This window comes from Serratia quinivorans, from assembly GCF_052113645.1.
GTDB classification, from domain to species: domain Bacteria; phylum Pseudomonadota; class Gammaproteobacteria; order Enterobacterales; family Enterobacteriaceae; genus Serratia; species Serratia quinivorans_B.
Genome location: NZ_JBIEIU010000006.1, coordinates 1 through 56,884 on the forward strand (window position 1 = coordinate 1; position 56,884 = coordinate 56,884).

Genomic DNA, 56,884 nt, shown 5'->3' on the forward strand with positions numbered 1-56,884 from the left:
CTGAGTCCGGTAGAATACCGAACCCAGGCCCTGAAAGCCGCTTAATATGAACCGTCCAACTTTATGGGGTCAGTCCAAAAACCGGGCTTTTTTACCGTCTGCCAGCAGAGGGATTATACCTTGCGGAAGATCAGTGAACCGTTGGTGCCGCCGAAACCAAAGGAGTTACACAGCGTGTACTGCATATCACTCACCTGGCGTGCTTCGTGCGGAACGAAGTCCAGATCGCAACCTTCATCCGGGTTATCCAGATTGATGGTTGGTGGAACGGCCTGGTCACGCAATGCCAGAACGGTGAAGATCGACTCAATCGCGCCTGCTGCACCTAACAGGTGGCCGGTCATCGATTTGGTCGAGCTGACCATCACGCGCTGCGCATCGCTGCCAAATACCGACTTCACCGCCTGAGTTTCAGCTTTGTCGCCAGCTGGCGTTGAGGTGCCATGCGCATTGATATAGCCGATTTGTGACGTGGTCACACCGGCATCAAGCAACGCATTTTCCATCGCCAGCGCAGCGCCCGCACCGTTTTCCGGTGGTGACGTCATGTGATAAGCATCGCTGCTCATCCCAAAGCCGACAACTTCAGCATAAATCTTGGCGCCGCGTTTTTTGGCGTGCTCGTACTCTTCCAGCACCATCATGCCGGCACCGTCACCCAGAACAAAACCGTCACGGTCTTTGTCCCAAGGGCGGCTGGCTGCCTGCGGATCTTCGTTGCGGGTCGACAACGCGCGTGCTGCGCCAAAGCCGCCGACGCCCAACGGGGTACTGGCTTTCTCTGCCCCACCGGCCAGCATGACGTCAGCATCATTGTAAGCAATGATACGCGCGGCATGGCCGATGTTATGCACACCTGAGGTACAGGCGGTGGCGATCGAGATGCTCGGGCCACGCATGCCGTACATGATAGTCAGGTGGCCTGCAATCATGTTAACGATGGTTGACGGCACAAAGAACGGACTGATTTTCCGTGGGCCACCATTAACCAGTGAACTGTGGTTCTCTTCAATCAAACCCAGGCCGCCAATACCGGAGCCGATAGCGGCACCAATGCGGCTGGCGTTAGCCTCGGTGATATCCAGTTGTGCGTCCTGCATAGCTTGCATGCCGGCAGCGATACCGTACTGGATGAAGGCATCCATCTTGCGCGCATCTTTGCGGGAGATGAAATCTTCTGAATTAAAATTCTTTACCAGGCCAGCAAACTTGGTCGCATAGGCAGTGGTATCGAAATGGTCGATCAGGCTGATGCCACTCTGACCGGCAAGAAGAGCGTTCCATGTGGACTCTACCGTATTGCCGACAGGAGACAACATGCCCAGTCCGGTCACAACTACTCGACGCTTAGACACGTTTGTCCTCCAAGGAGGGAAAAATATGACACTAGGGATAGAAAAAACTTAGGCGGTCGAGTGACCGCCTAGATATGTTCTCTTACTGCTGGCTGGCGTTGATGAAATCAATAGCTGCCTGAACAGTAGTGATTTTCTCAGCTTCTTCGTCTGGAATCTCGGTGTCGAACTCTTCTTCCAGAGCCATTACCAGCTCAACGGTGTCAAGAGAATCAGCACCCAGATCTTCAACGAAAGAAGCGTTATTTAAAACTTCTTCCTGTTTAACACCCAACTGCTCAACAATGATTTTCTTAACGCGTTCTTCGATAGTGCTCATACTCTTAAATTTCCTATCAAAACTCGCTTTCGCGATGGTTTTCGTAGTGTATAAAATGTTGAAAAAGATGCAACTAAATCCCGGCTGGTCAAACCACGATTTTACGCTATTTTGCGGTTTTTACCCCAAATAACGCAAATAGTTTTCGCATTTTTTAAATCATGTACATGCCGCCATTGACATGTAACGTTTCACCGGTGATGTAGCCAGCCTCATCAGAGGCTAAAAATGCAACAGCGCTGGCGATTTCTTTAGCATCCCCCAGCCGATTGGCTGGAACTGATGACAAAATGCCTGCACGTTGATCATCTGTCAACGCCCGTGTCATGTCCGTCTCAATAAAGCCAGGTGCCACGACGTTGACCGTAATGCCACGTGAAGCGACTTCACGTGCCAAAGACTTACTAAAGCCAATCAGACCGGCTTTAGCCGCCGCGTAATTAGCCTGCCCTGCGTTCCCCATGGTGCCGACAACGGAACCGATGGTGATGATCCGGCCAAACCGCTTTTTCATCATAGCTCGCATTACCGCTTTTGACAGACGGAATACAGAAGTCAGATTGGTGTTCAGGATATCCTGCCACTCGTCGTCCTTCATACGCATCAGGAGGTTATCACGCGTAATACCGGCATTATTCACTAAAATGTCGATTTCGCCAAATTCAGCACGAATAGATGCCAGAACGCTGTCGATAGATTGAGCATCGACCACGTTCAACGCAAACCCTTTGCCGTTCGCACCCAGGTAGCTGCTGATAGCTTCAGCGCCGCTTTCACTGGTGGCGGTGCCGATCACTTTAGCGCCGCGTGCCACAAACGTTTCTGCAATAGCCCGGCCAATACCCCGGCTCGCGCCGGTGACCAGAACAACTTTACCTTCGAAGCTCATTGTTTTCCTCTTTATTGTTCAAGCGCCGCTTTCAGGCTGGCTGCGTCATTTACCGCCGCCGCCGTCAGGGTATCAACAATACGTTTAGTCAGGCCGGTCAGAACCTTACCCGGACCAACCTCTAGCAGCGACGTAACGCCCTGTGCTGCCATAAATTCAACGCTCTCGGTCCAACGTACCGGGCTGTACAACTGACGCACCAGAGCGCTGCGGATCGCTTCAGGGTCGGTTTCGGTACGCACGTCGACGTTATTCACCACCGGCACCTGCGGTGCGCTGAAGGTGATGTCCTGCAACGCCACGGCCAGTTTGTCTGCAGCCGGTTTCATCAGTGCGCAGTGCGAAGGCACGCTCACCGGCAACGGCAGCGCGCGCTTGGCGCCTGCGGCTTTACAGGCCGCGCCTGCACGTTCAACCGCTTCTTTATTGCCGGCGATCACCACCTGGCCCGGGGAATTGAAGTTCACCGGAGAAACAACCTGCCCTTGGGCAGACTCTTCACATGCCTTGGCGATAGCGGCATTGTCCAGACCGATGATGGCGGACATGGCGCCAGTGCCTTCCGGCACCGCTTCCTGCATCAGTTTGCCGCGCAGCTCAACCAGACGGATTGCCGCCTGGAAATCCAGCACGCCCGCACACACCAACGCCGAGTATTCACCCAGGCTATGGCCGGCCATGATGGCAGGCATTTTACCGCCCTGCTGCTGCCAAACGCGGAAAATCGCGACTGACGCGGCCAGCAATGCCGGCTGCGTCTGCCAGGTTTTGTTCAGTTCTTCCGCCGGTCCTTGCTGCACCAGTTGCCACAGGTCGTAACCCAGAGCGGAAGAAGCTTCGCTGAAAGTAGTTTCAACGATCGGATATTGCGTGGCCAAATCGGCCAGCATGCCCAAGGTCTGTGACCCCTGGCCTGGAAAAACAAAAGCAAATTGCGTCATTTTTTCTTCCTGTTAATCAGAAACGAACCAGCGCCGAGCCCCAGGTAAAGCCGCCGCCAAAGGCTTCCAGCAGCACCAGTTGGCCGCGTTGGATCCGCCCATCACGCACCGCTTCATCGAGCGCTGCAGGGACCGAGGCGGCAGAGGTGTTACCGTGACGATCGAGCGTCACCACCACTTTATCCATCCCCATACCCAGTTTTTTCGCCGTTGCGCTGATAATGCGCAGGTTGGCCTGGTGTGGCACCAGCCAATCCAATTGGCTGCGGTCCAGATCGTTGGCCTGCAGCGTTTCATCAACGATGTGAGCCAATTCGGTCACCGCAACCTTGAAGACTTCATTGCCTGCCATGGTGACATACGCCGGCTTTTCCTGATCCTGACGATCCTTGAACGGCAACGTCAACAGGCCGCCGTAGCTGCCGTCCGCATGCAGGTGGGTCGACAGAATGCCCGGCTCTTCAGAAGCGCCCAACAGCACTGCGCCCGCGCCATCACCGAACAGAATGATGGTGCCGCGATCTTCAGGATCCAGCGTGCGAGACAGCACGTCCGCCCCAATCACCAATGCACGTTTCACCGCGCCGTTCTTGACGTACTGATCGGCAACGCTCAATGCATAAGTGAAACCGGCGCAGGCCGCAGCCAGATCGAAGGCCGCACAGTCCTTAATCCCGAGCATCTGCTGCACCTGGCAGGCAGAACTGGGGAATGCGTGGCTCGATGTGGTGGTAGCCACGACGATCAGCCCGATATCTTCTTTAGCCACACCTGCCATTTCCAGCGCTTTTTCAGCAGCATGGAAGCCCATCGTCGCCACGGTTTCATCAGCGGCGGCGATGCGGCGTTCACGGATACCGGTGCGAGAGACGATCCACTCGTCAGAGGTATCAACCATTTTTTCAAGGTCAGCGTTGGTGCGCACTTGTACGGGTAAATAACTCCCCGTACCGAGAATCTTTGTATACATGTACGATCAGTCACTCTTAGGTAATACAGCTTCAAGGCGCGCAGCAATCCTGTCAGGGACTTGCCGCTGCACCGCCTGCACAGCCTGTTCGATTGCAACTGCAAACGCGTGCGGGTTCGCAGCGCCGTGGCTCTTGATTACGGTGCTGCGCAATCCTAACAGACATGCGCCATTATACTGGTCGGGGTTCAGGTGGCCGAACCGCTTTACCACCCGTTTTTGCAACCAACGGCCCAACAATTTTAACCACCACGCCTGCTTGCCACCGTCTCCGGATGATTTCAGCAGCGATAAAAATACTCTTACCACCCCTTCCATGGTTTTCAGGGTGACGTTACCCACAAAGCCGTCGCAGACCATCACATCGGTTTTACCAGTGAGAAGATCGTTGCCTTCCAGGTAACCAATATAGTTGATTGCCGGAGTATTTTTTAGCACGGCGGCCGCTTCGCGGATATTATCCAGGCCTTTGGTTTCTTCTTCACCAATATTCAGCAGCGCCACGCGTGGTTGCGCAATCCCCACTACCTCTTCAGCCATCACCGCGCCCATCACCGCAAACTGCACCAGCATGGTACTGTCGCATTCGACGTTGGCGCCAAGATCCAGCACCACGGTTTTGCCGCCCAGCTGATTCGGGATCACCGTCATCAGCGCCGGTCGTTCAATACCGTCCAGCGGCTTAATCAGCATTTTCGCCAAGCCCATCAATGCGCCGGTATTGCCTGCGCTGACACAGCCCTGCGCATCACCGTTTTTGGTCAACTCCAGCGCTATGCGCATGGAAGTGCCACGGCTGGCGCGAATCGCTTGTGAGGGTTTGGCGTCGCCGGCAATCACTGATTCAGCGGGCACGACTTGCAAACGTTCCAGAAGAACCGGATCGGCTTTGGCAAGTAAAGGAGAGAGGGTGTCGGGATTGCCGACCAGCAGAAGATGAAGCTGTAAATTAGAGGCCAGTGCCTGCAATGAAGCAGGCACTGTGACGCAGGGACCGAAGTCCCCGCCCATTGCATCTAACGCCAGGGTTAGACGAGTCAAGGTACCGCTACTTAGCCGATAACCTTGCGACCGCGGTAGAAACCGTCGGCAGTGATGTGGTGACGACGATGAGTTTCACCAGAAGTCGCATCAACAGACAAAGTGGTGGTGGTCAGGGCATCGTGTGAACGACGCATGCCACGTTTGGAACGGGTTGGTTTATTTTGTTGTACGGCCATGGACCTTACTCCTTAATTACTTACGCTTTAAACTGGCTAATACGGCAAATGGGTTTGGTTTCTCCGCCTCTGGAGGCAGTTTGCCAAAGACCATGTCCGCTTCGGACACTTCACAGTGTTCAGATTCATGTACCGGGACGACAGGCAGTGAAAGAATAATTTCGTCTTCAATCATTGCCAACAGATCAACTTCGCCAAACTCATCGACTTCGATCGGCTCGTACGCCCCCGGTAATGCCTCAGCCTGCTCATCATTGACGACCGGGCTAAAACAATATGTTGTGTGAACATGGTGTTCGAACGGGACTCCGCAGCGTTGGCACATCAGCATTACCTGGACGTCCGCATGCCCTGTTATCACCGCGAGGCGCTGGTTATCAATATCGAAAGATAACGAGACCTCAACATCACTGTCCACACTGACCACAGAGGCAGCAACACGTGTAACCTGCTCAGGCGCATAGGAACCAACATAGTCCAGACGTTTCTGAGCGGTACGTACCGCATCAATGGTCAAGGGTAATTTTACCTTTTGCATAGGGCGCGCATATTAACTTTGTAACGACTTAGAGTCAAAGAAAAAGGCCGTAAAACGGCACCTTTCACCAATATTCGCTTCCTCAGCGGCGGACAGTTTAAAATGCCCTCTCTATTTACGCTATGGTTTACGAAAAAAATTATGCAGAGACTCCTCCTCGCCTCCACCTCGACCTACCGCAAGATGCTGTTGGAAAAACTGCATCTGCCCTTTATCTGCGACGCGCCGCAGGTCGATGAAACCCCGCTGGCCGGGGAAAACGCTGAAGCGCTGGTATTACGGCTGGCAGCAGCAAAAGCCCAGGCATTGGCCACCGCCTACCCCGATCATGTGATTATCGGCTCTGACCAGGTCTGTGTGATCGACGGTAAAATAACCGGGAAACCGCACACCGAAGTCAACGCCTGCGCGCAGTTGCGCCAGGCCAGCGGCCAAAGGGTGACTTTTTATACCGGGCTGGCGTTATACAACAGCCGCAGCAACCACCTGCAGGCGCTTTGCGAGCCTTTCCATGTTCATTTCCGTACGCTGAGCGAGGCTGAAATCAGCCGCTATGTGCGTCTTGAACAACCACTCAACTGCGCAGGCAGTTTTAAAAGTGAAGGTTTGGGCATTGCGTTGTTCGACAAACTGGAAGGGCGCGATCCGAATGCGTTGATTGGCCTACCGCTGATCGCGCTGCTGGAAATGCTGCGGGCCGAAGGCATCAACCCGCTGACATAAAATCTCTTTACTGGCCTTTGGACTGTTTGCGCAATACCAACAGGCAGTGACGCAATTCCTGGTCCATCGGCGCTTCAATACGCAGGGTTTCGCCGGTGCCCGGATGTTCGAAACGCAGCGCCGCCGCGTGCAAGAACAAACGTTTGAGCCCGGTACCGGCCAATTGGCGGTCGAATTCCCGATCGCCATAGCGATCGTCAAAAGCGATAGGATGCCCGGCATGCAAAGCGTGAACGCGTATCTGGTGAGTACGCCCGGTGATCGGGCTGGCCTTGACCAGCGTCGCATGTTCAAAGCGCTCTTCCACCTTGAAACGGGTTTCCGACGGCTTACCTTCGCTGTTGACGCGCACGATGCGTTCGCCGCTTTGCAGAATGTTTTTCAGCAACGGTGCCTGCACGGCCTTGCAATGCGACTGCCATTGGCCGCGGACCAGCGCCAGATAATCCTTCTGCATGCCTTTCAGCCGCAGTTGCTCATGCAAGGAGCGCAGCGCCGAACGCTTTTTCGCCACCAGCAGCACGCCGGAAGTGTCACGATCCAACCGATGTACCAACTCCAGGAAGCGGGCTTCCGGGCGCAACGCACGCAGGGCTTCAATGACGCCAAAGCTCAGGCCACTGCCGCCATGCACCGCCGTGCCTGAGGGCTTGTTCAGCAGCAGCAGGTGGTCGTCTTCATACAGAATGCAATCGGCAAGCGCAGCCACTTTATCCAGCTTGGCGGAAACCGGCGTTTCTTCACGCTCAGCAACGCGTACCGGCGGCACACGCACCACGTCACCGGCCACCAGCTTATATTCAGCCTTGATGCGTCCTTTATTAACCCGTACCTCGCCTTTGCGTACGATGCGATAAATCATGCTCTTCGGCACGCCTTTCAGGCGCGCAAGCAGAAAGTTGTCGATTCGCTGACCGGCTTCGTCATCAGAAATCGTGAGTAATTGTACTGCAGGAATGTTCGTTTTCATGGAGCGGGATTCTAAATAGAGCGCGTAAATAGCGCCACTTCTTTTTCTGTGCTTAACTGTCTCTCTGACTGTAGGAGAAACCCCAGCGGACAATAAGGCAGCAAGCCGGTTTGAACGTTTGCGATTTCTTCCGCAGTTAAGGAAAAGTCACCTTGCTATAACAGTATCAGCAGTGGAATAATGCGTTTACTTTCCACGTTGATTCTCGTTAAACAGGGAAAACGGTGGAATTATAAAATTTGTCTGATGGCGCAAAAACGCAGCAATGGCGTAAGACGTAATGTGAAATCAAACAATTAGCGGGCTGCGGGTTGCAGCTTGGCCGGCAAACGGAATCAGATCTGTCGACGTAAATCAGAGGCTATTCCCCTAGTAAAAGTGCTGTTTTTCACAAAGAAATACAGGCTTACCGAGATAATGCGCCCCTATGCAGGCGACAACCGTGAGGTTGACGGCTTTGCGAGAAGACACGGGGTTTTCGGTTTTAATCCGGCCATGAGGTTATTTTGCCCGCAGCTTTGTCGATAATGTAAAAATAACGAGTAAGTTAAGATGAAAAGAATGTTGATTAACGCAACTCAGCAGGAAGAGTTGCGTGTTGCCCTCGTAGATGGACAGCGGCTGTATGATTTGGATATTGAAAGTCCGGGTCATGAACAGAAAAAAGCGAATATTTACAAAGGTAAAATCACTCGTATAGAACCAAGTCTTGAAGCAGCGTTCGTAGATTACGGCGCCGAACGACATGGTTTCCTCCCTCTTAAAGAAATCGCTCGCGAATACTTCCCAAGTAACTACTCCTCCCATGGTCGCCCGAACATCAAAGATGTGCTGCGCGAAGGCCAGGAAGTGATCGTTCAGGTTGATAAAGAAGAACGTGGCAACAAAGGCGCCGCCTTGACCACCTTCATCAGCCTGGCCGGCAGTTATTTGGTTCTGATGCCGAACAACCCACGTGCCGGTGGTATTTCACGCCGCATCGAAGGTGACGACCGCACCGAATTGAAAGAAGCGCTTTCTTCTCTGCAACTCCCGGATGGCATGGGCCTGATTGTCCGTACCGCAGGCGTGGGCAAATCTGCCGATGCATTGCAGTGGGATCTCTCTTTCCGCCTGAAGCACTGGGAAGCGATTAAAAAAGCCGCTGAAGGCCGCGCTGCGCCATTCCTGATCCATCAGGAAAGCAACGTCATCGTGCGTGCGTTCCGCGACTATCTGCGCCCGGACATCGGCGAAATCCTGATCGACAATCCAAAAGTTCTCGATCTGGCCAAAGAGCACATCGCTGCCCTGGGCCGTCCGGATTTCAGCAGCAAAATTAAACTGTACAGCGGTGAAATTCCTCTGTTCAGCCACTACCAAATCGAATCTCAAATCGAATCCGCCTTCCAGCGTGAAGTTCGCCTGCCTTCCGGCGGTTCGATCGTTATCGACTCCACCGAAGCGCTGACCGCTATCGACATCAACTCCGCACGTGCAACCCGCGGCGGCGATATCGAAGAAACTGCGTTCAACACCAACCTGGAAGCGGCAGACGAGATCGCTCGCCAGCTGCGCCTGCGTGACCTTGGCGGCCTGATCGTTATCGACTTTATCGATATGACCCCGGTTCGCCATCAGCGTGAAGTGGAAAACCGCCTGCGTGATGCCGTACGTCAAGACCGCGCGCGTATCCAAATCGGCCGCATTTCCCGTTTCGGTCTGCTTGAGATGTCGCGTCAGCGCCTCAGCCCATCACTGGGTGAATCCAGCCATCACGTTTGCCCGCGCTGTAACGGCACTGGCACCATCCGTGATAACGAATCCCTGGCGCTGTCCATCCTTCGTTTGATCGAAGAAGAAGCGCTGAAAGAAAATACCAAAGAAGTTCACGCTATCGTGCCGGTTCAGGTGGCCTCCTACCTGCTGAACGAAAAACGTGAATCGGTGAGCGCGATCGAGAAACGTCAGGGTGGCGTGAAAGCGATCATCGTGCCGAACGATCAGATGCAAACCCCGCACTACTCTGTGCTGCGCGTGCGTAAGGGTGAAGAAACGCCAACCCTGAGCTACCTGCTGCCGAAACTGCACGAAGAAGAGATGGCTCAGCCGCTGGAAGATGCGCCGATGGAGCGCAAGCGTCCGGAACAACCGGCGCTGGCCTCGTTCTCTCTGGCTGCTGATGCACCGCCACCGGCGGAAGAAGCCGTTGTTGCTCAGGCTACCGTTGCGACTGCCGCGACCAAACAAGCTGCACCTACCGCGGCCAAGCCGGGTCTGTTGGGCCGTCTGTTCGGTGGTCTGAAAGCGCTGTTCGCCAGTGAAGAACAACCGGTCGTCGAAGCCAAACCTGTCGTTGAAGCGCCTAAGTCTGAAAGCCACGGTGAAAACCGTCGTCAGGATCGTCGCGGTCAACGCCGTCAGGGCACCGGTCGTAAAGAACGCGGTGAGCGTGGCGATCGTCCGGAACGTGGTGAACGCAAAGAGCGCGGTGAAGGCCGTGACAATCGCGAACGTGATAATCGTGAGCCGCGTGAAAACCGCGAACCTCGCGACAACCGCGAAGGCCGTGAAACACGCGAAGTCCGTGATGAGCAGCGTCGCAACCGTCGCAATGCGCCGCAGGCCACTGCAACCGTTGCCGATGAGCCGCAGTCTGAAGAAGCCGCCAAGGCACAGCGCGAAGAGCAGCAACAGCGTCGTGACCAGCGTGCCGAACGTCAGCGCCGTCGTCAGGAAGAAAAACGTCAGGCTCAGCAGGAAGTGGCCGCACTGGAAAGCACAGAAACAGTGGCTACCAGCACCGGCAACGACGAAGAGCTTGAAGAACGTCAGATGCAGAACATGCAGCGTCGTCAACGTCGTCCTCTGTCGCAGAAGGTTCGTATCCTGTCTGCCGAAGAAGAACTGCACCGCGCAGCGGAAGAACTGCTGGCACCAAAAGCGCCGGTAGCGAGAGCTCAGGACGTAAAACCTGCCCAGGCGGAAGACAGCGTTAAACTGCTGCCGGAAACCCTTGAAGCGCAGGCCGATGGCGAGGCCCAGGGTGACAACCGCGCTAATGGCGAAAATGGCATGCCACGCCGCTCACGCCGTTCTCCGCGTCACCTGCGTGTTAGCGGTCAGCGTCGTCGCCGTTACCGTGACGAGCGTTACCCTACTGAGTCACCAATGCCGCTGGCGGGGGCTTTCGCCTCTCCGGAAATGGCATCGGGCAAGGTCTGGGTGAGTTACCCTGTCACACAAACTGCGCAAGTGGTTGAAGAAGCAGAAGTTCAGGCTGAAGCTACCGAGATCGCTGCCGACAACGTCATGACCCCAGAAGCCGTCAGTGTGGCTGCGCCGGTCATCGCCGAGGTCGCTGATCAAGCTATCGCACCGGTGAACGAGCCGGAAGTTGTGACAGCAGCAGCGGAAGAAGCCCAACCGGTTGTAGAAACCGCTGAGCCAATCATCACGGCACAGGCTGAAGAAACTCCGGCAGCGCCAGTGGCAGAAACCTCCGCCGTTGAAGAAACTGCGGTAGTTGAAGCTGCAGCGGTAGTTGAAGAAACCCCTGCCGTTGAAACTGCCCCTGTGGTTGAGGAAACCCCAGTGGTTGAAGCAACGCCGGTGGTGGAAGAAACTGCAGCCGTGGTAGCCACTGTCACCGAGTCGGCCCCTGCGCCTGCTGAACCGGTTGTTGAAACTACACCCGTTCAGGAAGTTGTTGCTCCGGCCGTTGTTGAAGAACCCGCTCCGGTTGTGCAGCAGCAACCCGCACCGGTTCAGGCTGATGTGCTGTACAAGCATATTGCTACGGCGCCAATGACCAAGGCTCCTGCACCGGACTATGTGCCGGAACAGCAGCAGCACAGTGATTGGCAGCGTCCTTCCTTCGGCTTCGAAGGTAAAGGCTCAGCCGGTGGCCATGCGGCGGTGAATCAAGCCACCGCACCGGCAACCAAACCGCAGCCGGTTAACGAATAAGTTAATCTGCTTCGATAAAAAAACCCGCCATCAGGCGGGTTTTTTATTGCTGAAAATACACTCAGGCAATTTTCTTCAACTGTTTGATATCCAGCAAATCCAGCTTACCGTCGATGCTGGCGACAAACCGCTTAAAATGCTCGGTGGCATTGTGTTTCTCCAGCGCCTCTGCGCTTGCCCAGCGCTCAAAGAACACGAAGGTGCCCGGCTGCTCGAGATCGCGATGCAGATCATATTGCAGGTTGCCCAGTTCCTGACGGCTTGGATCGATAATCTCATGCACCGCGTCGCTAACAGCGGACACAAATTCAGGTTTCGCCTGCAGGGTGGCAATAACACGCACTTCCATTTTTCTCTCCCATTCCAACATGATTAACGTTGATAACCCGACAGTTATGACTCGGGGATCATTAGAATCCCTGTCACTATGCACCCGATAACCAATTGATTTCAACTTGCCGTGAACAAACAGATGCATCGCAAGCGCTTTCCGCTTATCCTTGTACCCCGGCGTGAATAAGCCCCATTATTCGCTTTTATTTAGACCCGTATCTAACCGCCGGAGCCTTGCAACATGACCGCACAACCCCAAGCCCTGAAAATCCGCCGCCCTGACGACTGGCACATCCATCTGCGTGACGATGACATGCTGAAAACGGTTTTGCCCTATACCAGTCAGGTATTCGGCCGGGCGATTGTGATGCCAAACCTGGCTCCGCCAATTACCACCGTAGAAGCCGCTCGTGCTTATCGCGACCGTATTCTGGCGGCCGTTCCTCAGGGGCACAACTTCACCCCGTTGATGACCTGCTACCTGACCAATTCGCTGGCCGCCGCCGAACTGGTTAATGGATTCGAGCAAGGCGTTTTCACCGCCGCCAAACTCTACCCTGCCAATGCCACAACCAACTCCAGTCATGGCGTCAGCGATGTGAAGGCAATTTACCCGCTGTTCGAGCAAATGCAAAAAATTGGCATGCCGTTGCTGATCCACGGTGAAGTGACCGATGCCACCGTCGATATTTTCGATCGCGAAGCACGCTTTATTGATCAGGTTATGGAGCCGATTCGCCGCCAGTTCCCACAGCTGAAAATCGTCTTCGAGCACATCACCACCAAAGAGGCGGCGCAGTACGTGCAAGAAGGCAATCGATTCCTTGGCGCGACCATCACCCCGCAGCACCTGATGTTTAACCGTAACCACATGCTGGTTGGCGGTATCCGTCCGCACTTGTTCTGTCTGCCGATCCTCAAACGCAACATTCACCAGGAAGCGCTGCGCAAAGCCGTTGCCAGCGGTTCAGACCGTTTCTTCCTCGGTACCGACTCCGCACCTCACGCCAAGCACCGCAAGGAGTCCAGCTGTGGCTGCGCGGGCGTATTCAACGCGCCTAACGCTATACCGGCCTATGCCAGCGTGTTCGAAGAGTTAGGTGCGCTGGAACACCTGGAAGCCTTCTGCTCATTGAACGGTCCACGCTTCTATGACTTGCCGGTCAATGCCGACTTCATCGAACTGCAACGCGTGCCGACCACGCAGCCGGAAGAGATCGCCATGGGCAACGAAACAGTAGTGCCCTTCCTGGCCGGAGAGAGTTTGAACTGGTCAGTGAAAGCCTGATGATCTTTTTTTAACGCAACCTATTGCCCCCATGCACGGTTAACTGTATAAATATCCAGTAAATCGCTTCGGGGGCAATTATGCGTGTTGAAGTCACTATAGATAAAACCAAACCGCTGCCGGCAGGCGCCATTGAAGCCCTGACCGGCGAGCTGGGTAAGCGGGTAAACCGCCAATTTCCGGACGCCGTGGTCCAGGTGCGTTATGCCAGCTCCAACGGGCTTTCGGTACTGGGCGGCCTAAAAACAGATAAAGACCTGATCGAGGAGATCCTCCAGGAAACCTGGGAAAGTGCCGACGATTGGTTTAGCGCAGAATAATACTGCAATGTAGTTTTTGCCGGGGGTCGCTCTCCGGCTTTTTTGTATTTGAAGCCCGGCATCCCGCGGTTTTATTTTCTGCTGGAAGAAAAGCCTTATCTGGTCTGTACTGAATGCTTTAACAGGAGATCTTTGACATGGCCCCGGACAAGGTTAAAACCGAAGAAGCGATGACCTTTGGCGAACTGCTGGCGCTGATTGCCGATCAAAAACGGCGTCTGAGCGTACTGGAAGTGGCATTTTCCTATCTGGCCTTTGGTTTGGATAACAAAGCCAATCAATTATTGATTCATAGCCTGAAGCTGGAATCGCAAAATCAAAACCGTGATGCCGAAACGCAACAACACTTTGCTCATCTGGCCGCCGAGCTGGAAAAACGGCTACACGCGGCCCCGCCCGCTTCTGAAGTGGAATGACGGCGAAATTCCCGCCGGGTAGGCATTCACCAGTCGCACTGCAGAATAATCGTCCAAATAAATATTTATTTTACAAAAAAAGGGGCGAAAAGCTCCACCACTGAAACCAGATGCGTATACTGTAATTGCTCACATGATGATGAGCCGCATTGATCCTCGTTAGTCACTCACGGTAGTTACTACTCAATAAGGGGTCTTTATGGACAGAAATGATGAAGTAATTCAGACGCACCCGCTTGTTGGTTGGGATATCAGTACTGTCGACGTTTATGACGCCATGATGATACGCCTTCATTACCTGTCTTCACTAGACCAGACACCCGAAGACGCCCAAGTAGACAGAACGCTTTGGCTAACCACAGATGTCGCACGTCAATTAATCAATATCTTAGAAGCTGGCATCGCCAAGATTGAAGCAACGGATTACCAGGACCTTGATCGTAGAAAACACTAATTCACTGCCCCACAATACCTAAGGCGCCGGCGATTATCTCTGGCGCCTTTTTCTTTGCCTGCAGGCCGCGCAACGGGTGCATTGCAGCGCTCAACCTTTTATCATAACGAAAGAAGAAACGTATAACAGAGAGGTTATGGCACGTGGAATATGACTTGATTGTTGTGGGCAGCGGTTCGGTAGGCGCGGCGGCAGGTTACTATGCGACTCGGGCCGGCTTGAAAGTGTTAATGATAGACAGCGCCATACCCCCACACCGTAACGGCAGTCACCACGGTGATACTCGCATCATTCGCCATGCTTATGGCGAAGGCGAAAAGTATGTCCCGCTGATCCTCCGTGCACAGGCCTTATGGAATGCGCTGATAAAACAAACCGGCGAAGAGCTTTTTCAGGATTGCGGCGTGCTGAATATGGGGCCGGCGCAGTCTGAGTTTATCCGTAATGCCCAGAACAGCGCGGAGAAATTCCGTCTTAATACGCAAAACCTGAGCGCAGAACAGATTAACCAGCGGTGGCCGGAATTCAATGCGCCGGAAGGCTACATCGGCGTGTTTGAACCTGACGCCGGATTCCTGCGGTCGGAACAGGCCGTCGCCAGCCTGATCAAACTTGCCAAAGAGGCCGGTTGCAGCCAGTTGTTTAATTGCCCGGTCACTGAGGTGAACCCCATCGAAGGCGGTGTCGAAGTGGTCACTCCTGAAGGCCGCTTTCAAGGAAGTAAGGCCGTAGTCACCACCGGCACCTGGGTCAAGGCTCTGTTACCACAATTGCCCATCGAGCCACTGCGCAAAGTGTTTTCCTGGCATCAGGCAGATGGCCGCTACAGTATCAACAACCGTTTCCCGGCGTTTACCGTCGAAGCACAGGACGGGAGCCATTATTACGGCTTCCCTGCCGACAACGACGGGCTGAAAATAGGCAAGCACGATGGCGGCCAACCAATGGACACGCCGGAGCAACGCAAACCTTTCGGCAGTTTCGCCAGTGACGGAACCGAAGTGTTCCACTTCCTGCGCCAATTTTTGCCAGGTGTAGGGGTATGTTTACACGGTGAAGCATGCAGTTATGATATGAGTCCAGATGAGGATTTCATTATCGATACCCTGCCTGACTGCGATCGCTTAATGGTCATCAGCGGCCTGAGCGGCCATGGTTTCAAGTTTGCCAGTGTGTTAGGCGAGATTGCCGCCCTGTTTGCTGAGGGTAAAACCTTACCGGTGGATATCTCTCCCTTTACGCTCAAGCGCTTTAAATAACCCTCCTCCATTGACATAACCGCTCCCATCAACGCGCATGGGAGCGGTTACGCCCTGCAGTTACAATCCGAAACCTTCGTATCAATTTGAAATATATTGGGAATAATATTCCAACGGAAATTTCTGGCGCAAGTATCCGGATTTCCGAATTGATCCCCCGTGGTGTAAGTTCTATTTTACAGCTGATATGCCCCTGGTACTTTTTCGATCAACAAGGACGTCACCATGAAACTGCTTGTCGTGGACGAATGCTGCTTCACCCGGGTCGGTATCGATAACTATTTTACGGACAATGTTTTCACCCAGGTAAAATGTTGCCACAGCCTGGAACAAGCAACGCCCCTGCTGGATCACTACCGCCCAAGCCACATCCTGGTCAACCTGACCAAACATTGCCGCTACAGTGAAGATGATGCCCAATTACAGGCCTTCATCGAGGCCACTCCATCGGCACTATTGTTTATTTATCTGGATACGCCATACCCTTACAGCGAAACGCCAATGCGCATCGCCGACCACGCCTTCCTGTTCAACAAAGCCACTTTGCCCGTGACCCTGCGCATGATGCAGGAAAAACCGGTCTCTCTGATGGATTGCAGCGTAGAACATTCGCTTTTCAGCCCGCAGGAGCTGACCGTCATGAAACACTGGATGGCGGAGATGCCTAACTACCGCATCGCCAAAAAGCTGCACATCAGTTCGCATACCGTCTATGTTCACAAACGCCACATCACCGAAAAAATCAACGCTCGCAACCGGCTGGAATTTTATTCGCTGTATAACGTGCTGCGCCATTTTTATCCGCCGAGCGTTCCCGTCAGTTCAATGTCCCCCTCTCTGATGGCGGTGTAAGCAAGCCTGCGTCAAAGCAGGTTGAGACTGCTGACAAACATATAATGTTTGGCGGCAGGCGCTAAAGGTTTTGAAAATAAATCAGGAAAATCAATTTATTGATTTTCGGCTGATAACTCAAAGGGGGAAAAACCACGCTTTTATCCCCCTTTGTCAATAATCTGAGCCTGCGTCAAAGCAGGCTGATTTCGACCAAAGATTCGCCACGGTGCCACGCTTTGCCTTCTCGGCAGTATTAACGCTGACCGCAAAAATACTATAATCTGCCAGTCCTTACCTTTTGGCTGCTGAGAATGCTAAACAAAATACTGTCGGCGATCGTCAACAACGTGCGCGAACATCTGGTGCTGTATCTCTGCCTGTGGCTGGTATTGCTAGCGCTGGATGTCTATTTCTTCTTCATGCCCTAACCCATGCCGCAGAATTTCCCCCGCTTGCGCTTTAGCCGTTTCGGCTCGCCGGAACAGGTAATTTCCCTGGAAGATAGCGGGATCCCCATGCTGCAACCCAATCAGCTGCTACTGCGGATGCGCTATGCACCGATAAATCCCTCCGACTTGATCCCGATCCACGGTCAGTATGCGCATCGTATCGCCTTGCCTCAGGTTCCGGGTTACGAAGGCGTAGGTGTCTCTGTCGACCCCCACGGTCAGCCCACCGACAAACGCGCGCTGACAATAACGGGTGATGGAAGCTGGCAAACTTTCGTCACGCTCGAGCAAGACAGGGTCATTTGGGTGCCGGACGATATTGACGATGCCAGTGCGGCGCAGATCTACATCAACCCGCTCACCTGTTGGGTCTTGCTGACACAATGGCTACCGCTAAAAGCTGGCGATATTTTGTTGATTAACGGTGGCGGTTCGGCGATTAGCCTGCTGTTTTGCCAACTGGCGGCGCTGCGCGGTATCCGGCTGGTCGTGGTGGTACGTAATGCGGCCCATCGCCAGGCGCTGCTGAATGCCGGTGCCTGGCGGGTTCTGGAGGGGGAATTACTGCAACAATACCGGCTGCAACAGCTCACGGGGCATACCGCCCGGGCGGCGATTGACTGCGTCGGCGGCGAGGACGGTGTGCATCTGGCGCGTTCGGTCAGCACGACCGGTGACTTTGTCGCTCTGGGGTTGCTCGGCAATCAACAGGTTGATTGGCAGTATATTACTCATCAACTGCGACTTCGCACCTCCCTGTTTCACCTGCGGAAATGGAATGCTCAGGCAACGCCGGTTCAATGGCAGGCGGCGTTTCAACAGCTTTTCCATCTGGTGAGACGTGGCCAACTGGAGTTGCGGCCTCCAGCGGCCATCTATCCGTTACGGCACTATCGACTGGCACTACAACACGCAGCTGACAGCCAGACCCAGGGAAAGATCTTCTTTACTCCGGCGTGACCTGCTTGCCCGGCTGCCCATCGCCGAGGATAACCGCCAATTTATGCCCTCCTTCGGTGGTCTCCAGCGCGATGCGGGTAATAATGGTCAGCGGTACCGACAGCAACATCCCCACCGGCCCCATCAGCCAGCCCCAGAAGATCAACGACAGGAACACCACCAGCGTCGACAGCCCCAGTCCACGGCCCATGACGCGCGGCTCCAGCATGTTGCCAATCACCAGATTGATAGCGATAAAGCCCGCAGCCACCACCAGCGCATCCCCAAAGCCGTTAAACAGCAAGGCCTGGATCAGCGGAGGAACTGCGGCGATCACCGAGCCGATATTGGGAATATAATTCAGCAAAAACGCCAGCAGCCCCCAGATAAACGCGAAGCGCACATCGACCGCTGCCAGAAATCCCCAGACAATGACGCCGGTCGCCAGACTGATCGCCGTTTTGATCACCAGGTAACGCGTGACGCCGTCCAACGCACGCTGAATGTTGGCAATGCCTTCGCTGGGTTTATCCAATGCCTGCTGCAGTTTGTAAGGCAACAGTTGCACTTCGAACAGCATAAATACCACGGTCATCAGCAACAGGAAGATGTTGGTCATGGCACCGGATAAGCGGCTCAACAGCCGGGTGATCATGTTCATTGCCGAACTGGGATCGACATATTGCAACATCGCCTCGGTAGAAATGGTGATGTTGAAGCGATCGGCGTAGTGCTGCAGTTCGTTCAGTTTTTCCATCATCATGCCACGGTACTGCGGCAGCGACCGGGCAAACTCGTTCAGCGATGCGCCCAATATGCCGATAAACAGCACCATCGCCACCACTACGGCCACCACCAGCAAGGTTACGCCCAGCACGCGCGGTATCCGCCAGCGCTCTAACTGCGCTACCAGCGGATTCAGTACCATGGCGAGAAACACCGCCAGCAAGAATGGCACCACGACATCCGCCGCCGCCTTGACGCCGGCAAGAATAATGACCAACATCGCCAGCATGATAGCCAGGCGCAGGCTACGATCGGTCAACAGGGTTCGGCCCATGACATTTCCTTTGCATTAATAGCGCTGGCCCCACGGGCCATCCAATGCGCCTTATGTTAGCAAACTCTGTTGTCACGCCACACAGGTATTACTGCACGGATAAAAACGCCCTTTTGCCAAACATTGCCTGGAAATAATCGACAACCTTGACTAGCGGTTTATTCGACAAACCAATCGTGATATTTACGTAAAATGACAAAAGCTGACAGTAATAAATAAAACCATTATTTTTCAATTAATAACAAAAAATCGGCACACTGGAGAAAGTATTCTCTTCAACGATTCCACTGATTAACTTGACGCTATCTCAGCCAAATTCACTGATTAATATTTTAAAGAAGTAACATAGTTAAATTTATTATTGATTTTATGTTTCTTAAAGTTTAATTATTGCTGCCAGAAAATGTGGAAAGTAAGGAAACACCATGCTTTGGAAAAATACCGCCAACCGCTTTGGTCATATTTCAGTGTTGATCCACTGGCTGGTTGCGCTGACGGTGTACGGCATGTTCGCCCTGGGCCTATGGATGGTCACGCTGGGCTATTACGATGTCTGGTATCACCAGGCGCCGGAAATTCATAAAAGTATCGGCACGCTGTTGTTTATCGTCATGGTGGTCCGCGTGATCTGGCGTTTCGTGTCGCCGCCCCCCAAACCGCTGGCCAGTTACGGCCGGTTTACCCGCGTGAGTGCGATCCTGGCTCATCTGGCACTGTATGTTGTGCTGTTCAGCATCCTGATCAGCGGCTACCTGATTTCCACCGCCGACGGTCAGCCGATCAGCGTTTTTGGCTGGTTCGATATTCCCGCTACCGTCACCGGCATGGCGGAACAGGCCGACACGGCCGGCACTATTCACCTTTACCTGGCCTGGGTCGTCGTGGTGCTTTCAGTACTGCACGGGCTGGCTGCGCTTAAACATCACTTCGTTGATCGTGATGTTACTTTGAAACGGATGCTGGGTAGCAGCGCCGATTAACTTTTGGATTTATGGAGATTGCTATGTTAAAGAAAACCGTTCTGGGCCTGACCGCAGGCGCGCTGCTGCTGAGCGCCGGTTCCGCGCTGGCTGCCGACTACAAGATTGACAAGCAGGGCCAACACGCCTTTATCGAATTCCGCATCCAGCATCTGGGTTACAGCTGGCTGTACGGCACCTTCAAGGATTTTGACGGCGGCTTCACCTTCGACGAAAAAGATCCGTCCAAGGACAAGGTTAACGTTACGATCAACACCGCCAGCGTCGACACCAACCACGCTGAACGTGACAAACACCTGCGCAGCGCAGAATTCCTGAACGTGGAAAAAAACAAGCAAGCCAAGTTTGAATCCACTGAAGTGAAAAAGAACGGTGAAGGTTATGCTGTAGTGGGTAACCTGACGCTGAACGGCGTGACCAAACCGGTAACGCTGGACGCTAAACTGATCGGTCAAGGTAACGACCCGTGGGGCGGTTACCGTGCCGGCTTTGAAGCCAACGGTAAAATCGCGCTGAAAGACTTCGGCATCACTACCGATCTCGGCCCCGCGTCTCAGGACGTAGAGCTGATTATTTCCGTGGAAGGCGTTCGCGCGAAGTAATGCAAAAGCGCGGCAAAGCTGCCGCGCTTCTTTCAAACTCAGTTGGCTGAGTCTTTATCTTCTTCCGGTGCCGGAATATGCATCGTGGTCTGCAATAACCCTTTCGACTTATTGAAAATCTTGATGCCATTTTCACGGCCGGCTCGGCGTGCACGCTGTTCTTCACGCGGCAACTTCAGCTCTTCGCGGCAGATCTCGCTGCAACAACCTTCAAATTTAGCGGCACAGCTCGGGCACTGAATAAACAGCAGGTGGCAACCGTCATTCTTGCAGTTGGTGTGAGTATCGCAGGCCGCACCGCACTGGTGGCAGTTAGCGATCACATCATCAGAAATACGCTCGCCCATACGCTCGTCGAACACAAAGTTTTTGCCGACGAATTTCAGCGGCAACCCCTGTTCTTTCGCCTTGCGCGCGTACTCGATAATGCCGCCTTCCACGTGATAGACGTTCTTGAAGCCGTTATGCAACATATAAGCGCTGGCTTTTTCACAGCGGATACCACCGGTGCAGTACATAACAATATTTTTGTCTTTATTGTCCTGCAACATCTCAACCGCCATCGGCAGTTGATCACGGAAAGTATCGGAAGGCACTTCAATGGCGTTCTCAAAGTGGCCGACTTCATATTCGTAGTGGTTACGCATATCGACAAACAGCGTATCCGGATCGTCAATCATCTGATTGACGCGATCGGCCTGTAAATACTCACCGACGTTCGCCGGGTTGAAGCTCTCATCATCGATGCCATCGGCGACGATGCGATCGCGTACTTTCAGGCGCAACACCCAGAAGGATTTGCCATCGTCTTCCAGCGCGATATTAAGACGCACCTGATCCAACGCAGGATGCGAAGCGAACAGTGCGGCTTTAAACGCCTCAAATTTATTCTGCGGTACGCTGATTTGAGCATTGATCCCCTCTTTGGCCACATAAATGCGGCCAAACACCTTCAGTTTGTCGAACTGAACGTAGAGGCTGTCGCGAAACGCTTTGGGATCGTCGAGGGTGAAGTATTTATAAAAAGAAACTGTGGTGCGCGGCTCGGTTTCCGCCAGCATGCGCGCCTTCAGTTCCTCATTAGAAATTCGGTTATGTAACACTGGCATGGTGTACTTTCCTGTCTTTCGGGAGGTGACTGATTTGAACACGCGCCGGCCGCCGGCCTACGCGCGGCGCACATGATACCCGAAAATGTGGCTCAAAACAGCATTAACACATCGGGGATATCAGGCGCAGGAAACTTGACGTTGTTCACAAATCCCGATAAGTCTTAAAGAAACTTGCCCTTAATTTACCACGGATCCGGAGGACATCATGAGTCAGCTATTTACCCCCATTACGCTGGGGAAACTGAGTTTGCCCAACCGTATTATCATCGCCCCCATGTGCCAATACTCCGCCGATAACGGCAAGGCCACCGAATGGCATACGGTGCACCTCGGCCACCTGGCCTTATCCGGCGCAGGCCTGTTGATTGTCGAAGCCACTTCGGTCGCGCCTGAGGGGCGTATCACGCCCAGCGATCTCGGCCTGTGGGACGACGCGACCGAACAGGCGCTGGCAGACGTGGTACAAGCGGTAAGAAAACACGCCACTATGCCGCTCGGCATTCAGCTCGGCCATGCCGGGCGCAAAGCCTCCTGCGCGGTCCCTTGGGCCGGCGGCAACCAACTGAGCCAGACCAACGGCGGCTGGCAGACTTTATCCGCCTCGGACCTGCCCTTCGCCCAAAATGATGATTCTCCAGCTGCGATGAGTCTGGAACAAATTGAACAATTGAAAGCGCAGTTTGTTACTGCGGCAAAACGCGCCGACCGACTGGGTTTTGAACTGATTGAGCTGCATGGTGCGCACGGTTACCTGCTGCACCAGTTTCTTTCACCGCTGGCCAATCAGCGCAGCGACCAGTACGGCGGTTCATTGCAGAATCGCATGCGCCTGCTGCTGGAGATATTCAATGACGTGCGCGCGGTCTTCCCTGCGCACAAGGCACTCGGCGTGCGTATTTCCGCCAGTGATTGGGTCGAAGGCGGCTGGGATGAACAGCAGTCAGTGGCGTTGGCAAAAGCGTTGAAAGAACTGGGTTGTGACTACATCCATGTTTCCAGCGGGGGGCTTTCTCCGCAGCAGAAGATCCCGGTGGGCCCCAATTATCAGGTGCCGTTCGCCGAAACCATCAAGCGGGAAAGCGGGCTGCCGACCATTGCCGTGGGGTTAATCACCGAGCCGGAACAGGCGGAAGCGATTGTCGCCACCGGGCAGGCAGATATGGTGGCGCTGGCACGCGGTATTCTTTACAACCCGCGCTGGCCCTGGCACGCCGCCGCCAAATTGGGAGAAAAGGTCAGCGCTCCACCACAATATTGGCGCTCTGAACCGCACGTATTAAAAGGGTTGTTTAAAAACGCCTGATAAGGCTGGAGTGGGTGCTCAGCGCCTACTCCGGCATTCGGTAAAGCCGGAAATCACTATCCCCGCCAACAGGGCGACGCCCGCCACCGCCAACAACGGATTAAACTGCAAGTGCGCGCCCAGGCTGCCCAACAGTGCACCGATAACCAATAACCCCGCACTTAACCATGATGCCAACATAATTCCCCCTAAATATTCGCGCGCAAATTATACGTATCCCGGGCCTGAAAACTTTATCCTTTAGAGCGCTTTAGCCGAATTAATCGCCAAACCACGCCAATTCATCACTGAAAATTATGTTTTAATGCGGTGTTTTTTCACGTTACGTGATAAAAGTGCCACAATAGTCGGATATAAACGGCAGAAAATAAGTGCATGATCAGATCTCATCAGGATGATGACCATACTATTACTCTGTTATTATCATTAAATGACTGCTTCTAAGCTGAGAACACATGACTCAAGTTCCCTCTTTTAATCGTTCTTTACTGCATCCTCGTTACTGGCTTACCTGGTTCGGCATTGGTTTGCTCTATTTGCTGGTCTTGCTGCCTTACCCCATTATCTATCGCCTTGGCACCTCGCTGGGCCGTTTTTCCATGCGTTTTCTCAAACGCCGAGTGGCGATTGCCGAACGCAATCTGGTGTTGTGTTTCCCGGACATGCCGCAGGCCGAGCGCGATGCGCTGGTAGTACAGAACTTTGAATCCGTCGGCATGGGGCTGTTTGAAACCGGCATGGCGTGGTTCTGGCCAAACTGGCGTATCGAACGTTGGTTTCAGGTCAGTGGGCTGGAACATATTCAAAAAGCGCGAGACAACCATCAGGGCGTTTTGCTGATCGGTCTGCACTTCCTGACACTGGAGCTGGGTGCCCGTATCTTTGGCATTCACAATCCTGGCATCGGTGTTTATCGGCCGCATGACAACAAACTGATGGACTGGTTGCAAACCTGGGGTCGCATGCGATCCAACAAATCCATGCTGGATCGTAAAGACGTGAAAGGCATGATCCGGGCCCTGAAACAGGGTGACATCATCTGGTACGCCCCGGATCACGACTACGGCCCACGCAGCAGCGTGTTTGCCCCGCTGTTCGCCGTCGAAAAAGCCGCCACCACCACCGGCAGCTACGTGCTGGTGCGGATGGGTAAACCCGCCATTATTCCTTTTACCCCACGACGCTTGCCGGACGCTAAAGGGTATGAGCTGATTATGCAGCCGGCGGTGGAAAACTTCCCGCTGGATAATGAGCTCGAGGCCGCCGCGTTTATGAATAAAGTGGTGGAGAAAGAGATCCTGATGGCGCCGGATCAGTACATGTGGTTGCACCGCCGCTTCAAGACGCGCCCGGAAGGCGAACCTTCACTGTACTGACCTCTGACCCGCCGTTCGGCGGGTTATTTTTTTATGCCACAGATCTTGAGAAACGGCGGTAACGGTGGGATGGTAAAGCCTTCGCCGTTAATCCTGGAGCCGTTATGTACATCGTTAACCTGACCTACCATCGCCCGATAGAAGAAGTCGACAGCCACCTCGAGGGCCACATCGCCTGGTTGAAAAAATACTTTCAGGACGGCACCTTCATCGCTTCCGGTCGCAAGAACCCCCGCACTGGCGGCGTGATCCTGGTGAAAGGCATAGAACGCGCGCAGCTGGATACCATTGTGGCGCAAGATCCCTTCAACGCCGTCGCCCACTACGAGATCACCGACGTCGCCCTCTCCACCACCTCCAGCGGTTTTGAACTGCTCGCCGGGCTTTAACTGCGCCTTTTTCCGCGCGTACAGCGCGGAATACTGTCAATATTCCATTTTTAAAACTTTATTTCATTTTTAGAATATCTCCCGCCGCATCAATTGATGCCACCTATAATTAAGCGCATACTTACCAAGCTAACTTTTTGCTTTGCCCCTTGCTTGCGCACACGAGCAAAGCCTCTCACCCTCTGCAGCGGGAATTTATGGCTTCGGCACCAGAACTTATCAACTGGAAACGCAATCTCTTCGTCACCTGGCTGGGGTGCTTTCTCACCGGGGCCGCATTCAGCCTGATCATGCCCTTCCTGCCGCTCTATGTAGAAACCCTCGGGGTCACCGGCCACGAAGCGCTGAACATGTGGTCCGGCCTGGTATTCAGCATCACCTTCCTGTTTTCGGCTATTGCTTCCCCGTTCTGGGGCGGGCTGGCCGACCGCCGTGGACGTAAGCTGATGCTGTTGCGATCGGCACTGGGCATGTCGATTGTGATGCTGTTGATGGGCATGGCACAGAACATCTGGCAGTTTTTGGCATTGCGCGCAGTATTGGGTCTGCTCGGCGGTTTTATTCCCAACGCCAACGCCCTGATTGCCACCCAGGTACCACGCAACCGCAGCGGCTGGGCGCTGGGCACCCTGTCGACCGGCGGCGTCAGCGGGGCATTGATTGGGCCGTTGATCGGCGGCCTGTTAGCCGACCAGTATGGTTTGCGGCCCGTGTTCTACATCACCGCCGGTGTGCTGTTGGCCTGCTTTGTTTTAACGCTGCTGTACGTCAAAGAGCAATTCACCCCAGTGCAGAAGAAAGATATGCTGCACGCCCGTCAGGTCTTCGCCGCGCTGAAAAGCCCCAAGCTGATCCTCAGCCTGTTTGTTACCACCATGATTATTCAGATTGCCACAGGCTCCATTGCGCCGATTCTGACGCTCTACGTGCGCGACTTGGCCGGCAATATCCATAACCTGGCCTTTGTCAGCGGCCTGATCGCCTCGGTGCCCGGCGTCGCCGCACTGATGAGCGCGCCACGACTGGGCAAGTTGGGCGACAAGATTGGCCCGGAGCGCATTCTGGTGTTTATGCTGATCGTGTCGGTGCTGTTGCTGATCCCGATGGCCTTTGTGCAAACCCCATGGCAGCTCGGCGTGTTGCGCTTCCTGTTGGGCGCCGCCGATGGTGCGCTGTTGCCGGCAGTGCAAACATTGCTGATCTATAACTGCACCAATCAGGTCGCCGGCAGGATCTTCAGCTATAACCAGTCTTTCCGGGATATCGGCAACGTCAGCGGTCCGCTGATGGGGGCGGCGGTTTCCGCCAGCTACGGCTTCCGGGCGGTCTTCTGCGTCACCGCCATGGTGGTGCTGTTCAACGCTATTTATTCCTGGTGGTGTTTGCAACGCCGCCCGGCGCGAATGAGAGAAGACACGCTGCAAGAAGAGTAATAGCCGTCTTTATCGCCAACTTCCCGTTCAAAAAGGGCCGACGCCCCGTTTACCCTACTTTTAGTATTGATACCCCTCTGCACTCCCCGGTCGTTGCCTATCGGAAAACTCTTAATGCAATTATTTGTTTTTAAATAAGTAATTAACTTTTAGCGCAATAAACCACCTGTCAATAACATTCCCGCCTCTACCAACATAAAAACCAGGAAAGGAGATGTTTGTCGACTTTTCATCTAAAAAATGGGATACAGGGACTAGACAAAACCACCATCCAGTTATCAAATGGTTAAATAATATCACGCCAGTTGTAAATCATTGGCCAAGTGAAAAAAGGTCGACGCGCTTTCCACGGTTCACGGGCGCTGCGGCCACGGTTTTGTCGGGTAATCCGCATTGGGTGGATCACCTTCCTTAAATACACATACATACCACAGTATAAGCTGCATCAATGCGGCGCATTTTATTGGGAAGACGTTATGCAATCCTCTGTTAATAACCAAGAAAGCCGGACCTTCTTCGGCCATCCTTATCCGCTGGGATCCCTGTTCTTTACCGAAATGTGGGAGCGGTTCTCGTTTTACGGCATTCGCCCCTTACTGATCCTGTTTATGGCCGCCACGGTTTACGACGGCGGCATGGGATTGGCACGTGAAAACGCCTCGGCGATTGTCGGTATTTTCGCCGGCAGCATGTATTTGGCCGCCTTGCCGGGCGGCTGGTTGGCGGATAACTGGCTGGGTCAGCAGAAAGCGGTGTGGTACGGCTCGATTCTGATCGCCCTCGGCCACCTGTCGATCGCGCTGTCTGCCATCATGGGCAACAACCTGTTCTTCATCGGCCTGATGTTTATCGTGCTGGGGTCCGGCCTGTTCAAAACCTGTATCTCGGTGATGGTCGGCACGCTGTATAAAAAAGGCGACAACCGTCGTGACGGCGGCTTCTCGCTGTTTTATATGGGCATCAACATGGGCTCGTTTATCGCCCCGTTGATCTCCGGCTGGTTGATCCGTTCCCACGGCTGGCACTGGGGCTTCGGCATCGGGGGTATCGGCATGTTGGTGGCGCTGGTGATTTTCCGCGTCTTTGCCGTACCGGCGATGAAACGCTATGACAGCGAAGTCGGTCTGGACTCCACCTGGAACAGCCCGGTCGCCAAGAAAAACGGCGTCGGCCGCTGGTTGGTCGCGCTGGCCATCGGCGTGGCGGTGGTTATCACCCTGATTGCCCAAGGCATTATCGTGATTAACCCGGTAGCTGTAGCCAGCATGCTGGTTTACGTCATTGCCGCTTCGGTGACCCTGTACTTCATTTATCTGTTCGTGTTTGCCGGCCTGAGCCGCAAAGAACGTGCTCGCCTGCTGGTATGCTTTATCCTGCTGGTATCTGCCGCCTTCTTCTGGTCCGCATTCGAACAGAAACCGACCTCATTCAACCTGTTCGCTAACGACTACACCAACCGCATGATTGGCGACTTCGAGATCCCGGCGGTATGGTTCCAGTCGATCAACGCCCTGTTTATTATTCTGTTGGCACCGGTATTTAGCTGGGCATGGCCGGCACTGGCACGTAACAAAGTGCGCCTGAGCAGCATCACCAAGTTCGTGATCGGCATCCTGTTTGCCGCTGCGGGCTTTGGCCTGATGATGCTGGCGGCACAGAACGTGCTGGGCAATGCCGGCGCCGGCGTGTCCCCACTGTGGTTGGTGGGCAGCATCCTGATGTTGACGCTGGGTGAGCTGTGCCTGAGTCCAATCGGCTTGGCGACCATGACCCTGCTGGCACCGGAAAGAATGCGCGGCCAGATGATGGGCCTGTGGTTCTGCGCCAGTGCGCTGGGCAACCTGGCGGCCGGTTTGATTGGTGGCCACGTGAAAGCCGACCAACTGGAAATGCTGCCTAACCTGTTCGCACGCTGCTCGATTGCGCTGCTGATTTGTGCCGCGGTATTGACCCTGTTGATCGTGCCGATCCGCCGCATGATGGAAAACACCCAGGGTAAAAGCGAGCAGAAACTGGCGACCAACGCCTGATAAGCTTTTCGCTTTATCCTTCAGCCAGCGCCCGGTGCGCTGGCTTTTTTATTGCTCCCACGCGCGCTGTTGCAACACCACGCGGTAACCGTCCAGATCTTCGAACGTCTGTCCGCTGATATCCCAATAGGGATTATATGCCGTGACGTGCCGAAACCCTGCAGCCAGCATGCGTTGGCATCCGGCGCGCCAATCTGCTTCATCCGGTAAATAAAAGACCAGCAGATGATCCTGCGTCGGGGCCTGCCCCACTTTCACCCCTCGATGCTGGGTAAACTCAAGGTGATAGCCCTGTTGCGGGTGCCCGATCATCACACCGTCAAAGCCCTGATGATCGTGAAACTCGCCCAGCCGTTCGAAACCCAGCCCCTGACAGTACAGGGTCGCAATCTCCTGCAACCTATCGGTCGGGCGCGCAATGCGCAGCACCGCATTAGCTATCGGCATCAGTTTCGCTTCCTCATGATGATTTCATACAACGCCATTCCCACCAGCATCGCCGCAACGAACTGCCAGCCGGGCAAAAATAGTGCCGTCGCCAGGCGCATACTGTCGATATCCAACGCCCCTCCAAATAGTTTACTTAATTATAATTCACATACTATAGCCCCTCGCCGCACCATGGCTGGTGCGAAAGGTTTTAGCGTGGCATGCTGACACTATGATTTTCCGCGGACCGGGGATGCCCCAAGAAATGCTGTTTTTTCATGATGCTGTGCCCGCCAACCGCTCGATTGTGCCGGTGGCCAAAGATTATCAGCACGGCGAGTTCGAACCACCCCATTACCATGACTGCGCACAATTGATTCATAGCCTCAGTGGCGTGGTACAGGTAAATACTCGTCAGGGCAGTTGGGTGGTCCCTCCGGGGCGCGGTGTCTGGCTACCTGCGCGGGTAGAACACAGCCTGCGTATCACCGGTAAAGTGGCGGCAAGAGCGTTGCTGGTTGATCCGCTGGCTCGCGCCGATCTGCCGGCAAGCTGCGAAGTGGTGCAAATATCGCCGTTGTTGCGTGAGTTGATTATCTGCGCGATGGACATCACGGCGGATTATCCGGCGGGGGGACGTGAGGAGCGGATCATGGAGCTGATCCTGGATGAACTGCGCGTGCTGCCTATTTTGCCACTGAACTTGCCGGAGCCGCGCAGCGAGGCCTTGTTGACGCTGTGCCGACATATTCAGCAATCGCTGGCACAGCCTTGGGAATTGGAGCAGGCGGCCCGGTACATCAACGTCAGTGGTCGTACACTGTCACGACGCTTCCAGCGTGAGACCGGACTGCGCTTTGGCGATTGGGTTCGCCGCGCTCGCTTGCTGGCGGCATTGAACGCCCTGGCGGCCGGGCATTCGGTGCTGGAAGTGGCGCTGGATCTGGGCTATGACAGCCCCAGTGCTTTCAGCGCCATGTTCCGCCGCCTGCTGGGTGTAACGCCCAGTGCTTACTTCGCCAAATAACGTGCAGCGACGTTGAACAGCGCCTGCAGTGAAGCACTGGCGGAGTCGACGTCGATGCCGACCCCGTAAGCCGCCTCCCCGTGCGCTACCGTACAACGAATGTAGGCGACGGCGCGGCTGTGGCTCTGATGACCCAGCGTGTGCTCGTGATAATCTTCTATCGCCATATTCAGGCCAAATCGCTGGCACAACGCATCCACCGCACTGGACAGCAGGCCGTTCCCTGCCCCGAGTAACCTTTGCTGCTGCCCCTCGAACAACACCCGAGCGCTGAAGCTGTAAGCCTCGACGCTGTGGCTCTCAGTCTGATAGCTCAGCAATTGCAGCCGCGGCTGTTCAACCAAACCATAGCTGATGCGGAACAGCCGCCACAGCTCGGCGGTGGTCATCTCTTTGCCGCTGCCGTCGGTCGCCTGCTGCACCACCTTGCTGAAATCAATCTGCAGCCCACGCGGCAATGACAGCCCATGGTTCTGTTCCAGCAGCCAGGCAGCTCCACTTTTACCCGACTGGCTGTTAACCCGGATCACCGCCTCATAACTGCAGCCAACGTCCGCCGGATCAAGCGGTAAATAAGGCACCTGCCACAAACCGTCCTGCCGCAGTTGTTGGGCGGCGAAGCCTTTTTTTATCGCATCCTGGTGCGACCCGGAGAAGGCGGTGAAGACCAGTTCACCGGCATAAGGATGACGTGGATGAACCGGCAACTGGTTGCACTGCTCGACTACCTCCACCACCTGTTTCAACCGGCTGAAGTCCAGCCCCGGCGCAACGCCCTGGGTATACAGGTTGAGCGCCAGCGTCACCAAATCGACATTGCCGGTGCGCTCACCGTTGCCGAACAAACAGCCTTCGACCCGATCGGCGCCGGCCAACATTGCCAGCTCGGCGCAGGCCACCCCGGTGCCGCGATCGTTATGGGGATGCACGCTGATGGTCACCCGGCTGCGCTGACTGAAGCGGCGGCAGAACCACTCAATCTGGTCGGCGTAGACGTTCGGCGTACTGACTTCCACCGTGGCCGGCAGGTTGATGATCATCGGTCGCCCCGGACCCGGCTGCCAGACATCGGCAACCGCTTCGCAGATTTCCAGCGCGAACTCCAGTTCGGTAAAGCAAAAAGTCTCCGGTGAATATTCGAAGGTCCAGGCCGTTTCCGGCTGCTGCTCGCACTGCTGACGAATACGCAGCGCCCCGTTAACCGCCAGCGCAATCGTCGCCGCCTTATCCTGCTTAAAAACGATTTCGCGGAACATCGGTGCGGTGGCGTTATACAGGTGCACGATAGCGCGCGGTGCACCACGCAGCGCTTCGAAGGTGCGGTCGATCAAATCATCACGCGATTGGGTCAAGACCTGAATGCTGACGTCGTCCGGGATCAGCCGCTCATCAATCAACGAGCGGACAAAATCGAAATCCGTTTGTGATGCCGAAGGAAATGCCACCTCAATCTCTTTGAACCCGCACTCCAGAAGCATCTGGTAGAACTGGCGCTTGCGGACGTTGTCCATCGGTTCCGCCAACGCCTGATTGCCGTCGCGCAGATCGCTGGAACACCAACGCGGCGCGTGCTCCAGAGTGCGGCTGGGCCACTGACGTTCCGGTAACGTCACCGGTGGGAACGGACGGTATTTGATTGAAGGATTGATTAACATGGCGATCTCCTGGGCAGTTATAAGCAATGCCTTATTATTTCCCGCCACGCTCCCTTCTGCTCCTGCTTAGCGGACAACCATCGTCGCGAAACGGACAACAAAAAAATTTGCATCCTGCGCCAGTGCGGCAACAATTAATTTTGACGTTTGTCATGGCGCTTCGGTGCCCCCAGCCCTTCCGTTACCCTGACTGGAGATAAATATGAGCCTGTATGCAACCCTGGAAGAAGCCATTGAAGCGGCGCGCGAGGAGTTTATAGAATCCGCCGAAGGCGGTGACGACGATGAACCGCCGGTGCCTCAACAATTCAATCTGCAAAAATACGTGATGCTGGAGGGTGATATCATGTGGCAGGCCGAATTCTTTGAGCAAGAAGGCGAGTCAGTCGAATGCCTGACGTTACGCAGCGGCACTGCCGCTCAGGCTATTTTTGACGGTGATTATGACGAGGTCGAAATTAGCGCCGAGTGGCTGGAAGAAAATACGCTGCACGAGTGGGAGGAAGGTGATTTCCAACTCGATCCACCGTTGGATACCGAAGAGGGCCAAACAGCCGCCGACGAATGGGATGAGCGTTGAACGAGAGCGGGCGAGAGCAAACCCTCGCCCGTAAACCCTAATGATTTTCAGAGAGGCAGTATGATTATCCGCCAGGCGCGTCCAGAGGATTACCCCGCAATCTTGCAACTGCAAACACAAAATACCCCGGCCAATTTGAGCGACAGCCAAAAGCGCCAGGGGTTTATCGTTTCTCGTATGGATGAAGCGCAGTTGGCCAGTATTAACCAGGGTTTGGGCATTCTGGTGGCGGTTGAAGGCCAAGCCTTGGCCGGTTTTGTCTGCCTGATGCCGACGGATGCGCAACCGCACCCGCCAGTGGTGGATGCCATGCTGGACAAGCTGGCCGGTCAGTCATTCCACGGGCGGCCACTGAGTGAGCAACGGGTATTCTTGTATGGCCCGGTGTGCCTTGATGCGGCCTGGCGTGGCAAAGGCGTCCTGAAGCAACTGTACGCGGCCGTCAAGGCACGCACCCGCGAAGCATTCGACGTTGGCGCACTGTTTGTCGACGACAGTAACCCGCATTCGCTGGCGGCCCACGTGCAGGGGTTAAAAATGACGGCGCTGGCCCCGTTCCGCTGTGGCAATCAGGGTTACCAACTGGTGGTATTTGCTACCGGGGATTAGCTTATTCGTAAGGGCCGTGCTTAGCATCAAACGGCAGCATAAAGGTATCCACCACCATCGACAGCGGTACATCAATAACCGTGATGTACCGCCAGGGGCTATCACGCAGATCCCACTGCACTCCCGGATAATATTGATGACCGTGACCGGCCCCCGGTACCGTGCGGCTGATAATACTGCCACAGCCGGTTAACGCCATTACGCCTGCCGCCAATAGCGCCAAACGAAGAAAAGAAGAGAGATTCACCAAATTAACTTTTGCCCCTGGTTGTTCTGAGCGTCAACAACGCCCGGTGCGAATTTTAACACAGTTGTTATCCGCCGGTTTGTCAGCATTGCGTAAGCTAAATGCCAAAAAAAACGGGGAACACGCCATGCGCATTCCCCGTTTGGGTCAGCCGATCAGCGGTTAACGCTGACCTACCGGATGAGCCCGCTCATTGTGGGGCAATTGCTGGTAGAACTCACGCCATGCGGCACCCTGCGGCAGTAACCAAACGCGCTGATGCAAGCGCGACAGCGCGACAGGATCGCTCAGCAGTTCCAGGCGCTTGCCCTTCACCAACTTCTCCGGCCCCAGTTGCAGCGCCTCATTCACCCGCTCTTCGCGATTGCGCTCGATAGTACCGCGCAGGTGGTGACGCGCGGTGGCCAGCGCTGTCGCCAGTGCGTTGAATGACGGGTTAACCACGGCGTGCATAAAGCCATTGCTCAGTGCACGTTCACGGTTAAGCTGCAGATATTCTTCCGTCGCCAACAGTTCGCGAGGTGGTGAATACTCTTCCGGGATCAGGAACAGCTTGGCGCGCTTGCTCTTGATACCCAGCGTCGCACGGCTCGACAGAACCGAAACGAACGGCGACAGGATCAACGAGAAGACGATCGGCGACAGCCACCACAGGAAGCGCAGATCCAGCCAGGCCATGCCACCAGCCCAGACCAGGCCGAGCAACATCTGTGAACCGTGGCGTTTAAAGGCTTCGCCCCAAGGCGTGTCATCATCGTCACGCTGTGGAGAGTTCCACACCACTTCCCAACCCAGGAAGGCACTGACCACAAACACCGTGTGGAACAGCATGCGCACCGGCGCCAACAGCACCGAGAACAGCATTTCCATCAGCATCGACAGGAACAGACGGACACCGCCGCCGTATTCCCTGGCGCCTTTCGCCCAGATCAGCACAATGCTCAGCAACTTAGGCAGGAACAACAGCACCAAAGTGGTGGAGAACAGCGCTATCGCCAGTTCAGGACGCCACTGCGGCCACACCGGGAACAGCTGACGCGGCTGCAGGAAGTACTGCGGCTCCATCAGGGTATGCACCACCTGCAGCGCGGTAGACAACGCCAGGAACATAAACCACAGCGGCGCCGACAGGTAGGACATCACGCCGGTCAGGAACACCGCACGGTGCACCGGGTGCATGCCCTTGACCAGGAACAGGCGGAAGTTCATCAGGTTACCGTGGCACCAGCGACGGTCACGCTTCAGCTCATCCAGCAGGTTCGGTGGCAATTCTTCATAGCTGCCCGGCAGATCATAAGCAATCCACACGCCCCAACCGGCTCGGCGCATCAGCGCAGCTTCCACAAAGTCATGCGACAAGATGGAGCCGGCAAAGGAACCTTCGCCCGGCAGCGGTGCCAACGCACAGTGCTCGATAAACGGCTTCACGCGGATAATCGCGTTGTGACCCCAATAGTGCGATTCACCCAGCTGCCAGAAATGCAGACCGGCGGTAAACAGCGGCCCATAAACGCGGGTGGCAAACTGCTGCACGCGAGCATACAGCGTATCCATGCCAGAGGCTTTCGGGGCAGACTGAATGATACCGGCGTTCGGGTTGGCCTCCATCAGACGAACCAGACCGGTGAGACACTCACCGCTCATCACGCTGTCGGCATCCAGGATCACCATGTAGCTGTATTCGCCCCCCCAACGACGGCAGAAGTCGTCGATGTTGCCGCTTTTGCGTTTTACGCGACGACGGCGGCGGCGGTAGAAGATGCGACCATGGCCGTCTACGTCACGGCACAGTTCCATCCAGGCCTTCTGTTCCGCCATGCAGATATCCGGGTCGTAGCTGTCGCTCAGCACGTAGATATCGAAATGCTCAAGCTGGCCGGTAGCGGCGACGGACTCATAGGTCGCACGCAAGCCGGCGAACACGCGTTCGACGTCTTCGTTACAGATCGGCATGATCAACGCGGTGCGGTGCGCCGGATCGATCGGCTCATCGCCCTTGATGGTGGAAGAGATACTGTATTTGTCTTTGCCGATCAGCAACTGCAGGAAGCCCATCAGCGCCGTCCAGAACCCGGCCGACACCCAACAGAACAGAATGGCGAACAAGATCAGAATGCCGCTTTGCAGCACATAAGGCAGCAGTTGCAGCACCGATTGCATCAGATCCTGATCCAGCATGGCCATCGGGTCGATCAGCGCCCAGCCCTGATACGGCAGAATGGTTTTCATGTACCAGGTAGCGATGCCGGTTTGCACCAGCATCAGCACCAACAGCACATAACGACGCATCGAACCGACCACACGCCAGCGGTTTTCCGCGGCGGCTTCCTCTTTGGAAGCATGACGATTGTGCGGTGTGCGCCCCAGCAGAGAATCCCAGAAGCGCGCCACCGGGTTGGTGCGCCAGGCCTCCGGGAACATGCTGGTGCGTTTGATTGGCGGCGTGGCCTTGAGAATGCTACGGCCTTCCACGTCGGTATCGAAATCTTTGTCGCTGACCGCATCCGGCCAGGCGTCTTCGATACGCGTTTTGACCGAAGCCAGCGTTACGTCGTCCGCAGACAGCGTATCAACGTTGGCATCCTCAGCGCCCATCTTGCGATGCAATGCCTCAAAAGCCTGGGCGTCATCCGCCCCCGGCTGTGGTTTAAGCGCCTCTGACCGCTCAGCGGTCAGAGGCATTGCCGCAAGATAATCCTGGGCAAGTTGAGTAGGCTTATTCATTGGCAGGTAGCTGATAGCTCCAGGTTTCCGACAGGGTCTTATCACCATTGACCAGCGCGGCGCGCATTTCTACCGGCTTCTTGTCGTCTTTCACTTTCAGACGCAGCGTCAGGCGCCAGCCTTTGGTCACTGGATTATAGCGGACATTGTTTTCTACCATTTCACCGTTATCACCAACGCTGACCTGAGCGGCAAGCGGTGTGGCGCCATCCAGTCCTTTCAATACCGGGCCAACGAAATCGACCAGGAATGCCACGCTGCCATCTGGCTCGCGGATCAGGTTGGACTGCTTCACATCACCGGTGGAACGCATGGTCTGGCTGACGTAGGCAATGTCCTGCGAATGCAGTTTGTCTTCATCACGGGTGAAATGCAGGCGATAGTTCAGCGCCAGCGGCGTTTTGGCATCCGGCAGAACGTCCGGCGTCCAGAAGGCAACGATGTTGTCATTGGTTTCATCCGCAGTCGGGATTTCCACCAGCTCAACCTTACCTTTGCCCCAGTCGCCACGAGGTTCGATCCAGGCGCTTGGGCGCAGATCGTAACGATCGTCCAGATCTTCGTAATCCTTGAAGTTACGGCCACGCTGCAGCAGACCGAAACCTTTAGGGTTTTCAACCTGATAAGTGCTGACCGACAGATGCTTCGGATTATTCAGCGGACGCCAGATCCACTCACCGTTACCGGCATGGATAGACAGACCGTTGGAGTCATGCAGTGCCGGACGATAGTTCAGGGTTGGCGATGGCTGGCTCGGCCCGAACAGGTACATGCTGGTCAGCGGTGCCATGCCCAATTTGCCGACTTTATCGCGCAGGAACACTTTAGACTCGACGTCGACCGTGGTATCGCGGCCCGGATAGACAACAAAACGGTATGCCCCGGTAGCACGCGGTGAATCCAACAGCGCATAAATCACCAGATGCTTGTCGCCCTGCTTCGGACGTTCAACCCAGAATTCGCGGAAACGCGGGAACTCTTCGCCGGACGGCAACGCGGTATCAATCGCCAGGCCGCGTGCGGAAAGACCGTACACCTGCCCTTTACCCACCACGCGGAAGTAGCTCGCGCCCAGCAGGCTCATAATTTCGTCGTTCTTATCCGCACTGTTGATCGGATAAATCACCTTGAAACCGGCAAAGCCGAGGTTTTTTACCGAGTCAGGATCGTGCTTCACCGAACCAAAGTTGAAATAGTCCGGATTGTATTTGATCTGCTTGACGCTGGTCGCAGTGACTTCGTTGATTTTCACCGGCGTATCGAAGTACATCCCCTGATGATAAAACTCAAGCTTGAAAGGGGTTTTCAGTTTGCTCCAATAGGCTTTGTCGTGATTGAACTGAATCTGTTGGTAATCCGCGAATTTCATCTCACGGAATTGAGAAGGAAGGTTGCTCTTCGGAGCATCGAAGCCTTTTCCTGCCAGATCCTGTGCCTGCTTGGCCACATCATCTATAGAAAAAGCCCATGCCGGCGAAGTAAACAGCGTGAACAATACGGTCGCACCTAACCAACGTACGCTCGCGGCGCGTGGTTTTTTGGATAATATATTAACTAGCACATCCCCCCCTATTCGTGTGCTCAAATCATTTAAATCCATATTAATGGATTATTCAGCTTTCCGACAACATGATAAATGGATGGTTCATGTTTATGGCTCATAGTTTAAGCAGTTGACTAAAGACCAGCGTAGCAAGCCGCGCAACAAGACGCTATGGAAAAATGTGAAACGGTATAGTAGGGTTTGTGATTCGATTTAACCATTGCCGACTTATTAAGCGTGTTAATGACCATTCGATAAAATCACCAGCGGTAACCTATGACTAACGGCAGCAACCAACGCGAGTTTTTCCTCGATTCGATCCGGGCTTATTTGATGTTGCTCGGCGTCCCTTTTCATCTCTCCCTGATCTATTCAAGCCATGCCTGGGCGGTGAACAGTGCTACGCCTTCTTTCTCGCTGACGGTGCTGAACGACTTCATTCATGCCTTCCGCATGCAGGTGTTCTTCGTGATTTCCGGCTACTTCTCTTACATGCTCTATGAGCGCTACGAGCGCCACAAGTGGCTGAAAGTCAGGCTCGAACGGGTGGCGATCCCCCTGCTGAGCTCGATTCCGTTAATAACGGTGCCGCAGTTTTTCATGCTGAAATACTTCACGGACAAATTAAACGGCTGGGAAAATTTTTCGCTCTATCAGAAAATAAATGTAACAGTTTGGGAGCTGGTTTCTCACCTGTGGTTTTTATTAACCCTGTCATTGCTGACTACCCTTTGTTTTTATCTGTTCAAAAAAATCAAGACACTAAAAAATAATACGGTTCCCTATCCGATAAATAAAATGACCGGATTAGGAAACATCTCACTGTTCTTTCTTATTTATGCTTTATGCTATTCGGCCGCGCACCGTATTATTTTAATTTTTGCGCCAGGTTTACTCTCCAATGGCCTGTTCAATTTCGTGGTGATGGAGACGATGTTCTACCTGCCGTTCTTCATTCTCGGAGCCTATGCGTTTAAGTACGTGTGGCTGAAAGAGATTTTCCTCAGGCCCTCCATCGGAGCACTGCTCGGTTCGCTGTTGCTGTTCATTGCCTATATGTTGAATCAGAAGTTTCTGGCCCACAGCAGCTATATGTTTGAACTGGAAGTGCTGATCAAAACCGTGCTGGGGATCTTGATGGCCAACGTGATTTTTTCATTTGGGCATAACCTGCTGAACTATCACTCGCCCCGTATCACTTATCTGGTGAATGCATCACTGTTTATATATCTGGTGCACCACCCACTGACCCTGATATATGGCGCTTTTGTGACACCGTATATCAACAATAATCTGCTGGGTTTTCTACTGGGACTGGTGTTTGTCTTCTCCTGCGCCTTCCTGTTATATGAACTGCACAAACGCATCCCGCTGATCCGTTTCCTGTTCTCCGGAAAACCGCAATAACCCCACTGCCCGGCAGCCATTTCGGCTTGCCGGGTGCTCCACTGTCATACACCTGCATACCAGAACCGCTATTATTTTCCCTCGCACCGGCACAGCCGCCTATTTCAACCGGTGAGCACGCATTGCTCACCCCTGTGGCGAAAGTTAAGGCAAAGTTATGCTGGAGCATATTGCCGCTAGTTGTTATAACTGCAACGCATAAGTGGAAATCCACATCCCTGCCTTACGGTAGCGATTGGGCTCAATGAACCCTGAGGGACGGCATTGTCATCATCGCGACAGTGCTTGCATTATCTCCCTTCCGTCACGACAGAGAGGATTTTTAATGACTGATAAAGACACTTCGGCTCAGGAAGCCGTGCCAGAAAACGCCACCCTGCTAAAAATTCTTGGCCGGTTGCTCTCCGCACTGGATTCGTCGATCAGCGGCAAGGATCGCAGCATTCTGGTCGCCGAGCTTTCCAGCCTCAATCTCGACGGTATTTCAGAGTCAGAACGAAAACTGGCTGCCGAGCTGATCAGACGGGCCCTGCAGTCACTCGATCATTTATAACGCCTCGCCTGCAAACCATTAAGCCTCCTGACGGGGGTTTAATGGTTTTTCCCTCCCTTGCCGCAGCGGCAGCCGCAATTTATTGTCTAAACAGAACCACAGTCAGCTGATAAATATAGATAAAACAAAGAAGTTAACTGGTTTCCCCCCTCTTCCGCACGCATCTCCCCTTAAATGACAATAAAAGCCAAACTGTTTTATGAATCAGCCTTGGCGTTTTACCTAAAAAACAGGCTATCATCAGGGGGTATCTGCGCTTACGCGCAACGCCTTTCCCCCAGCCTGCAGGAGAACGTTATTTTGGATGCCAGCACCATTAACAGTTTGTTCATCATCGGTGCCGTGTTGGTGGGAGCAAGTATTCTTCTCAGTTCATTTTCGTCACGCCTGGGTATTCCTATTCTGGTGATCTTCCTCGCCATCGGCATGTTGGCAGGGGTCGATGGACCTGGCGGTATCGTTTTCAGCAACTACCCGGTGGCCTATCTGGTCAGTAACCTGGCGCTGGCAGTGATCCTGCTGGATGGCGGCATGCGTACGCGCGTCAGTTCATTCCGTGTCGCACTCTGGCCGGCACTTTCCCTGGCGACCATCGGTGTGGTGATCACCGCCGGACTGACCGGGCTGGCCGCCGCCTGGCTGTTCAACCTCGACCTGCTGCAAGGCATGCTGATTGGCGCCATTATCGGCTCCACCGACGCCGCGGCGGTGTTCTCGTTGTTGGGCGGTAAAGGGCTTAACGAACGCGTCAGTGCCACGCTGGAAATTGAATCCGGCAGCAATGATCCAATGGCAGTGTTCCTTACCATTACGCTGATTGCGATGATTTCCGCCGGCGAAACCACACTGAGCTGGATGTTCCCTGTTCATCTGCTGCAACAGTTCGGGATGGGCATTGTCTTTGGTCTCGGCGGCGGCTGGTTGCTACTGACGTTGATCAACCATATTAAACTGGCCGAAGGCCTGTATCCGCTGCTGGCCGTAAGCGGCGGCATTCTGATTTTTGCGCTGACGACCGCACTGGACGGCAGCGGCATTCTGGCGGTGTACCTGTGCGGTCTGACGCTGGGTAACCGTCCAATCCGAAACCGGCATGGCATTGTCCAGACCTTTGACGGCCTGGCCTGGCTGAGCCAGATTGGGATGTTCCTGGTTCTGGGGCTGCTGCTGAATCCGCACGAACTGTTGCCTATCGCCATCCCTGCCCTACTGCTGTCACTGTGGATGATCTTGTTTGCCCGCCCGCTGTCGGTCTTTATCGGCCTGTTGCCGTTTCGCAGCTTTACCCTGCGCGAACGCAGCTTTATCTCTTGGGTCGGCCTGCGCGGGGCCGTACCGGTCATTCTGGCCGTCTTCCCGATGATGGCCGGTCTGCCGAATGCCCAATTATTCTTCAATGTGGCCTTCTTTGTGGTGTTGGTTTCACTGTTGCTGCAGGGCACAACCTTGTCGTTCGCCGCGAAAAAAGCCAAGGTGATCGTACCGCCGGCGCTGGCACCGATTTCACGGGTTGGGCTGGATGTGCACCCGGAAAACCAGTGGGAGCAGTTCGTTTATCAGCTTTCGTCGGAAAACTGGTGCGTGGGTGCCGCATTGCGTGAGCTGAAAATGCCACCCGGCACGCGCATTGCCGCGCTGTTCCGCGGCAAAGAACTGCTGCACCCCAGCGGTAGTACGCGATTGCGTGAAGATGATATTTTGTGCGTTATCGGCCACGAACATGACCTGCCGGTGCTGGGCAAACTGTTCAGTCAGGCGCCGGTGGTTACGCTGGATGAACGCTTCTTCGGTGACTTTATCCTGCAGTCGGATGCGCGCCTGAGCGATATTTCGCAAGTCTATGGTCTGAACCTGCAGGCAGGAGTGGACGAGCAGCAAACGCTTGGTCAATTCGTCATTCAGCTGATTGGCGGCGAACCCGTGGTAGGCGATCAGATCGAATGGGATGGCCTTACCTGGACCATTGCCGAAATGGATGGCAATGCGATCAGCAAAATCGGCGTAAGAATTGTGACAGACTGATCCTTCCTCAATACCGGTCCGCTGCGTGGCAACACCCGCAGCGGCCACCTCAAACAGACGGAACTTATAGGCGTGGAAAGGTTCTTAAGCTCTGTAATAACCAAAACCGGGCATTCAGCCCCAACGTTTTAACCTTTACTCTGGGAACATCGCATTGCGGTGATGGGTATCGATTTGAACAGTAAAACTCGATTTCTGTCGGCCATGTTAGGGATTGCACTGACCGTCATAGTGCTGGACCTGGGTGTCGCCGATTTGGTCCATAGACTCTTAATTGGATAACGTTAACGTGGCTCAGCAGCAACAAGAAAAAGACATCCTGGGAAAAATACTGGTTACCGTCTCCGCACTCTGCCTGATTATCGTGGCGGTGTTGCTGATTTGGGGATTTGTACTGGATTAATCCCTGACCTGACGCAAGTAACACTGCAACACAACAACAACCATTTTGTTACAAAACGCCGACATCGCTTGCCGATCATTGCGCGTATGCTAAACGCAGTGAGTTATAAAAATAAACCCTCATACTACTTAAGTGTTGGCCCGCCTGAAACGGGCTTTTTTTTGTCCGCAGCTCCCATTCAGGCATGAAAAAACCGCCGAAGCGGTTCTTTAATGGGCGATGGCAATCAGATCTTGCAACCTTCGCAGTCCGCCTCGTCCTCAAGGATCTCGGGGAGTTCTTTCACTTTCTGCGCCGCTTTCTCTTCTGCCTGCGCCAATTCGGCATCGATATCAAAATCGAAAATATCATCACTCATCGTAAACTCCTCACGCTTAACGGGCTTCAATGCGTGAGTATAATCGACAACCGCGCGAGCGGAAACCCTCAGTTAAGCACTGCCACCTGAGGCTGCTCATTCTGCGGCTTCTTTGAGTACGCCAGATCGTAGACGTCATAGAAATCGATCTCGCCTTTATTGGCGATGATTTCCTGCATGCGGGCTTTCATCGCTGCGCCGATCGACGGTTCTTCCAGCAGTGCTTTCACCGACTGCGGCGACAGTGCGCGGGTGAAATACCATTCACCGTTATAACAAACGCGCAAATCCAGCACGCCGATATCCTCAAAACGATAGACCGGTTTGATTTCAATCAGCAGCATGGCGAACATGAACAACACGAAGGCGGTGAACGCCAAAAACGAAATAAAGCCCATATAGGGGACCTGATACATCACGGCGATCACGGCAAAATAACCGGCAAACATGGCGAGACACAGATAACGGTGATCGCGGGCGAATTCGCTGTTGAAGCGCAGCTTGCCATCGCGTCCTTCCTGCCGATTGATCCGCTCGATTTCTTTTACCAAGATGCTTTTAATCGCGTCCATAGCTACAACCTTATGCCTGGGGGACATTATTGCTATCAATAATCATTCCTCAAACTAACACAGGTACAGTTTGCCCAGGTAGATCAGTTATGCAATTTAATATCGGCAACTGTTATACCTATAGCGACTAACGTTGCAGGGAATTTTTGCCTTGAGCAAACATAAACATCCGTTGGGCGATATCGTCGGCCTGTTTGATTTTTTGCTTTTGCGGTTCATTGCAGCGCTGGATAGCACGTGCGTAGGCAAGTTCATGCGCCTGGTCAATCATCGCAATAATCTTATCGCGATCTTGTTTATCCAGGTTGCCCAGCATGGTGGTGATGATCGCCTGATAGGCATTGGAAGCGGCCGTTAGCGACTTCTCTCTGGCTTCGAGTGCCGCGACACGTTGCAATAGTTCCTGCAGTTGATCGGACTCAGACATAGCGATCTCCTGTTGCCGGGCAGCGAACCTGCCTGATTACAGTCTAGCAAAGATCGATCGCAACAGAGGAAGATTAAGAAAGGAGGAACCCGTTACGGTAAAGCACACCCGAAAATCCCAACAAGGAGCCGATAGTGCAAATCAACCCGGGTGCGCTTTACGATAACTGTTCCTGAACAGGAAGCTGGCGCGCTATGCAGGACTCGAACCCGCGTCTATCAATTTTGTAGCCAAAAAAGCATTATAAAACCAACCACTCTGCCAACTGAGTTAATAGCGCATTCCTTTGCTTCGGGGACTCATTATCCATATTAATGCTATGGATTCAACCCAAGGAGCTATGAACATCTGAATTTTAAGAGAAATCCTGTGTTTCCACCTGTTCCCCCCCAGATCAACAATTGCTTTTATTGGGCGATAATTAACCATTGAAACTTTTATCACGGCGTCTGCTGCATGTTTATTGTTAGTTAACGCACTGAATGCCACTATAAGTGCTTTCTGGGAAAGTCTTTCTCTTCGTTATGGACAACACGATGAAAGTTACTCCGCGCCGTTGGGCGTTTATCCTGGCCGGCGCCCTGCTGGTGATTATTGCCTTCATGGCGGCGTTCTTTTTGCAATCCCCTTCTCAGGACGCCTATGTCACCGCACCGGTTCGCCTTGGCGATATAGAAAATGCCGTGCTGGCCACAGGTAAACTGGACGCATTCGAACGGGTCAACGTCGGTGCGCAGGTTTCTGGCCAGGTGAAATCCCTGAAGGTCAAACTTGGCGACCGGGTCACCAAAGGCCAGCCGATCGCCGACATCGATGACCTGCCGCAACGCAATGATTTACGCAACGCCGAAGCGGCGCTGAACGTCGCCAAAGCGGATTTGCAAGCCAAACAGGCGCTGTTGAAACAGGCCGAGTCTCGCTTTAAACGCCAAAAACGCATGTTGAACGATGAAGCCAGCTCACGCGAAGATTTTGAAACGGCAGAGGCCACGCTAGCCGCCACCCGTGCTGAACTGATCGCTCTGAATGCACGTATTGTTCAGGCGCAAATCGAAGTAGACAAGAAAAAGGTCGATCTGAGCTACACCCGCATCCTGGCCCCGATGGACGGCATTGTCATTGCGGTGATTACCCAACAAGGCCAAACGGTGAATGCTAATCAGAGCGCTCCTACGATTGTTAAACTGGCGCAGTTGGACGTGATGACCATCAAGGCACAGATTTCCGAAGCTGACATTACCCGCGTTACACAGGGGCAAAAAGCCTACTTCACCATTTTCTCCGAGCCGGACAAAAGGTACGACGCCACGCTGCGCACCGTAGAACTGGCACCTGAGTCCGTCATGAAAGACGATTCGTTCTCCAGCGGCGGTTCCACTTCAGGCTCCGGCACCTCCAATGCTTCAGTGTATTACAACGCGTTGCTTGACGTGCCCAATCCCGACAACCGACTGCGTATCGCCATGACGGCTCAGGTTTCATTATTGCTGGGTGAAGCCCAAAATACGCTGTTGATCCCGATTCAGGCAGTGCATAAAACTGCTGACAACAAGCAGCAGGTACAGGTCTTGACCATGGATCACCAGTTGGAAATGCGTGAGGTGAAAACCGGTATTACCAACAACGTTGATGTACAAATCCTTAAGGGGTTGATGGCGGGCGATAACGTAGTGCTGGCGCAGGAAAGCGCCAAACCGGGTGAGGATGGCCTCTTTCTGTGAATACAATCATTGAGTTGAAAGGCATCGGCCGCACGTATACCAACAGCAGCCAGCCGCTCACCGTACTGAAAAACATCAACCTCAAGATTGCCGCCGGTGAGTTGGTCGCCATTATCGGCACCTCGGGTTCGGGAAAGTCAACGCTGATGAACATCATCGGCTGTCTGGACGTGCCGGATCAGGGGGATTATCACATCCGCGGGCATAACGCCGCACACCTGTCGCCGGACGAATTGGCCAGACTGCGCCGCGAACACATAGGCTTTATCTTCCAGCGTTATCATTTGATGCCGGATATCAGCGCGTTGGGCAACGTCGAGATCCCGGCAATTTACGCCAACAGTAAACGCGACCAACGCCGCCTGCGAGCAGCGCAACTGTTGGCACGACTGGGGTTGGAAGGCCGTGAGCACCACAAGCCCGGGCAGCTCTCTGGCGGTCAACAACAACGCGTCAGTATCGCCCGTTCGTTAATCAACGGCGGAGAAATCATCCTGGCGGATGAACCGACCGGTGCTTTGGACTCCAAGTCCGGGCAGGAAGTGTTGGAGATTCTCAGCGAACTGAACCAGCGTGGTCACACGGTGGTGATCGTCACCCACGACATGAAAGTGGCCCAGCACGCACAGCGCATCATCGAACTGCAGGATGGCGAGATCGTCGCCGACAGCCGCCGTAAATCGTCAACTCCGCTGCCGGCGATGCAAAAGACCGCGCCTGCCGCACAGGGCTACTGGCAAAGCCTGCTCGATCGTACCCGCGAGTCGCTGCAAATGGCCTTGAAAGCCATGAATGCTCATCGCTTGCGTACGGCACTGACCATGACCGGCATCGTTTTCGGCATCGCCGCGGTGGTCACGGTAGTAGCTCTTGGCGAAGGTGCCAAACAACGCACGCTGGAAAACATTAAAGGGCTTGGTACCAACGTCGTCAGCATCTATCCCGGACGTGATTTCTTCGACGACGCCATCGACAGTATCCGCACACTGGTACCGGCGGATGCCGAGGCGCTGGCCAGCCAGAACTTTGTCGATAGCGTCAGCCCTGAAATCAACACCTCGGACAGCATTCGCTTTCGCAGCAAATCAGCGACCGCCTCCATCAACGGCGTCGGCTGCGATTACTTCCGCGTTAATGGTCTCACGTTGGTGCAAGGCAGCACTTTCCGGGATGATCGTAATGCGTTGCAGGAAGTGATCATTGACGAAAACGCGCGCCGCTCGCTGTTCGGCGAGTTTGGCGTAGAGCCGTTGGGCCAGATTGTGTTTCTCGGCGCAGTGCCGGCCCGGGTCGTCGGCGTGGTGCAAAGCAACCAGGATTCGGCCCCCAACCGCATCAGCGTGTGGATGCCCTACTCCACCGTGATGTATCGCATGGTGGGTAAACCGACCCTGAGCAGCATTAGCGTACGATTGAAAGATGACGTCGCCAACGAGGCGGCGGTCAGCGCCATCAGCCAATTGTTAACCCAGCGCCATGGCGTGAAAGACTTTATGCTGTTCAACCGCGATAAATTTCGTAAATCAATCGAACATACCTCAATGACCCTGAGCCTGCTGATCCTGATGGTCGCCTCAATTTCCCTGATTATCGGCAGTCTGGGCGTGATGAACATTATGTTGGTGTCAGTTACTGAACGCACCCATGAAATCGGCGTGCGTATGGCCGTCGGTGCGCGGCGTAGCGACATCATGCAGCAATTTATGATCGAAGCCGTGCTGGTATGCCTGATCGGCGGTGTATTGGGCATATTGCTTTCGTTCGCCGCTGGCTCGTTATTTACCCTGCTGGCGGGGGGGATGCTTACCGCTATCTATTCCTGGCAGGCTGCCGCCGTGGCCTTCTGCTGCTCAACCCTGATTGGCATGATCTTCGGTTATCTCCCTGCCCGCAAAGCGGCGCGGATGGATCCGGTCATTTCTCTGGCCAGCGAGTAACTTATGAAAATTTTATCCCTCCTCGCGGTTTGCCTCATCCCACTGCTCAGTGCAGGCTGTGGCAATGCGCTGAAAAGCGAGTATTACCCACCGAAGGTGGACTATCCGGCCGACTGGCAGCAAAACGCCGAAACCGACGTGTCAGAACCGTTCAACTGGCGTGATTTCCGCGATCCTCAGTTGGACCGTTGGCTGCAGCAGGTGATGGCGGCCAATAACGATTTGGCGGCCGCTGCACTGCGCGTCTACCGTGCCCAGTTGGCTGCACAACGGGTCGATATTGGTGCCGCGCCGAATGTGAGCGCGACGCTCAACAGCGGAGGCAATGCCGCCCTTTCCGACTCCTCACCCTGGAACAACAGCAGCAGCGCAAATCTCGGCGTAAGCTACGAGGTCGATCTGTGGGGGAAACTGGCACGGCAACGTGACGCCGCAGAATGGGCCAGCCAGGCTACTCAGCAAGATTTGCAAAGCGCACGTTTGGCACTGTTCGCCAGCGCCAGCAAGAATTACTGGCGCATCGGTTTTATCAATCAGCGGATCAATGTCAGTCAACAAAACATCGACTATTCCCGAAAAACTCTGGAGCTGGTCAAAGCGCGATACCACGCGGGCAGCGTCTCTGCGCTGGATGTGGTAGATGCCGAACAGAACCTGGTAAATCAGGAAAGCAGCCATCTGGCGCTGCTGCGCGAACGCCAGCAGGCGCTGAACGAACAAACGGTGCTGTTGGGCGCACCACCGGGGAGCTCGCTGGTTGAACCCAACCGCTTGCCGACAGGCCCGCTGCCGCAAATCAATGCCGACATTCCAGCCAGCGTGCTGCACCATCGCCCGGATATCAGCGCCAAAGAGTTGCGGTTGCGTGAAGCGCTGGCCAACGTGGACATAAAACGCACCCAATACTATCCGGCCTTTAGTCTGACTGGCTCATTAGGTACCAGCAGCACCGCATTGCTGGAGTTTTTGCGCAATCCGCTTGCATCGGTAGGCGCCGGGCTATCGCTGCCGTTCCTTGAGTGGCGTCAGATGAACGTCGACATCAAAATCGCCCGTAGCGACTATGAACTGCAGGTGCTGGAATTCAAACAGTCGCTGTATAAAGCCATGGCCGATATTGATGATGCTCTGTCGTTGCGTACTCAACTGATGGCGCAGGAAAAACACATGCAGGCGGCCTTGGCGCTGGCACGTAAATCTGAACGGCTAAACGAGAGTCGCTACCGTCACGGCTCGGTGCCCATTAATTTCTGGCTGGATGCGCAAAATCGCCGCCGCTTGGCGGAGCTGGCGCTGGACGAAAATCGGTTTGCCCAGTACCAAAACCTGGCACAACTCTATCTGGAGTTTGGCGGAGCCGCGTAATAACGTTTTAGCCCGACATTTATGTCAGGTTTTTTTCATCCTAAATGCATTAATTTTGCCGGTATTTACTGCAATTGTTCCTATACTTTACTCATCCCTCACCAGACAAAAAACCATCAATATGCACAATAGTTAATCTATTTATGCGTTAAATCGGTGCAAATCCATAAGATAAACTGCTAAATTTGATCGCCGCAAGATATAACGTTAAGCTATAGATGCAAAATAATTAGTCACCTAAATGACATATTCCCGGTGAAAATTGACTTATTACGTGACTCGCATCACACAAAAAAGGCAGTGGTGGATCTGGCAACAGAGCCATAAGATTAGCCACGCTGATAACTTGGCAGAAGAAGTGAACGAGGATTGCGAATTCACGTACGACTAAAATTGATTAAGGGATGATTATATGAAGTTAAGAAAAAAACGACATAAACCGATGCATATTAATGACATCACCATCATCGATGACAGCAAGCTGAAAAAAGCGATTACCGCGGCCGCCTTGGGCAACGCGATGGAATGGTTCGACTTCGGTGTTTATGGCTTTGTGGCCTACGCCCTTGGGCAAGTCTTTTTCCCTGGCGCCACCCCTGGCGTGCAGATGATTGCCGCACTGGCAACCTTTTCCGTTCCCTTCCTGGTACGTCCGTTAGGCGGCATCTTCTTTGGCGCGATGGGCGATAAATTCGGTCGCCAGAAAGTGCTCTCCATCACCATTATCATCATGGCGGTGAGTACCTTCTGTATCGGCCTGATCCCCTCTTACGCCTCAATCGGTATCTGGGCACCGGTGCTGCTGCTGTTGGCCAAACTGGCACAGGGCTTCTCGGTCGGTGGCGAATACTCCGGCGCAGCGATCTTCGTCGCCGAATACTCGCCGGACAGAAAGCGCGGCTTTATGGGCAGTTGGCTTGATTTCGGCTCCATTGCCGGCTTCGTGCTGGGTGCCGGCGTCGTAGTGCTGATTTCCAGCATCGTCGGTGAAACCAACTTCCTCGACTGGGGCTGGCGTATTCCGTTCTTTATCGCCGCGCCTCTGGGTCTGATCGGTCTGTATCTGCGTCATGCGCTGGAAGAGACCCCGGCGTTCCAGCAACACGTCGAGAAGATGGAGAAAGAAGACCGCAACGCCATCGAAAACCCGCCGAAGACCTCTTTCAAAGAGATCGCGGCCAAACACTGGAAAAGCCTGCTGGTCTGCGTCGGTATCGTGATTTCGACCAACGTGACCTATTACATGCTGCTGACTTACATGCCGAGCTACCTGTCGCATAACCTGCACTACTCGGAAGACCACGGCGTACTGATCATTATTGCCATTATGATCGGCATGTTGTTCGTACAACCGGTCATCGGTCTGGCCAGTGACCGCATCGGTCGTAAGCCATTTATTATCGGCGGTAGCGTCGGCCTGCTGGCGCTGGCTATTCCGTGCTTTATTCTGATCAACAGTAACGTGATTGGTCTGATCTTCGTCGGTCTACTGGTGCTGGCGATCCTGCTTAACTCCTTCACCGGCGTGATGGCCTCTACCCTGCCGGCGATGTTCCCGACGCATATTCGTTACAGCGCGTTGGCGATTTCGTTCAACATCTCGGTACTGGTTGCCGGCGCGACCCCGACGGTTGCCGCCTGGTTGGTCGAATCGACCGGAAACCTATATATGCCGGCCTACTACCTGATGGTCGTTGCCGTCATCGGCCTGATCACCGGTTTGTACATGAAGGAAACCGCCAACAAACCGCTGCGCGGCGCCACCCCGGCCGCCTCGGATCGTTCGGAAGCCAAAGAGCTGCTGCAAGAAAACTACGACAACATCGAACAGAAAGTCGAAGACATCAATGAGCAGATTGCCGAGCTGGAAAAGAAAAAACAGACGTTGATCGACCAGCACCCCAAACTGGACTAGAACAGCGTTCTAACGACAAGCCACCTTCGGGTGGCTTTTTCATGGCGGCTACCCTGACCTATTACTCTGCATGCCGCGAATTAATCAACGAGGTCAATACGTGATCCTGCCAGCGTCCGGCGATTTTCAAATAGGATTTTGCGTAACCTTCTTTCTCAAACCCCAGGCGCAACAGCAATTTTTCACTGCGGGCATTGGTAGGAATATAAGCGGCCATAATGCGATGCAGATCCAGTTCACTCAGCATGTAGTCGATAGCCGTAGTGAGCGCCAGGGCCATAATCCCCTTACCTTCATGCCGCGCGGCAATGGAATACCCCAGATAACAGGCCTGGAAGGGGCCACGCGCAATATTGGAAAAATTGCAGGCCCCCAGCATTTCCGTATCTGCGCTATCCACAATACCAAACTGATAAGCCCGTCCTTGCTCGGCATCCTTCTGCGCATGCCACAGCCGTTGGCGAATAACCTCCTGACTGTAAAAGTCTTCTGGCCGGTTCGGCTCCCACGGCGAAAGGTGATCCTGGTTTTCCTGGAAGTAACGATAAACGATGTCCGTATCGTCGTCCGTCAGGATCTTGAGGCGCAGATCACGGCCCGCCATAGTTAACACTTTCATCATTCTCTCCCCTTCATTCACCAAGCCAACAGCATAGCCTAACTGTTTACCTACCGGGCTTGCCGCATAAAAAAACCGCCTTGCGGCGGTTGGTAGTATGGCTGGCAACTCAGTTAACCTGACACCAGTTGCGCTGTTTCACTATTCCGCCATCCGGCGAACTGTAGCCGATACAGCCCAGAATGCTGTCGAACAGCTTTTCATGAAACACCGGCGTTTTTGCCTGCTGCAACGCTTTTAACTGATTAAATGCTGCCTTGTGATCGGGCTGACTGAGAAACTTGTCGGATGCCCAGACCATGATAGGCACGGTGCGTTGCTCTTTCGGCGCATGATCGCGCGGCGTGCCGTGAAAATGCATATTTTCCGAGATCGACTCGCCGTGATCCGAAGCGTAAAACACGATGGCATTACGATTTCGCAACTGATTGAAAACCTGCTCGAGGAAGTAATCGGTGTACAACAGACTGTTGTCGTAGGAATTGATCATCGACTCCGTTGAACAAGTGTCATCGATACCCTGGCATTCCGGCTTGTAGCGGGCAAAAGCGCGGGGATAACGCTCGGTGTACATGTAGTGTGAGCCTTTGGTATGCAGGATGACCAAATGTTTGCCCTGCGGATGACGGCCCAACGAATCCTGCAGCTCGTCAATCAAAGCAATATCGTCCACGGGTTTACCGGCATTGCGTTTTTCCGCCTGAATGCTTTCTCGCAGCGCATAACTGTCCGCCTGGGTCTTGTTATAAAACCAGGCTTCGCTTTGCATCGAGAACAGCTCCGAAGAAAACCCCTGCTTTTTCAGCACGGAGAAAACGTTCATTTCCTTCAGGGTACGCTGCGGTTCTTCTGACGCTCCGCCTTCGCGCACGAACATGCAACGCAGAGAGAGCTTGGTGGAGGTATCGCAGGAATAGCCCTGCAGCAACGCCAGGTTGGTTTCCTTATCCAGATACGGCGTGTTGTCGCGCTGGTAGCCATAAACCCCCATATGATCCCGTCTGGCGCTTTCACCAATCACGAACACCACATAGAGATCATTCACGTCTTTTGGCGGCTGATAGGTAAAATGTGCCGCCGGATCGAACAGATTGCGGCTGTCTTCCGCCTGGCTGTATGAGCTGTAAGTCAACAGCCCCAATGCCGAAAGCCAGTTGGACGGTGAATAGCTGCCGGCCACTACGCCACCGTAGCTGGCCATCATTTGATTATTTTCGCGATCGTGGCGATCCTGCACCTGGCCCATCAGTTGAAGCGGTAGCCAGCAGAACAGCCCAGCGGCCAGCATGATGGCCCCCTTTTTACCCCATGCCAGCCGATTGCCGCGTTTAAACACGGCTTCGTGCATCGGGGCCAGCCAAATCAACAGCAGCGGCAACAGGCTCACCAACACCATCCACACGCCAAAATGCCAGCCTACCGACTCCTTGGACAAATCAACATCGGTGGTCATCACCGCCGCCAGAATGCCGTAGCCGATATCAACGTGGAACAACACCATATAATAGCTGGCGGCAACCGAGCTTAGCACCAGCAGCGAGGCCAGAATACGGAACAGCCGGCGCCCCAAGAACGAAATCAGCAAGGTAATAAAACACACCAGAAAAAAGGCCGCGACGACTTCAATGCCGATCGATAGCAGGTTGTCATAGTGGAGCTGCTGATAACGACGGTAAAATATGGGGATATTGAGTAACACGCCGAGATAAAAAGCGATAAAGAAAGAGACCTGCAACTGGGTCCAACGTCGGAACTTCTGCATTATTACCATTCCTGCCAAAGTGAGTTCATAACCATCTGCCAGATACAGGTTGTTGTGAGAGTGTCTCTCCCCCTGCTACTGGGTGGTTATCTGACAGGCAATTTAGGCAGGCGTTGCCAAGGCGTAGCAAAATAACGTTGTTATGATGTAACAATTCGTGTGAAAAGCGACTTTTATCCTTCCTGCGGCGGCGGTTACGCTCACAGCCGCAGGAAGGTGACTTTGCCAATTATGGCGTCAGGGATTGTTCACCGGCCACCGCGTTTTGTGCCGGTGTCGCCACCTGACTTTCTTCACGGTATTTTTGCTTATCCCAGGCACGGAAGAACGGGTAGTAAATCGCCATCGAAATCAGCAAATTGACCACCTGGATCACCGTTCCCGAGATATGGCCGCCGGTCGCCAGATAGCCGCTAATGAAAATGGGCGTGGTGAACGGCAAGGCAATACCGACCGGTGGCGTCACCAGACCGGTTGCCATCGCGCTGTAGGTCACGATCACCAGCACCACCGGCGTCAAAATAAATGGCAGGAAGAAATACGGGTTCATCACCAGAGGGATGCCGAACACCATGGGTTCGCTAATGTTAAACAGGCAGCCCGGCGCAGCGATTTTCCCCAACTGTTTCATCTGCGCACTGCGGCTGCGCAACAGCATGAAGATCACCAACCCCAACAAGGCACCGGTCCCGCCGGGCGCTATCCATAAATCGTAAAATTGCTGGGTAATAATGTGCGGGATGGGCTGGTTGTTCTGAAACGCCACCAGGTTTTCTGACATATTCGCCAACCATACCGGCTGAATGAACACCAGTACGATAGCATCGCCATGCAACCCCAGCGTCCACAGCAGACCGATCAGGATCACCGAGAAAATCATCCCCGGCAGCGTTCCGCCCACGTGGTGCATCGGGATGCCGATCAGCGTAGCGATCATGGTGTTGATGTCGCCAAACGGCGTGGCTTCAACGATCAGACGCAGCAGGAGGATCACCGCCAACACGCAGAACCCCGGGATCAACGCCAGGAAGGACTTCGCCACCGCCGGCGGCACCCCTTCAGGCATGTTGATCACCAGATTGCGGTTATGCACGAAACGGTAGATTTCCGTCGACAGCAGTGCCACCACGATCGCCACGAACAACCCCTGACTGCCGATAAAATTCATCGGCAGTACGCCTTTGACAATCTGCTCCGCGGCACCTTTCACCGGCGCAAACAACGTGTGCTGGGGAATCGTCATGATAAATGCCACCAGCGAAACGGCACCGGTGCTGAGCGGATCCATCCCACGGTATTTTTCCGCCAGCCGGTAGGCAATGCCAAAGCTGGAGATAATCGCCATGATGTCGTAGGTCGCCTTGACCGGGTACAGCAACTTGTCCCGCCAGGCCGCACCGAACACCTCCCCCATCAGGTTGGCATAACTCGGGATGGGCAAGTAGGCGAAGATCAGGAAAAACGACCCGATCAACATAAACGGCATATTGAGAATTATGCCGTCTCGTACCGACAAAATATGTTTTTGCCCGGCGATTTTTAACGCCGTCGGCAACACGTAACGTTCCAGAATGCTATTTAAACCCGCCATCATTCCCCCCTGCCCGGCAGAGCCGGCTATCATGATTATTATTATGGAATATCGACTTAGTTGAACTGCGGTAAATAGGCCTTGTTCAGGCTCAGCACCTCATCGAGCAAGGGTTCCGCAATGCCAACGCCGCCAATCAGCGGGTTCACTACCAGTGCCAACAGCGCACTCTGTCGGTCGCCATGTACCGCCGCCTCAATGGTCAAGCGTTCAAAATCTTTTACCTGCTGGGTTAACCCGTTCATGGCTAACGGCAGCGGCCCGAAGCTCAACGGGTGAGCGCCCTGCGCGTCGATCACGCAGTTGGTTTCAATCACTGCGTCATCCGGCAGGCCCTGAATGGCGCCGTTATTCCGGGTATTCACCACCAGCATCTTGCCGCTGTTATTGTGAATGGCACGAATCAGCTCGACCGCGACTTCCGAATAGAAGGCACCGCCACGGAAGCTCAGTTGCTCCGGTTTTTTATCCAGCGTCGGATCGGCATACAGAGCAAATAACTCTGCCTCGACCTTCATCACCTGTTCAGCCCGGGTTCCCTGTGCCGCGGCCGCTTCAACCTCTTCTTCCAGCATGCCGGCCGTTTGATAAAAGTAGCGATGATACGGGCAAGGGATCGCCCCCAGCGCCTGTAAAAATGCCGGTGGCCAAGGCAGATCCTTGATGTTGTTCATCGACAGCGTTTCGCCGTTGCTCAGCATCTCCAGCACCTGGGCGGTCACATCCTTGCCGCTTTGCGTTACCTGATGCACCCACACCATATGATTCAGCCCGGCAAAACGCAGATCGACCTGATCGTGCGGCGCCTTCAGCATGTCGGCGATCATGTGGTGCATGGTGATCGGCACGTTGCACAAACCAATAATCTTCGCTTTGCTGTAGCGTGAGACTGCCTCAGTGACAATACCGGCCGGATTGGTGAAGTTGATGATCCAGGCATCCGGCGCTACCGCTTCTACCGTACGCGCCACGTCCAGCATCACCGGGATGGTGCGCAATGCCTTGGCGAAACCGCCGACGCCGGTGGTCTCTTGCCCCAGCCGCTGGTATTTCAATCCCAGGCGTTCGTCGGCGGCACGGGCAGCCAATTGCCCAACGCGCAGTTGCGTCAGTACAAAACTGGCACCGCGAATGGCCGGTTCCAGTTCGAAATGTACCGACACCACGACCTGCTCCAACCCGTTGCGCTTGAGCATTCTTTTGGTCAGCTCGGCAATGATGCCGACTTTCTCACGGCCGGACTCTACATCCACCAGCGCCAGTTCGGTTAACGGAACGTCCTGATAATGGGCGATCAGTCCTTCGACCAATTCCGGCGTGTAGCTGCTGCCCCCACCAATTACGGTTATCTTAGTCATTGCTTTGCCCCTGAGGTAAACGGCGATAAAGCTCGATCATGTCGGTGGCCAGATCTTGAATCAGCATGGCATTCATCAAATGATCCTGCGCATGCACCAGAATCAGACTGACCGGTATTTTTCCTACCCCTTCATCCATGCCAATCAGCTCCGTCTGCATGCCATGCGCCCTCCCGATGCCGGCCTTTGCTTCCTCCAACTTCATCTCTGCAGCGGCGAACTCACCGCGGCGTGCCAGTTGCAGTGCCGAAAGCAACGAACTGCGTGCGCTGCCGGCATGAACCAGTAACTCCATAACGCTGGTTTCCAAATCCACCCTCGCCTCCCCCGGCCTTATTTCAGGCGCGGTGATCCCGCCGAGGGTTGATGAAATAACCCGCGGTAAATGAATGAATAAAAGGATAAACGGGGCCAAGCCCCCAGGGTGTTATCAGGCCAACAGGCCCAGAGCCTTGTCCAGCACCTTATCCCCGCGCATGGTGCCGTAATCCATCATGTCGATGACTGCCACGGTTTTACCCAATGGCGCAGCCAGTTCGGAAAGCCGCGCATGTTCATATTTCACCTGCGGCCCCAACAGCACAATGTCCGCGCGCCCAACGATACGTTCAAAGTCCGCCACCGGCACGGCTTCAATCTCGATATCCAGCGCCCGTTTTTGCGCCTCGGTTTTCATTTTTTGTACCAGCATGCTGGTCGACATGCCTGCTGCGCAGCATAAGACGATTGTTTGCATTTTTCAGTGTCCCGATTTTGTTAGCCACCTTGGCGGTTCAAATATAAAACAGCTCTGTAACGCGCTTGTAAATACCTTGGTTCCATACGATTTCATTATGGTTTTTGTTTAATCATTTAAAAACAATGCATTAACAAATTATTGTCGTGAAAATTTTTTTCAACACTGTGATCGAAGACCGAGTTTTTTGTGACCATGAAATTAAAAACCAGATTTTAATCTTTAAAAACAAAAAGATAAATAACTCATCGATAAACAGTGCGAGGCGCGTCGTGTTTTAAATTCACACTACTTGAAAATTATTTTCATTGGCTTATGCTGCGGATTATTGCTTTATGCCGTGTGAAAAACAGGCTAGTTTGAAGCACAGATCGCCGGTTGGCGTAACAGAAGGGACACTGCAGTCATGGATCTCGTTTACCACATTCAGTTTCGCCAAGATCCGTTCAGTCGCCAGGAAGCGAAAATCGCCCGAACCATCCTGGATAACCCCGGTTTCACTTCGACAGCGACGATTGAGCAGTTGGCAGAGCGGGCCGGTGTCAGTACCGAAATCGTCGCTCATTTTGCCCAATCCCTTGGCTGTCAGGATCTTAACGACTTTATCGCTCTGATGCGCACCCAACCGCTGCCAGCCACACCGACTGCGGCGGTGGCACAGCCCGTGCTCGGCGGCATGGATATCGCCTTCGCCTCCGCCGCCGATATTGGCAAACTGCCTGGCGTCAGTTCAGCCACCCTCAGTCGCTTTGCCAAATCCATCGGCTGTGAAGATATCGGCGACATCGTCTATCAGATCCGGGCGCGGCAAAATCAGCTCAGCCAGCAGGAAGCCAAAGTCGCGCAGACCATTCTGGATGATATCGCCTTCGCT

At 54.2% G+C, this 56,884-nt stretch carries 56 protein-coding genes and 1 tRNA gene (1 of these 57 cut by a window edge); 29 read left to right on the top strand and 28 right to left on the bottom strand.

Annotated elements, in window-relative coordinates:
- Positions 1–113 precede the first annotated feature (113 nt).
- The 8 genes from fabF to yceD all read right to left on the bottom strand — a co-directional run bounded on the left by fabF (position 114) and on the right by yceD (position 6,232).
- Positions 114–1,355, bottom strand: coding sequence for a beta-ketoacyl-ACP synthase II (fabF, locus tag ACGS9J_RS12605; RefSeq protein ID WP_442231251.1), 1,242 nt, complete (start codon positions 1,353–1,355; stop codon positions 114–116).
- Between the two features lie 82 nt (positions 1,356–1,437).
- Positions 1,438–1,674: an acyl carrier protein gene (gene acpP, locus ACGS9J_RS12610; RefSeq protein ID WP_004719003.1), complete on the bottom strand. Its 237-nt coding sequence runs from the start codon at positions 1,672–1,674 to the stop codon at positions 1,438–1,440.
- Positions 1,675–1,828: 154 nt separating this feature from the next.
- Entirely contained in the window at positions 1,829–2,563 is a 735-nt protein-coding gene (fabG, locus tag ACGS9J_RS12615) for a 3-oxoacyl-ACP reductase FabG (RefSeq protein WP_020826338.1), read from the bottom strand.
- A gap of 11 nt (positions 2,564–2,574) precedes the next feature.
- Positions 2,575–3,504 (bottom strand): ACP S-malonyltransferase, encoded by a 930-nt coding sequence (gene fabD / locus ACGS9J_RS12620; protein ID WP_442231252.1) that lies wholly within the window; start codon positions 3,502–3,504, stop codon positions 2,575–2,577.
- A 16-nt stretch (positions 3,505–3,520) separates the two neighbouring features.
- The gene (locus ACGS9J_RS12625; RefSeq protein WP_442231253.1) at positions 3,521–4,474 is read right to left on the bottom strand and encodes a beta-ketoacyl-ACP synthase III; all 954 of its coding nucleotides are present in this window, start codon (positions 4,472–4,474) and stop codon (positions 3,521–3,523) included.
- A 6-nt stretch (positions 4,475–4,480) separates the two neighbouring features.
- Complete coding sequence (plsX, locus tag ACGS9J_RS12630; RefSeq protein ID WP_071827011.1) at positions 4,481–5,515, bottom strand: phosphate acyltransferase PlsX; 1,035 nt, start codon at positions 5,513–5,515, stop codon at positions 4,481–4,483.
- 11 nt (positions 5,516–5,526) lie between these two features.
- Entirely contained in the window at positions 5,527–5,694 is a 168-nt protein-coding gene (rpmF, locus tag ACGS9J_RS12635; protein WP_004943042.1) for a 50S ribosomal protein L32, read from the bottom strand.
- Positions 5,695–5,710: 16 nt separating this feature from the next.
- Positions 5,711–6,232, bottom strand: coding sequence for a 23S rRNA accumulation protein YceD (gene yceD / locus ACGS9J_RS12640; protein ID WP_020826334.1), 522 nt, complete (start codon positions 6,230–6,232; stop codon positions 5,711–5,713).
- 141 nt (positions 6,233–6,373) lie between these two features.
- Here yceD and ACGS9J_RS12645 point away from each other — a divergent pair, with 141 nt between their 5' ends.
- On the top strand, positions 6,374–6,955 hold the full coding sequence (locus tag ACGS9J_RS12645) for a Maf family protein (RefSeq protein WP_442231254.1): 582 nt from the start codon (positions 6,374–6,376) through the stop codon (positions 6,953–6,955).
- A gap of 7 nt (positions 6,956–6,962) precedes the next feature.
- On the opposite strand, the gene rluC is transcribed toward ACGS9J_RS12645, so the two are convergent.
- A complete protein-coding gene (rluC, locus tag ACGS9J_RS12650) occupies positions 6,963–7,925 on the bottom strand; it encodes a 23S rRNA pseudouridine(955/2504/2580) synthase RluC (RefSeq protein WP_442231255.1) in 963 nt (320 codons plus the stop codon).
- A 552-nt stretch (positions 7,926–8,477) separates the two neighbouring features.
- Between rluC and rne the strand changes: the two genes are divergently transcribed.
- Entirely contained in the window at positions 8,478–11,873 is a 3,396-nt protein-coding gene (rne, locus tag ACGS9J_RS12655) for a ribonuclease E (protein ID WP_442231256.1), read from the top strand.
- 61 nt (positions 11,874–11,934) lie between these two features.
- Here rne and ACGS9J_RS12660 read toward each other — a convergent pair whose 3' ends face one another.
- Entirely contained in the window at positions 11,935–12,222 is a 288-nt protein-coding gene (locus ACGS9J_RS12660; protein WP_442231257.1) for a putative quinol monooxygenase, read from the bottom strand.
- Between the two features lie 225 nt (positions 12,223–12,447).
- Here ACGS9J_RS12660 and pyrC point away from each other — a divergent pair, with 225 nt between their 5' ends.
- The 8 genes from pyrC (at position 12,448) to ACGS9J_RS12700 (ending at position 18,186) form a co-directional block, all read left to right on the top strand.
- On the top strand, positions 12,448–13,494 hold the full coding sequence (gene pyrC / locus ACGS9J_RS12665) for a dihydroorotase (protein WP_442231258.1): 1,047 nt from the start codon (positions 12,448–12,450) through the stop codon (positions 13,492–13,494).
- Positions 13,495–13,574: 80 nt separating this feature from the next.
- Positions 13,575–13,814, top strand: coding sequence for a DNA damage-inducible protein I (gene dinI, locus ACGS9J_RS12670; RefSeq protein ID WP_442231259.1), 240 nt, complete (start codon positions 13,575–13,577; stop codon positions 13,812–13,814).
- A 137-nt stretch (positions 13,815–13,951) separates the two neighbouring features.
- The gene (locus ACGS9J_RS12675) at positions 13,952–14,230 is read left to right on the top strand and encodes a hypothetical protein (protein WP_442231260.1); all 279 of its coding nucleotides are present in this window, start codon (positions 13,952–13,954) and stop codon (positions 14,228–14,230) included.
- A 199-nt stretch (positions 14,231–14,429) separates the two neighbouring features.
- Positions 14,430–14,684: a biofilm formation regulator BssS gene (bssS, locus tag ACGS9J_RS12680; protein WP_020826326.1), complete on the top strand. Its 255-nt coding sequence runs from the start codon at positions 14,430–14,432 to the stop codon at positions 14,682–14,684.
- Between the two features lie 143 nt (positions 14,685–14,827).
- On the top strand, positions 14,828–15,943 hold the full coding sequence (gene solA, locus ACGS9J_RS12685; protein ID WP_442231261.1) for an N-methyl-L-tryptophan oxidase: 1,116 nt from the start codon (positions 14,828–14,830) through the stop codon (positions 15,941–15,943).
- A 225-nt stretch (positions 15,944–16,168) separates the two neighbouring features.
- On the top strand, positions 16,169–16,795 hold the full coding sequence (locus tag ACGS9J_RS12690; RefSeq protein WP_442231262.1) for a LuxR C-terminal-related transcriptional regulator: 627 nt from the start codon (positions 16,169–16,171) through the stop codon (positions 16,793–16,795).
- A 293-nt stretch (positions 16,796–17,088) separates the two neighbouring features.
- Positions 17,089–17,205: a DUF2770 family protein gene (locus ACGS9J_RS12695; protein ID WP_135316076.1), complete on the top strand. Its 117-nt coding sequence runs from the start codon at positions 17,089–17,091 to the stop codon at positions 17,203–17,205.
- A 3-nt stretch (positions 17,206–17,208) separates the two neighbouring features.
- On the top strand, positions 17,209–18,186 hold the full coding sequence (locus ACGS9J_RS12700) for a zinc-dependent alcohol dehydrogenase family protein (RefSeq protein WP_442231263.1): 978 nt from the start codon (positions 17,209–17,211) through the stop codon (positions 18,184–18,186).
- Here ACGS9J_RS12700 and ACGS9J_RS12705 read toward each other — a convergent pair.
- Positions 18,173–19,225, bottom strand: a complete 1,053-nt coding sequence (locus tag ACGS9J_RS12705) for an AI-2E family transporter (RefSeq protein ID WP_442231264.1) — start codon at positions 19,223–19,225, stop codon at positions 18,173–18,175. The two genes, ACGS9J_RS12700 and ACGS9J_RS12705, sit on opposite strands and share 14 nt — an antisense overlap.
- A 425-nt stretch (positions 19,226–19,650) precedes the next feature.
- On the opposite strand from ACGS9J_RS12705, the gene ACGS9J_RS12710 reads away from it, so the two are divergent.
- Positions 19,651–20,205 (top strand): cytochrome b, encoded by a 555-nt coding sequence (locus tag ACGS9J_RS12710; RefSeq protein ID WP_012006313.1) that lies wholly within the window; start codon positions 19,651–19,653, stop codon positions 20,203–20,205.
- Between the two features lie 23 nt (positions 20,206–20,228).
- Entirely contained in the window at positions 20,229–20,807 is a 579-nt protein-coding gene (locus ACGS9J_RS12715) for a YceI family protein (RefSeq protein ID WP_442231265.1), read from the top strand.
- 38 nt (positions 20,808–20,845) lie between these two features.
- On the opposite strand, the gene trhO is transcribed toward ACGS9J_RS12715, so the two are convergent.
- Positions 20,846–21,916 carry an oxygen-dependent tRNA uridine(34) hydroxylase TrhO gene (gene trhO / locus ACGS9J_RS12720; RefSeq protein ID WP_442231266.1) on the bottom strand — a complete coding sequence of 357 codons (1,071 nt, stop codon included), beginning with the start codon at positions 21,914–21,916 and terminating at the stop codon, positions 20,846–20,848.
- A 208-nt stretch (positions 21,917–22,124) separates the two neighbouring features.
- Between trhO and ACGS9J_RS12725 the strand changes: the two genes are divergently transcribed.
- Positions 22,125–23,222: an NADH:flavin oxidoreductase/NADH oxidase gene (locus tag ACGS9J_RS12725; RefSeq protein ID WP_442231267.1), complete on the top strand. Its 1,098-nt coding sequence runs from the start codon at positions 22,125–22,127 to the stop codon at positions 23,220–23,222.
- Between the two features lie 18 nt (positions 23,223–23,240).
- Here ACGS9J_RS12725 and ACGS9J_RS12730 read toward each other — a convergent pair whose 3' ends face one another.
- Positions 23,241–23,402 carry a histidine kinase gene (locus ACGS9J_RS12730; RefSeq protein ID WP_442231268.1) on the bottom strand — a complete coding sequence of 54 codons (162 nt, stop codon included), beginning with the start codon at positions 23,400–23,402 and terminating at the stop codon, positions 23,241–23,243.
- A gap of 275 nt (positions 23,403–23,677) precedes the next feature.
- On the opposite strand from ACGS9J_RS12730, the gene ACGS9J_RS12735 reads away from it, so the two are divergent.
- The 4 genes from ACGS9J_RS12735 to ACGS9J_RS12750 all read left to right on the top strand — a co-directional run bounded on the left by ACGS9J_RS12735 (position 23,678) and on the right by ACGS9J_RS12750 (position 28,450).
- On the top strand, positions 23,678–24,598 hold the full coding sequence (locus ACGS9J_RS12735) for a Kdo(2)-lipid IV(A) acyltransferase (RefSeq protein ID WP_442231269.1): 921 nt from the start codon (positions 23,678–23,680) through the stop codon (positions 24,596–24,598).
- A gap of 104 nt (positions 24,599–24,702) precedes the next feature.
- Positions 24,703–24,987: a YciI family protein gene (locus ACGS9J_RS12740; RefSeq protein WP_442231270.1), complete on the top strand. Its 285-nt coding sequence runs from the start codon at positions 24,703–24,705 to the stop codon at positions 24,985–24,987.
- A gap of 197 nt (positions 24,988–25,184) precedes the next feature.
- On the top strand, positions 25,185–26,420 hold the full coding sequence (gene mdtG, locus ACGS9J_RS12745; protein WP_442231271.1) for a multidrug efflux MFS transporter MdtG: 1,236 nt from the start codon (positions 25,185–25,187) through the stop codon (positions 26,418–26,420).
- 476 nt (positions 26,421–26,896) lie between these two features.
- A complete protein-coding gene (locus tag ACGS9J_RS12750) occupies positions 26,897–28,450 on the top strand; it encodes a peptide MFS transporter (RefSeq protein WP_442231272.1) in 1,554 nt (517 codons plus the stop codon).
- Between the two features lie 48 nt (positions 28,451–28,498).
- On the opposite strand, the gene ACGS9J_RS12755 is transcribed toward ACGS9J_RS12750, so the two are convergent.
- Complete coding sequence (locus ACGS9J_RS12755; RefSeq protein ID WP_442231273.1) at positions 28,499–28,897, bottom strand: VOC family protein; 399 nt, start codon at positions 28,895–28,897, stop codon at positions 28,499–28,501.
- A gap of 247 nt (positions 28,898–29,144) precedes the next feature.
- Between ACGS9J_RS12755 and ACGS9J_RS12760 the strand changes: the two genes are divergently transcribed.
- Positions 29,145–29,906: an AraC family transcriptional regulator gene (locus ACGS9J_RS12760; RefSeq protein ID WP_442231274.1), complete on the top strand. Its 762-nt coding sequence runs from the start codon at positions 29,145–29,147 to the stop codon at positions 29,904–29,906.
- Here ACGS9J_RS12760 and leuA read toward each other — a convergent pair.
- Complete coding sequence (gene leuA / locus ACGS9J_RS12765) at positions 29,891–31,561, bottom strand: 2-isopropylmalate synthase (RefSeq protein ID WP_442231275.1); 1,671 nt, start codon at positions 31,559–31,561, stop codon at positions 29,891–29,893. The two genes, ACGS9J_RS12760 and leuA, sit on opposite strands and share 16 nt — an antisense overlap.
- 202 nt (positions 31,562–31,763) lie before the next feature.
- Here leuA and ACGS9J_RS12770 point away from each other — a divergent pair, with 202 nt between their 5' ends.
- Together ACGS9J_RS12770 and ACGS9J_RS12775 are read left to right on the top strand one after the other, a co-directional pair.
- Entirely contained in the window at positions 31,764–32,141 is a 378-nt protein-coding gene (locus tag ACGS9J_RS12770) for a MysB family protein (protein WP_442231276.1), read from the top strand.
- A 60-nt stretch (positions 32,142–32,201) separates the two neighbouring features.
- Positions 32,202–32,750: a GNAT family N-acetyltransferase gene (locus ACGS9J_RS12775; protein WP_442231277.1), complete on the top strand. Its 549-nt coding sequence runs from the start codon at positions 32,202–32,204 to the stop codon at positions 32,748–32,750.
- Between the two features lies 1 nt (position 32,751).
- Here the strand turns inward: ACGS9J_RS12775 and ACGS9J_RS12780 are convergent, their stop codons facing one another.
- The 3 genes from ACGS9J_RS12780 to ACGS9J_RS12790 all read right to left on the bottom strand — a co-directional run bounded on the left by ACGS9J_RS12780 (position 32,752) and on the right by ACGS9J_RS12790 (position 37,282).
- Positions 32,752–32,997, bottom strand: a complete 246-nt coding sequence (locus tag ACGS9J_RS12780; RefSeq protein WP_442231278.1) for a YceK/YidQ family lipoprotein — start codon at positions 32,995–32,997, stop codon at positions 32,752–32,754.
- A gap of 162 nt (positions 32,998–33,159) precedes the next feature.
- Positions 33,160–35,721: a glucans biosynthesis glucosyltransferase MdoH gene (mdoH, locus tag ACGS9J_RS12785; RefSeq protein ID WP_442231279.1), complete on the bottom strand. Its 2,562-nt coding sequence runs from the start codon at positions 35,719–35,721 to the stop codon at positions 33,160–33,162.
- Positions 35,714–37,282 carry a glucan biosynthesis protein G gene (locus ACGS9J_RS12790; RefSeq protein WP_442231280.1) on the bottom strand — a complete coding sequence of 523 codons (1,569 nt, stop codon included), beginning with the start codon at positions 37,280–37,282 and terminating at the stop codon, positions 35,714–35,716. The genes mdoH and ACGS9J_RS12790 overlap by 8 nt, the downstream gene beginning before the upstream one ends.
- Before the next feature lie 258 nt (positions 37,283–37,540).
- On the opposite strand from ACGS9J_RS12790, the gene mdoC reads away from it, so the two are divergent.
- From mdoC to ACGS9J_RS12810, 4 genes are all read left to right on the top strand, one after another.
- Positions 37,541–38,671, top strand: coding sequence for a glucans biosynthesis protein MdoC (gene mdoC, locus ACGS9J_RS12795; protein WP_442231281.1), 1,131 nt, complete (start codon positions 37,541–37,543; stop codon positions 38,669–38,671).
- A gap of 325 nt (positions 38,672–38,996) precedes the next feature.
- Entirely contained in the window at positions 38,997–39,224 is a 228-nt protein-coding gene (locus tag ACGS9J_RS12800) for a hypothetical protein (RefSeq protein ID WP_020826300.1), read from the top strand.
- 300 nt (positions 39,225–39,524) lie between these two features.
- The gene (locus tag ACGS9J_RS12805; protein WP_442231282.1) at positions 39,525–41,246 is read left to right on the top strand and encodes a potassium/proton antiporter; all 1,722 of its coding nucleotides are present in this window, start codon (positions 39,525–39,527) and stop codon (positions 41,244–41,246) included.
- Positions 41,247–41,520: 274 nt separating this feature from the next.
- The gene (locus ACGS9J_RS12810) at positions 41,521–41,649 is read left to right on the top strand and encodes a hypothetical protein (RefSeq protein WP_442231283.1); all 129 of its coding nucleotides are present in this window, start codon (positions 41,521–41,523) and stop codon (positions 41,647–41,649) included.
- Positions 41,650–41,875: 226 nt separating this feature from the next.
- Here ACGS9J_RS12810 and ACGS9J_RS12815 read toward each other — a convergent pair whose 3' ends face one another.
- The 4 genes from ACGS9J_RS12815 to ACGS9J_RS12830 form a co-directional block, all read right to left on the bottom strand.
- Positions 41,876–42,007 (bottom strand): hypothetical protein, encoded by a 132-nt coding sequence (locus ACGS9J_RS12815; protein ID WP_012006291.1) that lies wholly within the window; start codon positions 42,005–42,007, stop codon positions 41,876–41,878.
- A gap of 68 nt (positions 42,008–42,075) precedes the next feature.
- Positions 42,076–42,579, bottom strand: a complete 504-nt coding sequence (locus ACGS9J_RS12820; RefSeq protein ID WP_442231284.1) for a YlaC family protein — start codon at positions 42,577–42,579, stop codon at positions 42,076–42,078.
- 127 nt (positions 42,580–42,706) lie between these two features.
- Positions 42,707–43,006 carry a sigma-S stabilization anti-adapter protein IraP gene (locus ACGS9J_RS12825; protein WP_442231285.1) on the bottom strand — a complete coding sequence of 100 codons (300 nt, stop codon included), beginning with the start codon at positions 43,004–43,006 and terminating at the stop codon, positions 42,707–42,709.
- A gap of 185 nt (positions 43,007–43,191) precedes the next feature.
- Positions 43,192–43,286, bottom strand: a tRNA-OTHER gene (locus ACGS9J_RS12830).
- A gap of 256 nt (positions 43,287–43,542) precedes the next feature.
- Here ACGS9J_RS12830 and ACGS9J_RS12835 point away from each other — a divergent pair.
- The 4 genes from ACGS9J_RS12835 to proP all read left to right on the top strand — a co-directional run bounded on the left by ACGS9J_RS12835 (position 43,543) and on the right by proP (position 49,944).
- Positions 43,543–44,727, top strand: coding sequence for an efflux RND transporter periplasmic adaptor subunit (locus tag ACGS9J_RS12835; protein ID WP_442231286.1), 1,185 nt, complete (start codon positions 43,543–43,545; stop codon positions 44,725–44,727).
- Complete coding sequence (locus ACGS9J_RS12840; protein ID WP_442231287.1) at positions 44,724–46,664, top strand: MacB family efflux pump subunit; 1,941 nt, start codon at positions 44,724–44,726, stop codon at positions 46,662–46,664. Before ACGS9J_RS12835 ends, ACGS9J_RS12840 begins: the two co-directional genes overlap by 4 nt.
- A gap of 3 nt (positions 46,665–46,667) precedes the next feature.
- Entirely contained in the window at positions 46,668–48,029 is a 1,362-nt protein-coding gene (locus tag ACGS9J_RS12845) for a TolC family protein (RefSeq protein ID WP_442231288.1), read from the top strand.
- 412 nt (positions 48,030–48,441) lie between these two features.
- Positions 48,442–49,944 (top strand): glycine betaine/L-proline transporter ProP, encoded by a 1,503-nt coding sequence (gene proP, locus ACGS9J_RS12850; protein ID WP_442231289.1) that lies wholly within the window; start codon positions 48,442–48,444, stop codon positions 49,942–49,944.
- A 61-nt stretch (positions 49,945–50,005) separates the two neighbouring features.
- Here proP and rimJ read toward each other — a convergent pair whose 3' ends face one another.
- The 6 genes from rimJ to ACGS9J_RS12880 all read right to left on the bottom strand — a co-directional run bounded on the left by rimJ (position 50,006) and on the right by ACGS9J_RS12880 (position 56,010).
- Positions 50,006–50,566 carry a ribosomal protein S5-alanine N-acetyltransferase gene (gene rimJ / locus ACGS9J_RS12855; RefSeq protein ID WP_442231290.1) on the bottom strand — a complete coding sequence of 187 codons (561 nt, stop codon included), beginning with the start codon at positions 50,564–50,566 and terminating at the stop codon, positions 50,006–50,008.
- 106 nt (positions 50,567–50,672) lie between these two features.
- The gene (gene eptB / locus ACGS9J_RS12860; RefSeq protein WP_442231291.1) at positions 50,673–52,325 is read right to left on the bottom strand and encodes a kdo(2)-lipid A phosphoethanolamine 7''-transferase; all 1,653 of its coding nucleotides are present in this window, start codon (positions 52,323–52,325) and stop codon (positions 50,673–50,675) included.
- 229 nt (positions 52,326–52,554) lie between these two features.
- Positions 52,555–53,916 carry a PTS cellobiose transporter subunit IIC gene (celB, locus tag ACGS9J_RS12865; RefSeq protein WP_442231292.1) on the bottom strand — a complete coding sequence of 454 codons (1,362 nt, stop codon included), beginning with the start codon at positions 53,914–53,916 and terminating at the stop codon, positions 52,555–52,557.
- Between the two features lie 56 nt (positions 53,917–53,972).
- A complete protein-coding gene (locus ACGS9J_RS12870) occupies positions 53,973–55,274 on the bottom strand; it encodes a 6-phospho-beta-glucosidase (protein WP_442231293.1) in 1,302 nt (433 codons plus the stop codon).
- On the bottom strand, positions 55,267–55,569 hold the full coding sequence (locus ACGS9J_RS12875; protein WP_442231483.1) for a PTS lactose/cellobiose transporter subunit IIA: 303 nt from the start codon (positions 55,567–55,569) through the stop codon (positions 55,267–55,269). The genes ACGS9J_RS12870 and ACGS9J_RS12875 overlap by 8 nt, the downstream gene beginning before the upstream one ends.
- 135 nt (positions 55,570–55,704) lie before the next feature.
- A complete protein-coding gene (locus tag ACGS9J_RS12880; RefSeq protein WP_261253659.1) occupies positions 55,705–56,010 on the bottom strand; it encodes a PTS sugar transporter subunit IIB in 306 nt (101 codons plus the stop codon).
- Positions 56,011–56,416: 406 nt separating this feature from the next.
- On the opposite strand from ACGS9J_RS12880, the gene ACGS9J_RS12885 reads away from it, so the two are divergent.
- Positions 56,417–56,884, top strand: partial view of an SIS domain-containing protein gene (locus ACGS9J_RS12885; protein WP_442231294.1) — the beginning only. It continues 675 nt past the right edge of the window; the window shows 468 of its 1,143 coding nt (coding positions 1–468); it begins with the start codon at positions 56,417–56,419; the stop codon falls past the right edge of the window.

What these genes read in the sequence shown, in the direction of transcription:
- ACGS9J_RS12730 (WP_442231268.1), bottom strand. Translation starts at nt 23,402, where the DNA reads ATGTTGGCATCATGGTTAAGTGCGGGGTTATTGGTTATCGGTGCACTG.
- ACGS9J_RS12825 (WP_442231285.1), bottom strand. Translation starts at nt 43,006, where the DNA reads ATGTCTGAGTCCGATCAACTGCAGGAACTATTGCAACGTGTCGCGGCA.
- ACGS9J_RS12760 (WP_442231274.1), top strand. Translation starts at nt 29,145, where the DNA reads ATGCTGTTTTTTCATGATGCTGTGCCCGCCAACCGCTCGATTGTGCCG.
- ACGS9J_RS12845 (WP_442231288.1), top strand. Translation starts at nt 46,668, where the DNA reads ATGAAAATTTTATCCCTCCTCGCGGTTTGCCTCATCCCACTGCTCAGT.
- mdtG (WP_442231271.1), top strand. Translation starts at nt 25,185, where the DNA reads ATGGCTTCGGCACCAGAACTTATCAACTGGAAACGCAATCTCTTCGTC.
- rpmF (WP_004943042.1), bottom strand. Translation starts at nt 5,694, where the DNA reads ATGGCCGTACAACAAAATAAACCAACCCGTTCCAAACGTGGCATGCGT.
- ACGS9J_RS12645 (WP_442231254.1), top strand. Translation starts at nt 6,374, where the DNA reads ATGCAGAGACTCCTCCTCGCCTCCACCTCGACCTACCGCAAGATGCTG.
- mdoC (WP_442231281.1), top strand. Translation starts at nt 37,541, where the DNA reads ATGACTAACGGCAGCAACCAACGCGAGTTTTTCCTCGATTCGATCCGG.
- fabD (WP_442231252.1), bottom strand. Translation starts at nt 3,504, where the DNA reads ATGACGCAATTTGCTTTTGTTTTTCCAGGCCAGGGGTCACAGACCTTG.
- ACGS9J_RS12690 (WP_442231262.1), top strand. Translation starts at nt 16,169, where the DNA reads ATGAAACTGCTTGTCGTGGACGAATGCTGCTTCACCCGGGTCGGTATC.
- ACGS9J_RS12815 (WP_012006291.1), bottom strand. Translation starts at nt 42,007, where the DNA reads ATGAGTGATGATATTTTCGATTTTGATATCGATGCCGAATTGGCGCAG.
- ACGS9J_RS12835 (WP_442231286.1), top strand. Translation starts at nt 43,543, where the DNA reads ATGAAAGTTACTCCGCGCCGTTGGGCGTTTATCCTGGCCGGCGCCCTG.
- ACGS9J_RS12695 (WP_135316076.1), top strand. Translation starts at nt 17,089, where the DNA reads ATGCTAAACAAAATACTGTCGGCGATCGTCAACAACGTGCGCGAACAT.
- ACGS9J_RS12820 (WP_442231284.1), bottom strand. Translation starts at nt 42,579, where the DNA reads ATGGACGCGATTAAAAGCATCTTGGTAAAAGAAATCGAGCGGATCAAT.
- ACGS9J_RS12875 (WP_442231483.1), bottom strand. Translation starts at nt 55,569, where the DNA reads ATGGAGTTACTGGTTCATGCCGGCAGCGCACGCAGTTCGTTGCTTTCG.
- ACGS9J_RS12770 (WP_442231276.1), top strand. Translation starts at nt 31,764, where the DNA reads ATGAGCCTGTATGCAACCCTGGAAGAAGCCATTGAAGCGGCGCGCGAG.
- bssS (WP_020826326.1), top strand. Translation starts at nt 14,430, where the DNA reads ATGGACAGAAATGATGAAGTAATTCAGACGCACCCGCTTGTTGGTTGG.
- ACGS9J_RS12625 (WP_442231253.1), bottom strand. Translation starts at nt 4,474, where the DNA reads ATGTATACAAAGATTCTCGGTACGGGGAGTTATTTACCCGTACAAGTG.
- fabG (WP_020826338.1), bottom strand. Translation starts at nt 2,563, where the DNA reads ATGAGCTTCGAAGGTAAAGTTGTTCTGGTCACCGGCGCGAGCCGGGGT.
- rne (WP_442231256.1), top strand. Translation starts at nt 8,478, where the DNA reads ATGAAAAGAATGTTGATTAACGCAACTCAGCAGGAAGAGTTGCGTGTT.
- trhO (WP_442231266.1), bottom strand. Translation starts at nt 21,916, where the DNA reads ATGCCAGTGTTACATAACCGAATTTCTAATGAGGAACTGAAGGCGCGC.
- ACGS9J_RS12740 (WP_442231270.1), top strand. Translation starts at nt 24,703, where the DNA reads ATGTACATCGTTAACCTGACCTACCATCGCCCGATAGAAGAAGTCGAC.
- acpP (WP_004719003.1), bottom strand. Translation starts at nt 1,674, where the DNA reads ATGAGCACTATCGAAGAACGCGTTAAGAAAATCATTGTTGAGCAGTTG.
- ACGS9J_RS12750 (WP_442231272.1), top strand. Translation starts at nt 26,897, where the DNA reads ATGCAATCCTCTGTTAATAACCAAGAAAGCCGGACCTTCTTCGGCCAT.
- ACGS9J_RS12705 (WP_442231264.1), bottom strand. Translation starts at nt 19,225, where the DNA reads ATGGGCCGAACCCTGTTGACCGATCGTAGCCTGCGCCTGGCTATCATG.
- celB (WP_442231292.1), bottom strand. Translation starts at nt 53,916, where the DNA reads ATGGCGGGTTTAAATAGCATTCTGGAACGTTACGTGTTGCCGACGGCG.
- ACGS9J_RS12880 (WP_261253659.1), bottom strand. Translation starts at nt 56,010, where the DNA reads ATGCAAACAATCGTCTTATGCTGCGCAGCAGGCATGTCGACCAGCATG.
- ACGS9J_RS12700 (WP_442231263.1), top strand. Translation starts at nt 17,209, where the DNA reads ATGCCGCAGAATTTCCCCCGCTTGCGCTTTAGCCGTTTCGGCTCGCCG.
- ACGS9J_RS12675 (WP_442231260.1), top strand. Translation starts at nt 13,952, where the DNA reads ATGGCCCCGGACAAGGTTAAAACCGAAGAAGCGATGACCTTTGGCGAA.
- ACGS9J_RS12715 (WP_442231265.1), top strand. Translation starts at nt 20,229, where the DNA reads ATGTTAAAGAAAACCGTTCTGGGCCTGACCGCAGGCGCGCTGCTGCTG.
- ACGS9J_RS12660 (WP_442231257.1), bottom strand. Translation starts at nt 12,222, where the DNA reads ATGGAAGTGCGTGTTATTGCCACCCTGCAGGCGAAACCTGAATTTGTG.
- ACGS9J_RS12755 (WP_442231273.1), bottom strand. Translation starts at nt 28,897, where the DNA reads ATGCCGATAGCTAATGCGGTGCTGCGCATTGCGCGCCCGACCGATAGG.
- proP (WP_442231289.1), top strand. Translation starts at nt 48,442, where the DNA reads ATGAAGTTAAGAAAAAAACGACATAAACCGATGCATATTAATGACATC.
- eptB (WP_442231291.1), bottom strand. Translation starts at nt 52,325, where the DNA reads ATGCAGAAGTTCCGACGTTGGACCCAGTTGCAGGTCTCTTTCTTTATC.
- ACGS9J_RS12775 (WP_442231277.1), top strand. Translation starts at nt 32,202, where the DNA reads ATGATTATCCGCCAGGCGCGTCCAGAGGATTACCCCGCAATCTTGCAA.
- leuA (WP_442231275.1), bottom strand. Translation starts at nt 31,561, where the DNA reads ATGTTAATCAATCCTTCAATCAAATACCGTCCGTTCCCACCGGTGACG.
- ACGS9J_RS12800 (WP_020826300.1), top strand. Translation starts at nt 38,997, where the DNA reads ATGACTGATAAAGACACTTCGGCTCAGGAAGCCGTGCCAGAAAACGCC.
- rimJ (WP_442231290.1), bottom strand. Translation starts at nt 50,566, where the DNA reads ATGATGAAAGTGTTAACTATGGCGGGCCGTGATCTGCGCCTCAAGATC.
- mdoH (WP_442231279.1), bottom strand. Translation starts at nt 35,721, where the DNA reads ATGAATAAGCCTACTCAACTTGCCCAGGATTATCTTGCGGCAATGCCT.
- ACGS9J_RS12870 (WP_442231293.1), bottom strand. Translation starts at nt 55,274, where the DNA reads ATGACTAAGATAACCGTAATTGGTGGGGGCAGCAGCTACACGCCGGAA.
- dinI (WP_442231259.1), top strand. Translation starts at nt 13,575, where the DNA reads ATGCGTGTTGAAGTCACTATAGATAAAACCAAACCGCTGCCGGCAGGC.
- rluC (WP_442231255.1), bottom strand. Translation starts at nt 7,925, where the DNA reads ATGAAAACGAACATTCCTGCAGTACAATTACTCACGATTTCTGATGAC.
- ACGS9J_RS12710 (WP_012006313.1), top strand. Translation starts at nt 19,651, where the DNA reads ATGCTTTGGAAAAATACCGCCAACCGCTTTGGTCATATTTCAGTGTTG.
- ACGS9J_RS12735 (WP_442231269.1), top strand. Translation starts at nt 23,678, where the DNA reads ATGACTCAAGTTCCCTCTTTTAATCGTTCTTTACTGCATCCTCGTTAC.
- pyrC (WP_442231258.1), top strand. Translation starts at nt 12,448, where the DNA reads ATGACCGCACAACCCCAAGCCCTGAAAATCCGCCGCCCTGACGACTGG.
- ACGS9J_RS12725 (WP_442231267.1), top strand. Translation starts at nt 22,125, where the DNA reads ATGAGTCAGCTATTTACCCCCATTACGCTGGGGAAACTGAGTTTGCCC.
- yceD (WP_020826334.1), bottom strand. Translation starts at nt 6,232, where the DNA reads ATGCAAAAGGTAAAATTACCCTTGACCATTGATGCGGTACGTACCGCT.